Annotated in this window: 53 protein-coding genes and 2 pseudogenes (2 of these 55 running past the window's edge); 38 read left to right on the top strand and 17 right to left on the bottom strand. The window is 52.6% G+C overall.

What is annotated here, in order from left to right; all coding sequences use genetic code 11:
- From eno to G7064_RS08760, 3 genes are all read left to right on the top strand, one after another.
- Positions 1-252 carry the 3' portion of a phosphopyruvate hydratase gene (gene eno, locus G7064_RS08770; RefSeq protein WP_166073291.1) on the top strand. 1020 nt of this gene lie to the left of the window's left edge, so only the last 252 of its 1272 coding nucleotides appear in the window; its start codon lies beyond the left edge, outside the window; the stop codon is at positions 250-252.
- A 99-nt stretch (positions 253-351) separates the two neighbouring features.
- A complete protein-coding gene (locus tag G7064_RS08765; protein WP_166073290.1) occupies positions 352-666 on the top strand; it encodes an FtsB family cell division protein in 315 nt (104 codons plus the stop codon).
- Entirely contained in the window at positions 666-1136 is a 471-nt protein-coding gene (locus tag G7064_RS08760) for a hypothetical protein (protein ID WP_166073289.1), read from the top strand. Before G7064_RS08765 ends, G7064_RS08760 begins: the two co-directional genes overlap by 1 nt.
- A gap of 3 nt (positions 1137-1139) precedes the next feature.
- On the opposite strand, the pseudogene hscA reads toward G7064_RS08760, so the two are convergent.
- Positions 1140-3004 (bottom strand): annotated as a pseudogene (hscA, locus tag G7064_RS08755) (Fe-S protein assembly chaperone HscA).
- A gap of 519 nt (positions 3005-3523) precedes the next feature.
- Here hscA and G7064_RS08750 point away from each other — a divergent pair.
- Positions 3524-4354 carry a murein L,D-transpeptidase catalytic domain family protein gene (locus G7064_RS08750; protein WP_166073288.1) on the top strand — a complete coding sequence of 277 codons (831 nt, stop codon included), beginning with the start codon at positions 3524-3526 and terminating at the stop codon, positions 4352-4354.
- A 75-nt stretch (positions 4355-4429) separates the two neighbouring features.
- On the opposite strand, the pseudogene G7064_RS08745 reads toward G7064_RS08750, so the two are convergent.
- The 3 genes and pseudogenes from G7064_RS08745 to G7064_RS08735 all read right to left on the bottom strand — a co-directional run bounded on the left by G7064_RS08745 (position 4430) and on the right by G7064_RS08735 (position 7489).
- Positions 4430-5490: pseudogene (locus G7064_RS08745) on the bottom strand (Ldh family oxidoreductase).
- A gap of 114 nt (positions 5491-5604) precedes the next feature.
- Complete coding sequence (locus G7064_RS08740; protein ID WP_166073287.1) at positions 5605-6558, bottom strand: phosphatase; 954 nt, start codon at positions 6556-6558, stop codon at positions 5605-5607.
- Positions 6559-6607: 49 nt separating this feature from the next.
- Entirely contained in the window at positions 6608-7489 is an 882-nt protein-coding gene (locus G7064_RS08735) for a class I SAM-dependent methyltransferase (RefSeq protein WP_133271679.1), read from the bottom strand.
- Positions 7490-7622: 133 nt separating this feature from the next.
- Here G7064_RS08735 and G7064_RS08730 point away from each other — a divergent pair, with 133 nt between their 5' ends.
- The 24 genes from G7064_RS08730 to G7064_RS08615 all read left to right on the top strand — a co-directional run bounded on the left by G7064_RS08730 (position 7623) and on the right by G7064_RS08615 (position 39135).
- Positions 7623-8129, top strand: a complete 507-nt coding sequence (locus G7064_RS08730; RefSeq protein ID WP_166073286.1) for a DinB family protein — start codon at positions 7623-7625, stop codon at positions 8127-8129.
- A 45-nt stretch (positions 8130-8174) separates the two neighbouring features.
- Positions 8175-8969 carry a diaminopimelate epimerase gene (gene dapF / locus G7064_RS08725; RefSeq protein WP_166073285.1) on the top strand — a complete coding sequence of 265 codons (795 nt, stop codon included), beginning with the start codon at positions 8175-8177 and terminating at the stop codon, positions 8967-8969.
- A 61-nt stretch (positions 8970-9030) separates the two neighbouring features.
- Positions 9031-9543, top strand: coding sequence for a GNAT family N-acetyltransferase (locus G7064_RS08720; RefSeq protein WP_166073284.1), 513 nt, complete (start codon positions 9031-9033; stop codon positions 9541-9543).
- A gap of 225 nt (positions 9544-9768) precedes the next feature.
- Complete coding sequence (locus G7064_RS08715) at positions 9769-10992, top strand: glycosyltransferase family 1 protein (protein WP_166073283.1); 1224 nt, start codon at positions 9769-9771, stop codon at positions 10990-10992.
- A 95-nt stretch (positions 10993-11087) separates the two neighbouring features.
- Positions 11088-12269 (top strand): UDP-galactopyranose mutase, encoded by a 1182-nt coding sequence (gene glf / locus G7064_RS08710; protein WP_166073282.1) that lies wholly within the window; start codon positions 11088-11090, stop codon positions 12267-12269.
- A gap of 227 nt (positions 12270-12496) precedes the next feature.
- Positions 12497-15910 carry a preprotein translocase subunit SecA gene (gene secA / locus G7064_RS08705; RefSeq protein ID WP_166073281.1) on the top strand — a complete coding sequence of 1138 codons (3414 nt, stop codon included), beginning with the start codon at positions 12497-12499 and terminating at the stop codon, positions 15908-15910.
- 198 nt (positions 15911-16108) lie between these two features.
- Entirely contained in the window at positions 16109-16786 is a 678-nt protein-coding gene (gene deoC, locus G7064_RS08700) for a deoxyribose-phosphate aldolase (protein ID WP_166073280.1), read from the top strand.
- Positions 16767-17297, top strand: a complete 531-nt coding sequence (locus tag G7064_RS08695; protein WP_133271685.1) for a sporulation protein — start codon at positions 16767-16769, stop codon at positions 17295-17297. The genes deoC and G7064_RS08695 overlap by 20 nt, the downstream gene beginning before the upstream one ends.
- A 98-nt stretch (positions 17298-17395) precedes the next feature.
- Positions 17396-18634: a M20 family metallopeptidase gene (locus G7064_RS08690; protein ID WP_133271686.1), complete on the top strand. Its 1239-nt coding sequence runs from the start codon at positions 17396-17398 to the stop codon at positions 18632-18634.
- A gap of 150 nt (positions 18635-18784) precedes the next feature.
- Entirely contained in the window at positions 18785-19480 is a 696-nt protein-coding gene (locus tag G7064_RS08685; RefSeq protein ID WP_166073278.1) for a hypothetical protein, read from the top strand.
- A gap of 300 nt (positions 19481-19780) precedes the next feature.
- On the top strand, positions 19781-20245 hold the full coding sequence (locus tag G7064_RS08680) for an Hsp20/alpha crystallin family protein (protein ID WP_166073277.1): 465 nt from the start codon (positions 19781-19783) through the stop codon (positions 20243-20245).
- A gap of 181 nt (positions 20246-20426) precedes the next feature.
- A complete protein-coding gene (locus G7064_RS08675) occupies positions 20427-21935 on the top strand; it encodes a Do family serine endopeptidase (RefSeq protein WP_240731615.1) in 1509 nt (502 codons plus the stop codon).
- Between the two features lie 111 nt (positions 21936-22046).
- Complete coding sequence (locus G7064_RS08670; protein WP_166073276.1) at positions 22047-23645, top strand: aldehyde dehydrogenase family protein; 1599 nt, start codon at positions 22047-22049, stop codon at positions 23643-23645.
- 252 nt (positions 23646-23897) lie between these two features.
- Entirely contained in the window at positions 23898-24662 is a 765-nt protein-coding gene (gene map, locus G7064_RS08665) for a type I methionyl aminopeptidase (RefSeq protein ID WP_166073275.1), read from the top strand.
- A gap of 207 nt (positions 24663-24869) precedes the next feature.
- Complete coding sequence (locus G7064_RS08660; protein WP_133271690.1) at positions 24870-25430, top strand: RNA polymerase sigma factor; 561 nt, start codon at positions 24870-24872, stop codon at positions 25428-25430.
- A gap of 99 nt (positions 25431-25529) precedes the next feature.
- Positions 25530-26285 carry a hypothetical protein gene (locus G7064_RS08655; RefSeq protein WP_166073274.1) on the top strand — a complete coding sequence of 252 codons (756 nt, stop codon included), beginning with the start codon at positions 25530-25532 and terminating at the stop codon, positions 26283-26285.
- Positions 26282-27532: a hypothetical protein gene (locus G7064_RS08650; protein ID WP_166073273.1), complete on the top strand. Its 1251-nt coding sequence runs from the start codon at positions 26282-26284 to the stop codon at positions 27530-27532. The genes G7064_RS08655 and G7064_RS08650 overlap by 4 nt, the downstream gene beginning before the upstream one ends.
- Positions 27533-27714: 182 nt before the next feature.
- A complete protein-coding gene (locus G7064_RS08645; RefSeq protein ID WP_166073272.1) occupies positions 27715-28275 on the top strand; it encodes a PPC domain-containing DNA-binding protein in 561 nt (186 codons plus the stop codon).
- Positions 28276-28917: 642 nt separating this feature from the next.
- The gene (locus G7064_RS08640) at positions 28918-31737 is read left to right on the top strand and encodes a toxin-antitoxin system YwqK family antitoxin (protein WP_166073271.1); all 2820 of its coding nucleotides are present in this window, start codon (positions 28918-28920) and stop codon (positions 31735-31737) included.
- On the top strand, positions 31724-33700 hold the full coding sequence (locus G7064_RS08635) for a DUF3857 domain-containing protein (protein WP_166073269.1): 1977 nt from the start codon (positions 31724-31726) through the stop codon (positions 33698-33700). Before G7064_RS08640 ends, G7064_RS08635 begins: the two co-directional genes overlap by 14 nt.
- Positions 33701-33778: 78 nt before the next feature.
- On the top strand, positions 33779-35773 hold the full coding sequence (locus tag G7064_RS08630; protein WP_166073268.1) for a DUF3857 domain-containing protein: 1995 nt from the start codon (positions 33779-33781) through the stop codon (positions 35771-35773).
- A gap of 76 nt (positions 35774-35849) precedes the next feature.
- Positions 35850-36371: a PaaI family thioesterase gene (locus tag G7064_RS08625; RefSeq protein WP_240935827.1), complete on the top strand. Its 522-nt coding sequence runs from the start codon at positions 35850-35852 to the stop codon at positions 36369-36371.
- Positions 36372-36653: 282 nt separating this feature from the next.
- Positions 36654-37106: a BLUF domain-containing protein gene (locus G7064_RS08620; RefSeq protein WP_166073267.1), complete on the top strand. Its 453-nt coding sequence runs from the start codon at positions 36654-36656 to the stop codon at positions 37104-37106.
- Between the two features lie 172 nt (positions 37107-37278).
- Positions 37279-39135, top strand: coding sequence for a PAS domain-containing sensor histidine kinase (locus G7064_RS08615; protein ID WP_166073266.1), 1857 nt, complete (start codon positions 37279-37281; stop codon positions 39133-39135).
- Positions 39136-39203: 68 nt separating this feature from the next.
- On the opposite strand, the gene G7064_RS08610 is transcribed toward G7064_RS08615, so the two are convergent.
- The 3 genes from G7064_RS08610 to G7064_RS08600 form a co-directional block, all read right to left on the bottom strand.
- Complete coding sequence (locus G7064_RS08610) at positions 39204-40787, bottom strand: DNA integrity scanning protein DisA nucleotide-binding domain protein (protein ID WP_166073265.1); 1584 nt, start codon at positions 40785-40787, stop codon at positions 39204-39206.
- 110 nt (positions 40788-40897) lie between these two features.
- A complete protein-coding gene (locus tag G7064_RS08605; RefSeq protein ID WP_166073264.1) occupies positions 40898-41203 on the bottom strand; it encodes an energy transducer TonB in 306 nt (101 codons plus the stop codon).
- On the bottom strand, positions 41197-41694 hold the full coding sequence (locus G7064_RS08600; protein WP_166073263.1) for an energy transducer TonB: 498 nt from the start codon (positions 41692-41694) through the stop codon (positions 41197-41199). The genes G7064_RS08605 and G7064_RS08600 overlap by 7 nt, the downstream gene beginning before the upstream one ends.
- A gap of 237 nt (positions 41695-41931) precedes the next feature.
- On the opposite strand from G7064_RS08600, the gene G7064_RS22300 reads away from it, so the two are divergent.
- The 5 genes from G7064_RS22300 (at position 41932) to G7064_RS08580 (ending at position 46983) form a co-directional block, all read left to right on the top strand.
- A complete protein-coding gene (locus G7064_RS22300; RefSeq protein WP_240935826.1) occupies positions 41932-42132 on the top strand; it encodes a hypothetical protein in 201 nt (66 codons plus the stop codon).
- A gap of 8 nt (positions 42133-42140) precedes the next feature.
- Entirely contained in the window at positions 42141-43772 is a 1632-nt protein-coding gene (locus G7064_RS08595) for a MutS-related protein (RefSeq protein ID WP_240935825.1), read from the top strand.
- Between the two features lie 125 nt (positions 43773-43897).
- The gene (locus G7064_RS08590; RefSeq protein WP_166073262.1) at positions 43898-44869 is read left to right on the top strand and encodes a bestrophin family protein; all 972 of its coding nucleotides are present in this window, start codon (positions 43898-43900) and stop codon (positions 44867-44869) included.
- A gap of 92 nt (positions 44870-44961) precedes the next feature.
- Positions 44962-45867, top strand: a complete 906-nt coding sequence (locus G7064_RS08585) for a LysR substrate-binding domain-containing protein (protein ID WP_166073261.1) — start codon at positions 44962-44964, stop codon at positions 45865-45867.
- An 87-nt stretch (positions 45868-45954) separates the two neighbouring features.
- On the top strand, positions 45955-46983 hold the full coding sequence (locus tag G7064_RS08580) for a YeiH family protein (protein WP_166073260.1): 1029 nt from the start codon (positions 45955-45957) through the stop codon (positions 46981-46983).
- A 75-nt stretch (positions 46984-47058) separates the two neighbouring features.
- On the opposite strand, the gene G7064_RS08575 is transcribed toward G7064_RS08580, so the two are convergent.
- Positions 47059-47247, bottom strand: a complete 189-nt coding sequence (locus tag G7064_RS08575; RefSeq protein ID WP_166073259.1) for a type II toxin-antitoxin system RelE/ParE family toxin — start codon at positions 47245-47247, stop codon at positions 47059-47061.
- A 142-nt stretch (positions 47248-47389) separates the two neighbouring features.
- Between G7064_RS08575 and G7064_RS08570 the strand changes: the two genes are divergently transcribed.
- The 5 genes from G7064_RS08570 to G7064_RS08550 all read left to right on the top strand — a co-directional run bounded on the left by G7064_RS08570 (position 47390) and on the right by G7064_RS08550 (position 51009).
- Positions 47390-47638 (top strand): hypothetical protein, encoded by a 249-nt coding sequence (locus tag G7064_RS08570; protein WP_133271704.1) that lies wholly within the window; start codon positions 47390-47392, stop codon positions 47636-47638.
- A gap of 11 nt (positions 47639-47649) precedes the next feature.
- On the top strand, positions 47650-48378 hold the full coding sequence (locus G7064_RS08565; RefSeq protein WP_166073258.1) for a hypothetical protein: 729 nt from the start codon (positions 47650-47652) through the stop codon (positions 48376-48378).
- A gap of 56 nt (positions 48379-48434) precedes the next feature.
- Positions 48435-48932: an SHOCT domain-containing protein gene (locus G7064_RS08560; protein WP_166073257.1), complete on the top strand. Its 498-nt coding sequence runs from the start codon at positions 48435-48437 to the stop codon at positions 48930-48932.
- The gene (locus G7064_RS08555) at positions 48926-49876 is read left to right on the top strand and encodes a hypothetical protein (RefSeq protein WP_166073256.1); all 951 of its coding nucleotides are present in this window, start codon (positions 48926-48928) and stop codon (positions 49874-49876) included. Before G7064_RS08560 ends, G7064_RS08555 begins: the two co-directional genes overlap by 7 nt.
- A 68-nt stretch (positions 49877-49944) precedes the next feature.
- Positions 49945-51009, top strand: a complete 1065-nt coding sequence (locus G7064_RS08550) for a DUF3089 domain-containing protein (protein WP_166073255.1) — start codon at positions 49945-49947, stop codon at positions 51007-51009.
- Here the strand turns inward: G7064_RS08550 and G7064_RS08545 are convergent.
- The 9 genes from G7064_RS08545 to G7064_RS08505 form a co-directional block, all read right to left on the bottom strand.
- Positions 51000-51311, bottom strand: a complete 312-nt coding sequence (locus G7064_RS08545) for a hypothetical protein (RefSeq protein WP_166073254.1) — start codon at positions 51309-51311, stop codon at positions 51000-51002. The genes G7064_RS08550 and G7064_RS08545 overlap by 10 nt on opposite strands.
- A 73-nt stretch (positions 51312-51384) precedes the next feature.
- Positions 51385-52221, bottom strand: coding sequence for a translation elongation factor Ts (gene tsf / locus G7064_RS08540; protein WP_133271709.1), 837 nt, complete (start codon positions 52219-52221; stop codon positions 51385-51387).
- Positions 52222-52384: 163 nt separating this feature from the next.
- Positions 52385-53152 carry a 30S ribosomal protein S2 gene (gene rpsB / locus G7064_RS08535; protein WP_133271710.1) on the bottom strand — a complete coding sequence of 256 codons (768 nt, stop codon included), beginning with the start codon at positions 53150-53152 and terminating at the stop codon, positions 52385-52387.
- An 18-nt stretch (positions 53153-53170) separates the two neighbouring features.
- The gene (gene rpsI / locus G7064_RS08530; RefSeq protein ID WP_084446168.1) at positions 53171-53557 is read right to left on the bottom strand and encodes a 30S ribosomal protein S9; all 387 of its coding nucleotides are present in this window, start codon (positions 53555-53557) and stop codon (positions 53171-53173) included.
- 39 nt (positions 53558-53596) lie between these two features.
- A complete protein-coding gene (rplM, locus tag G7064_RS08525; protein ID WP_166073253.1) occupies positions 53597-54049 on the bottom strand; it encodes a 50S ribosomal protein L13 in 453 nt (150 codons plus the stop codon).
- Positions 54050-54273: 224 nt separating this feature from the next.
- The gene (locus G7064_RS08520) at positions 54274-54987 is read right to left on the bottom strand and encodes an RluA family pseudouridine synthase (protein ID WP_166073252.1); all 714 of its coding nucleotides are present in this window, start codon (positions 54985-54987) and stop codon (positions 54274-54276) included.
- 64 nt (positions 54988-55051) lie between these two features.
- Complete coding sequence (locus G7064_RS08515; RefSeq protein WP_166073251.1) at positions 55052-56125, bottom strand: sensor histidine kinase; 1074 nt, start codon at positions 56123-56125, stop codon at positions 55052-55054.
- 121 nt (positions 56126-56246) lie between these two features.
- Positions 56247-56948 carry a response regulator transcription factor gene (locus G7064_RS08510; protein WP_166073250.1) on the bottom strand — a complete coding sequence of 234 codons (702 nt, stop codon included), beginning with the start codon at positions 56946-56948 and terminating at the stop codon, positions 56247-56249.
- 104 nt (positions 56949-57052) lie between these two features.
- Positions 57053-57671, bottom strand: partial view of a DUF3108 domain-containing protein gene (locus G7064_RS08505; RefSeq protein ID WP_166073249.1) — the 3' portion only. The gene runs 218 nt beyond the window's last position; the window shows 619 of its 837 coding nt (coding positions 219-837); its start codon lies off the right edge, out of view; it ends in the stop codon at positions 57053-57055.

Below are 57671 nucleotides of genomic sequence, written 5' to 3'. Positions count from 1 at the left end.
CAGATTGGTACGCTAACCGAGACAATTGCTGCTATCAACCTTGGCCGTCGTAATGGCTACAAGAGCGTTATGTCGCACCGTTCCGGCGAAACTGAAGACAATACTATTGCTGACTTGGCAGTAGCTCTGAACACAGGCCAGATCAAAACGGGATCAGCTTCGCGCTCTGACCGGATGGCGAAATACAACCAATTGCTCCGTATTGAGGAGGAGTTGGGCGAGATAGCCTACTATCCTGGGCGCAAAATGTAGCTTGCTCAGCTGGGCTAATTCTTTCCTAATTATCTCAGTTTAACAAAACGGCACCATAGCCCAATAGGCTGTGGTGCCGTTTTTAGTATATTTGAGCCTATGAGCTTTTCCGTTATCCTTGCTTCTGCAGCGCGCATTGTACGCAGCTTTTACTTTCTGACTGGGGTAAGCTTCGTGGTGTGGATGTTCGTGTTCGACGCCAACGACTTGCTAAAGCAGTACGATATGTACAAAAAGTGGCGTGAGTTGCAAACGGAGAAGGAATACTACCTGACCAACATTGAGACGGTGAAGAAGGAGCGAGCCGAGCTGCTCAGCAGTCCGGAGCTATTGGAGAAGTTTGCCCGTGAACGCTACATTATGAAGCGCCCTGGTGAGGATGTGTTCATCCTCGTGCCGCAGGAAGAAGAGTAATGCTGCCCCTACTAACTGACACCCGCCAGCAAATGCGTCCTTGCCGCGCGGGGGGCAAATTGGTTGTCTTCCTACTACTTCTCCTGCTGAGCCTGCCAGCCGTAGCCCAGTCCTCGCAAATTCAGGTAGCCCGACAGTTTTTAATCGCGGTGCTTAACGGCGATAATTCCGCGGCGTATAAGCTGTTGGCGCCAGAAGTGAGTAGTGCTGTCTCAAAGAAGCAATTTCGCGCAGCAGTGAGGCCTATGTATGAGCAGGGAAGAGAGCTAGGCCGCCCCATTGCATTATATAAGCTGGGCTTGCGACTGGGTGATGAAGCACAGCCTCGCTACTTCTATGCTTTCTCGTTCAAAAGTGACACGCTGCAGGCTAAGCCGCGCGTTATGCTCGACGTTACGTTTCGAGACACTACGGCAACGCGTATCCTGAGCTTTGGTATGATTCCGGCCCCTCAAAGCAAGCGCAAGTAGGAGCTACTCTATCTTCTTGCCTGTCATCGCCTGCTTGATGGAGATGTTCATGACCCGCTCCGCGAAAGGGCTGGTCAAGCTTTCTAACTCGTCTACGGCTTTCAGAATGGTATCCTTATCTTGGGTAGTGAGGGCGTCTTTTAAGTTCTGAACCGAGGCGGCGGTCTGCGTGATTTCGTCTTCGGTTAGATACTGGGAGTTCTTGTCAACAAAGCGTTCCACCTGATAAATCATCTGCTCGGCTACGGTGCGGGCTTCGATGACCATACGCGCTGTCACGTCCTCACGAGCGTGGGTGATGGAATCCATAAGCATCTTCTCTACTTGCTCATCGGTGAGGCCGTACTGAGGCTTGATTTCGACAGCCTGATGGGTATTCGAGCGAAGCTCAAGGGCTTCTACTTTCAAAATACCGTCGGCATTTAGAATAAAGTTGACGTCAACCTTAGGCAAACCTGCGGGCATGGCGGGAATACCGCGAAGATCAAACTCGGCTAGCTTACGGTTTTCCTTTACTAAGTCCCGCTCACCTTGGTACACGGAAATCTTGAGGTTTACCTGCCCATCAACGCTAGTCGTGTACTGACGTCCGGCTTTGGTCGGAATCTTCGAATTGCGCGGAATAATCGGGTCCATGAGCCCGCCCAAGGTCTCAATGCCGAGGGTGAGCGGCGTCACATCCAGTAGAAGTACATCACGACGGTTGCCACCTAAGATGTCAGCTTGGATAGCAGCTCCTAGGGCCACAACTTCGTCGGGGTTAAGAGAGCTGTTGGCGGGTTGCTGGAAAAACTCAGACACCGTATCGTACACCAAGGGCACGCGCGTAGAGCCGCCCACTAATAGTACCGCGTCGAGGGCACTGGGGGACAATTTGGCATCCGCTAAGGCTTGCTGACAAGCAGTAATGGTGCGAGTAACCAGAGGGCGGATTAGATCATTAAACTCCGCTTTGGTAAGCTGTACCTGGCCAGCGCCGGGCAGGTCGGCGGTAAATTCGTCGTGCTGGCTTAGGTGCTTTTTAGCTTGCTCAGCGGTTAGGCGGAGCTGTTGCTTGAGCTGCCCATCGGTACCTGCGGCCAGTTGACCGGTTAGGCTATACCGCTGAATCCAATGCTCACTCACTAAGCGGTCGAAATCGTCGCCGCCCAAGTAGGTATCGCCATTGGTGCTGAGCACCTCGAATATTCCCTGGTGAATATGTAGAATGCTGATGTCGAAGGTGCCACCACCGAGGTCATATACGGCTACGATTTTCTCTTCGTCAGGCGATAGGCCAATGCCATAAGCCAGCGCGGCAGCGGTAGGCTCATTCACGATGCGCAATACTTCCAACCCAGCCAAGCGGCCTGCATCCCGAGTAGCTTGGCGCTGGGAGTCGTTGAAATAAGCGGGCACCGTGATGACTGCCTTGTTCACGGGCGTTTTGAGGGCGTGCTCAGCGCGGGCCCGTAGCTCCTTCAGAATCTCGGCGGAAAGCTCGATAGGAGAGTAGAAATGCCCCCAACGCGGATTTTAACTAAGCCTTCTGAATTATCATCGATGATTTTATAGCCTAATTGCCCGGCGTGCTCACCCAGGTCACGGTACGATTTGCCTAGTAGGCGCTTCACAGAATAAATCGTGTTCTGCGGATCGGTGAGAAGGTATTGCTTGGCTTCGGTGCCAACGATAGGGGCGTCATCACCAGGGAAGTGCACGACACTAGGCACGATAGTGCCGCGGCCCTGATCGTTGATGGCCACCGGTTGCCGGCCTTCGGGATGGATGTAGGCTACCAAACTATTTGTGGTGCCCAGATCAATGCCAACGATGATTTCTTCCTGCTGAATACTCCCGGTGGAGAGGTTTATTGCGACTTTAGCCATGAATGCGAAGGACGACGCGCCGAAGCGGTAGATGAGCAAAGCGAATTTGCTGATAGCAAATAATCAGAACCGCTTTGGAGCAACAAAAGTAGATAAGAAATGTGGGCAGCCTTTGTTTACGCCTTCAGCAAAGAAGAGGTGCAGGATCGAAAAGGAAATAATAATCATCCAAGGATAACAGCCACGTAGGACTACGTACTTGGAATATGCACTTTACATCATCTGAACATTGTTTTTCAACGCAGGCCAGTTAACTTGTATAGGGGTATAGAATTACGACTGACACACGAAAGTAGCTTACCTGTTGGTAGCATCTAAGCCTGAGAAACGGCCGATAAGCGGTTAAGCGGATATTGGCGGAAAACCTCAAAGGAATCAAAAAGGCCTTCAGGATGTTAAAACAACTCTAGTACTGAAATAGATAGCTATATCGTTTTGTAAGGCTTTGCGTATAAGAGCCTTTGTGTGAAGAAGGTAAGCTTTGCTTAGCTAAGCTACTCATCCTAAAGAATCAAGCAGATGGAAAAGACCAGTGTAGTACATCGTCAGCGTGTAAAGCGTCGTGCCCGTCGGGTAGTTCGGCGTATGCTGCCCTTTATGGCTTCGCTGTTTATGGCCACGCCTCTGGCCACGCCCATCAAAAGCTCCATGGCTAATGCAAAAGGAGTAGAGACGAAAATGCCAACGGAAAAGGAAATGGAAGCAGCCTTTTTCGATCAGCGCATGCACGATCTTTACCGCGACCTGAATGTGGAGCAGCAGGGCTTGCGCTTTGAAGTATTTGAGAAAGCCATGACGGGCTACCTCAATCTGCGGAACGAAAACAAGCTCGGCGACAAGCAGCTTTTGACGGTTGTTGACTTTGAAAAGCCTTCCACCGAGAAGCGTTTGTGGGTATTAGACCTCGAAAAGAAGGAAGTCAAATTCCACACGCTTGTAGCTCATGGTCGTAACTCGGGCGAAAACCTGACTAGTACCTTCTCCAACGAAAATGAGTCGAATATGAGCAGCCTGGGCTTTTATGTAACCCAGGATGAATATATCGGCAAACACGGCCGCTCGCTTAAGCTGGACGGTGTGGATGAGGGATACAACACGAATGCCTTAGCTCGCTCAGTGGTCATGCACGGTGCCGACTATGTGAGTGAGGAGTTTGTGCGTCAGTATGGCCGTTTAGGCCGTAGTCTCGGTTGCCCAGCCCTACCTATGGACCAGTACGCCCAGATTATTGATGAAGTAGGTGGCAAAACATGCTTGTTTCTGAATGGCCCGGATGAAAATTATTCCTCTAAGTACCTAAATCATGATGTCGCCTTATCTACTTTGGTGAGTGCGAATCAAATGATTTAAGTGTAAGTTGATAGATAGAAAAGCCCCCAGAAATATAACTGGGGGGCTTTTTTGTATTATGTATTACGCCTGACACTAAAGCTGCACGCCAAACTTGCGGCCGACTGTCTCCAGATCTTGCACTACGGTTTCGAGCAGCGGAATGCCCCCCAATAGGCGCTCAGCAGCTATTTCACGCTCCGGGTCACCAGGGATGAGGACTTGCTGGCCATCTACGGCGCGGGCTTGGCGAAACGTGGAAATCCAGTTATCCATGTGCGCCTTGAACTCAGCAGCGGGGCGGAAGGCATCGACGCGCATAGCGCCAAAGAAGTGGCCAATACCCTGGCCAACTGGGTCGGCGGGGGGCTGAAGGAAAGCCACGAAAGGCGGTACCCAAGGTCCATAGTTGGCCCCTGATAATACCGCCGAAAAAATATCGACGATACTACCCAGGCAATACCCTTTATGGGATCCTGTTTCGCCCCCAACGGCAATAAAGCGCCGCCGTCTTTCAATTCATTGGGATTGGTGGAAGACTGTCCCTGCGCATCCTGAATCCAGCCAGCGGGCGCAGGCTGCTGCTTGCGCTGCAAAATCTCGAGCTTACCGTTGGCGGCCGTCGTAGTGGCAAAGTCGGCCACAAAATCGGGCTGCTCACCTGCCGGAATAGCCACGGCAATAGGGTTCGTACCCAGCAAACGATCAAGCGAGTGGGTTGGCGCTACTAGAGGGCTAGCGTTGGTCATGGCAATCCCGATCATATCGTGGGCCAGCGCCTTCATCGCATGGTAGCCCGCAATGCCGAAGTGGTTGGAATTTTTTACCGAAACCCAGCCGGTACCGGCGATACGCGCTTTTTCCAAAGCTACCTGCATCGCCTTGGGCGCCACCACCAAGCCTAGGCCACCATCGCCATCCACTACAGCGGTGCTGGGCGTTTCGTACACTACTCCCACCCGCGGCGTCGGATTAATGCGGCCAGCTTCCCAAAGGCGCACATAGCCGATGAGCCGCGCCACGCCATGCGAGTCGATGCCGCGCAGGTCGGCGGCCAGCAGTGCTTCCGTAGCCGTAGTGGCGTCGGCCTCAGGGCAGCCGATACTACGAAACACAGCCTCGGTAAACGTGAACAGGTGATTGTAGGAAAAGGTCATAGCAGGAAATATGCAGCAAGCGCAGCCGCGTAGTCGTGGATTAAAGAAAAGTGCGAAGAATGGAAGTGAAAGCGCTGGGGGGCAAATACTACCTTATCAGCCAACTGTTTGGATTCAGGCTTTCAGAATCTCCGCCAGTAGCCCCTCCTTCAACGCATATGACGAAGCCCTTATATTGGAATTGGTAAGGTGGTAAGTCGTCAGGATGAAATCAATCAGGATACAGGCTACCACAATCATATCGGCGCGCATGGGCGTCATGCCAGGCATGGCCAGGCGTTGCGAGTGAGTAGTGGTGAGCAGTAGTTCGTAGCTCTGATAAAAGCTCTGGAGCGTAATTTCGGTAACTGGCGGCGGCATTTCGGGGCGAAACTCGTTGCGCTGAGCTGCCTGCAAATCTCCGAGTGTATCAAATGTGCCGGAAGCCCCAACGAGGCCAACAGGCTTGAACTGCTGCACGGCCGCTGTCAGGGGCGCAAGTTGTGCAGCCAGATACGCCTGCTCCTCGCGTACATCGTCAGCAGTAAGCGGATCATTTTTAAAAAACAAGTCCAGCAGACGCTGAGCCCCGATCTCAAAGCTTTGTTTCCAGAAAATGGTGTCCTCATTGGCAATAATGAACTCCACGCTGCCCCCGCCAATATCCACCAGCAAGTGTGGCGATTGACCTAGTGCCACGGCCTGCCGCATGCCTTTACAGATTAGCTCAGCTTCCCGATCGCCCGGAATAATATCGACTTTGATACCTGTCTGCTCGAATATTTCTTCTGCCAGCTCCGCGCCATTGCGGGCGCTGCGTACGGCGCTGGTAGCTGTAGCGCGTACATCTGTCACTTGGTGCAGCTCTATTTCTTCCTGAAAGGCCGCTAGGGTGTGTAAAGCCCGCGCATAGGCCTCAGGCGCAATTTCGCCGTTGCTAATGCCACCCTCGCCCAGCTTTACGCCCACTTTGGTACGCAGTAATACGGTGGGCTCGGCGTCGGAGCCCGTGGGGGGCATTTCCACGATGAGCAGGTGAAACGTGTTGGTGCCCATGTCAATCAGGGCCAGACGTGGCGATTTGGTCATTGTCATGGGTATGAATGCAGGGAAAGGCTCCCTTCGGCAAGGTGTGACTTTAGGAGCTGAAGCGGCAAAAAGTACCGAGCGGCAGCTTGCGCTGGCCTTGGTCGTGCAAATAAATCTCGCCGATTTCCCGAGTGCCTCGGATGGCCGGAAAAATATTAGCGACCAGATTATCCAGGATAAGCGCCGAGAAGCCCAGCGAATACAAGTTGATCAGAAAAAAATGATCCTGCGGGTCCAGCAATTCTTTGCACAGCTTCAGCAGCTCGTTCAGCTCATCTTCCAGTTGCCATTTCTCCCCATTCGGACCACGGCCGTAGGCAGGCGGATCGAGGATGAGGCCTTGGTATTTGCTGCCACGCTTCACCTCGCGCCGCACGTATTTCATGGCGTCTTCTACCAGCCAGCGCACCCCATCGAGCTGGCTGGCTTCCATGTTGTCGCGGGCCCAGAAGTTAACCTGCTTCACGGAGTCGAGGTGCGTAACATCGGCGCCGGCGGCCCGCGCAGCCAGGGTAGCGGCGCCGGTGTATGCAAAGAGATTGAGCACTCGCGGCTGGGGGGCTTTTCTCTTTTTGGTTTGCTCAAAAATGAAGCGCCAGTTGGGATCTTGCTCCGGAAACAGCCCGACATGCTTAAATGCCGACAAGCCCAAGCGGAAGCGCAAATGCAAGTCGCCTTGGTCGTAGTTAATTACCCATTGCTCGGGCATGCCTGCCTTCAGTTGCCACTGTCCGCGCTCCTGGCTGCCTTTTTCGCGGCGAAAGGTGGCGTGGGCGCGTTCCCATTCGCTGGGGGGCAAATGTTGGTCCCAGATGGCTTGGGGCTCGGGCCGGGCCAGCACGTAGCGCCCAAAGCGTTCGAGCTTTTCAAAGTTGCCCGCGTCGAGCAATTCATAATCGGGCCAGGTGCCGGTAGTGAGGAAGGAATACATAAGGCGTCGTAAAGGTGCCGCTGAGCAGGTAGCCAAAGGTAAGGTAGTCGCGTAAGCTTTGTGTTTGATGGTGTTATTTTAGGAGCTGCAACTATCGTAAAGCGTTTCTCTCAAGCCTCTATTATTATTCACGATGACTACTTCGCAAGCTAGCATGAATGAAACCTCGCGCATTGTTGACCAGCTTCAGCGTGCCTTCGATGGCGATGCGTGGTCGGGCCCGTCGTTGCTGACTACGCTGCAGGGCCTCAACGCTACGCAAGCAGCAACCCGGGTACTACCAACGGCGCACAGTATTTGGGAGATTGTGCTGCACCTGACAGCCTGGATAGAAACGGTGCAGCAGCGTACGCAGCAAAATAAGCTGATTGAAATATCAGCCGCTGCCGACTGGCCGCCCATCCCGTCGGGTGCCGATGAGGCCGCGTGGCAACAAGCCCTAGCCGATTTGCGCCAAGCCCATACTCATCTGATTGATGCGGTAAACCAATTAACTGATCCTGATCTTGACCGGCAACTAGGCGGGCCCCGCGACCATGAGCAGGGTGGTGGAGTAAGCTACTATATCATGCTCCACGGACTGGTGCAGCATAATCTCTATCATGCCGGCCAAATTGCTTTACTGCATAAATCCGTTTAGAACATCAACGTGCAGTTTACCGCCCATAAATGCGACCTTTGCTCTATGACACTTCGTTTCTATAAATATCAAGGCACCGGCAACGACTTTGTGATGGTGGACGATCGTGCGCATGCGTTTGATGCTACCAACCATCAACTTGTGCGCCGCCTCTGCGACCGCCGACTGGGAATAGGCGCCGATGGCCTGATTCTGCTGCGTTTGCACGCCGACTACGACTTTGAGATGGTGTATTTCAATGCCGACGGGTATCTGGGCTCCATGTGTGGCAATGGTGGGCGCTGTACCGTGGCCTTCGCGCATCACTTGGGAGTTGTTGAGAACGAAGCCCGTTTTATTGCCGCCGACGGTGAACACGAAGCGCATATCGAGGCCGATGGAACCGTAAACTTGCGTATGCAGGATGTGTTGGGCCAGCAGGAGGTAAGCGAAGACGGCGTATTCCTGAATACAGGTTCGCCCCACATCGTACGGTTTCTGGACGCCAGCCGACTGGCAGAGCTGAATGTGGTTAGTGAAGGACGAGCCATTCGCTACAACGAGCGGTTTCGGGAGCGCGGTACGAACGTAAACTTTGCCGAAATGCCCCCCACGCCCGATTTGCCTTGGCAAGTGCGCACCTACGAGCGGGGCGTAGAGGATGAAACTCTTTCCTGTGGAACTGGCGTGACGGCCGTGGCACTGGCCGCTTCCCGGCGCGGAGCTGTTAGCCCGGTGCAATTGCGCACCCCGGGCGGCGACTTACGGGTCGCTTTTGAAGCGCTGCCTGATGGCTCTTTTACTAATATTTATCTCAGCGGCCCGGCTTTGCGCGTATTTGAGGGCAGCATAGACGTATAGCCAACTGCCATTTTGCCCCCCAGCTGGCTCGTGTTGGGTGCCCACTCGTATTTCAGGTCAAATGGTAGCTTCTCCGGTTTTTCTGCGCGCTCTGGAAGACTCCGATCTGGATTTCCTTTACGCACTGGAAAATGACCCCGAAATATGGGGCGTATCAGATACCATAGCACCGGTGTCGCGCTACGCCTTGCGTGAGTACTTAGCTCACGCAAACGCCGATTTTTATGAAGTGCGCCAGCTACGACTCGTTATCTGCGCTCAAACGGATCAGCGACCCGTGGGCATTCTCGATATATTCGATTTTCAGCCTCTACATCTGCGGGCCGGGCTGGGCATCACCATCCTGAGCGCTGAGCGGCGGCGTGGCTATGCGGTGGCTGCCTTGGCGGTAGGGGTAGAGTATGCTCGCCTCACGCTACGCCTCCATCAACTGTATTGTACTGTTGCGGCCACCAACCAAGCTAGTTTGCGCCTGTTCCGGAAAGCAAGTTTCCGGCGGATTGGGGTACGGCAAGACTGGCTGCGGACGGCCGTTGGGTGGGACGCTGCGGTTGAGCTGCAAAAAATTTTATAAGCAGTACTGTGTAAGGCAATTAGCGTCAGGCTAAATACTTACAACTTTTAGCGACAAGCCAAGCGACACCTAGTGTTGAGGTTGGCCTGTGCTAATTAAAGTAGCATTAAAAAGGTAGCATCCTTTTTAGCAAATGCCCGTATAGATTAAGCGTTGTAGCACCGGAGAATTATACTGTTGAGTTAGCGCATCCGGTTTACCACGATACTTCCTAGCCATTTGTCTATGCCGATTTCTACCTCGGCTGAAACGCCTACGCGCGCTTCAGTCTCCGTATCAACCCAAAATACTGCTTCTTCCCAAACGATTAACCATACACTCTCCTCTTACTCACTCCCGGATTTAGTTTGCTTTGCGCACCTACACTGGGATTTTGTATGGCAGCGTCCTCAGCACTTATTGTCGCGTTTTGCGCAGTATGGGCGGGTTTTTTACGTAGAAGAGCCTTTTGTGCATGGCGATAATCCGTCGCTTGAAGCACACTTTGAAATAAAAGAGCGTCAGAATGGATTGAAAGTGCTGGTAGCTCATCTGCCGGCCGGCCTTAGCGAGGAAGCTACTAATCAGGCACAGGCGAAGCTACTGACGCAGTACTTTGCTGAAAATAGGATCAACCAGTTCGTAGCGTGGTACTATACCCCGATGGCGCTCAGCAAATCGCGCCATTTGCAGGCGGCGCTTACCGTGTACGACTGTATGGACGAGCTGGCAAATTTCAAATTTGCCCCCCCGCAGTTACGTGAGTTAGAACAAGAACTTTTTAAGCGCGCCGATCTGGTATTCACGGGAGGACAGAGCTTGTACGAGGCCAAAAGCCTGCAGCATGCAGATGCACACGCCTTCCCCAGCAGCATCGACAAAGCCCATTTCGGGCAGGCCCGTGAAGCAGGAGTTGATCCGGCTGATCAGGCCAAAATCGCACATCCTCGCGTTGGGTTCTTTGGCGTGGTAGATGAGCGCCTGGATATTGAACTACTCGGTCAGTTGGCGAAAGCGCATCCAGAATGGCAGTTTGTCATCATCGGGCCAGTGGTAAAGATTGAAGAAACCGCTTTGCCGCACACTTCTAATATTCATTACCTGGGGGGCAAAGATTACAAGGAACTCCCTGCCTATCTGCGGGGTTGGGATGTAGCTACGTTGCTTTTCGCTGATAACGAGAGTACTAAGTTTATTTCGCCCACCAAAACGCCCGAGTATTTAGCTGCGGGCAAACCTGTAGTCAGCACACCAATCCGGGATGTAGTGCGGCCTTACGGTGAGTTGAACTTAGTACAGATTGCCGCCAAGGCCGAAGAATTTGGGCAAGCCATCGGGCGAGCGTTGCAGCAAAAAGACGATGCTGAGTGGTTAGAGCGCACGGATGCTTATCTGGCCACCATTTCATGGGACCTTACCTGGCAAGATATGGTCAGCTTGATGCAACAACGTTTAGCCGACAAGAAATAATTGGATAATACCGAATCGTAGGTGGTCCTCGTAATTACTGACACTTTAAGAAGCCTTTCCGCCCCTTTATATCTCACCAAAACACAAACTTAGCTATGTTCGATTATCTGATCGTTGGGGCCGGCTTCGCTGGCAGCGTACTAGCCGAACGGCTCGCTACCCGCTCAAACAAAAAAGTTTTGATTATTGATAAGCGCAGCCACATTGCTGGTAACGCCTACGATCATTACAACGAAGACGGGGTGCTGGTACACAAATATGGTCCCCACATTTTCCACACTAACTCGAAAGACGTATTCGAATACCTTTCCAATTTTACTGATTGGCGACCTTACGAGCACCGCGTATTAGCCTCCGTTGATGGACAGTTGGTACCTATGCCTATCAATCTGGACACTATAAATAAGCTCTATGGCTTAAGCTTGAACAGCTTTGAAGTAGAGCAGTTTCTGGAATCGCTGGCCGAAACCATTCCGGTTATTAAGACCTCGGAAGATGTGGTGGTAAGCAAGGTGGGCCGCGAGCTGTACGAGAAGTTCTTCAAGAACTACACGCGGAAGCAGTGGGGCATGGATCCTTCGGAACTGGATAAGTCGGTGACCTCGCGTGTGCCTACTCGCACCAACCGCGATGACCGCTACTTCACCGATACCTACCAGGCGATGCCGTTGCACGGCTACACCCGCATGTTTGATAAGATGCTCGACCATCCAAACATCAAGGTGATGCTCAACACGGATTATCACGAAATAATCGACTTCGTTCCGTTCAAGGAAATCATCTTTACGGGCCCCGTCGATGAGTACTTCGACTTTAAGTTCGGTAAGCTGCCTTACCGCTCGCTAGAGTTCAAGCACGAGACGCTGAACGTAGAGAAGTTCTTGGCCGCGCCTGTAGTCAATTATCCCAACGAGCACTTGTACACGCGCATCACCGAGTTTAAGGCGCTTACTGGTCAGCAACATCCCAAAACCAGTGTAGTGTATGAGTATCCCAAAGCGGAGGGAGACCCATACTACCCCATTCCACGCCTCGAAAATGCCGAGCTGTACAACAAGTACAAGAAGCTGGCTGATGAGACACCGAACGTACACTTCGTAGGCCGCTTGGCTACCTACAAGTACTACAACATGGACCAAGTAGTAGCGCAAGCTCTCACCTTATACAAGAAGCTAACAGAGAAAACTGAGGAAGCTCAAAAAGCCAAAAAGCCAGCTATTTCCGGCTCTACCTCACTCGTAGAAAAACTTGTTTCCCGCGCTCCTGCTAAGGAATAGTAGATAATATAACACTTGTGAGGCCTCTAACCTTTTGCGACAGAAGAAAACGAAAGTCAAAAAAGCCCCCAGAACCTGACAACCTTTCCTTATTGGAAACCCCGCACACTCTTTGAGGTGGCGGGGTTTCGTCGTTTTAGAGGCTGGGGGGCATTTTGGCCGGTACTTTCCCAAAAACGCCGTAAATTTGGAGTGCGCCCCGGCGTTTTAAGCTAAATACTATCAGCATGTTTGATTTTCTAGGGAAAACTGTCGCCAAGATTTTCGGCTCTAAATCGGAGCGGGACTTGAAAGAGATTATCCCATACGTGGCGCTCATTAACGCCGAATATGCCAAATTGGCATCGCTCTCCGACGACCAACTGCGTCAGCAGACCCAGGAAGTCCGCGCTCGTATTGATGCTCACCTTAAGGCCACCGACGACCAGATAGCCAACTTACACCAGCGCATCACCGACCAGCCTAACCTCGATATTACGCAAAAAGAGCAGCTTTTCGACCAGATCGATGCGCTCGAAAAACAGCGTAACAAAGAGCTGGAAGTAGTGTTGCTACAAGTGCTGCCCGCCTCTTTTGCTATCGTGAAAGAAACGGCGCGCCGCTACAAAGAAAACGGCCAGCTCACCGTTACGGCCACCGACTACGACCGCGAATACGCTGCCCGCAAGCAGAACGTCACCATCCAGGGCGACCAGGCGGTGTGGGCCAACAAGTGGATTGCCGGTGGTGCCGAAATCACTTGGGATATGGTGCATTACGATGTGCAGCTCATTGGTGGCGTAGTACTGCACCAGGGTAAGATTGCCGAAATGGCCACTGGTGAAGGTAAAACCCTGGTTTCGACCCTCCCTGCTTTCCTCAATGCGCTGGCGAAGCGTGGTGTACACCTCGTAACGGTGAACGACTATCTGGCCAAGCGTGACTCGGAGTGGAATGCGCCCTTATTCGAGTTCCACGGCATTACTGTGGACTGCATCGATAAGCATCAGCCCAATACCGATGCTCGCCGCCGCGCCTACGCTGCCGACATCACCTATGGTACCAACAACGAATTCGGCTTCGACTACCTGCGCGACAACATGGCGCGGGAAACCGAGGAGCTAGTGCAGCGCAAGCATCACTACGCCATGGTCGACGAAGTTGACTCCGTACTGATTGACGATGCCCGGACGCCGCTGATTATCTCCGGCCCGGTGCCTCGTGGCGATGTACATGAATTTTATCAGCTGAAGCCCCGCATTCAAATGCTGGTGGATGCGCAGAAAAAGATCGTGCAGGATTACTTGGTGCAGGCTCGTAAGCTCATCAAGGAAGGTAAAGACGGTGCGGAAGCTGGCGGGAAAGATGGCGAAGGTGGGTTGATGCTGTTCCGTGCTTACCGTGGCCTGCCCAAGAGCAAGCCGCTCATCAAATTCTTGTCGGAGACGGGTATGCGTGCCATTCTCCAAAAGACGGAGAACTTCTACCTAGCCGACAACTCGCGGCAGATGCCGAAGGCCGATGAGCCGTTGTACTTCACGATCGACGAGAAAAATAACCAGATTGAGCTGACTGAAAAGGGCATCGACCTGATTACGGCTCAAGGCGAAGATCCGCAGCTATTCATCATGCCCGACATCGGGATGGAGATAGCCAAAATCGAGAACAGCAAAGCCATTGGCGACGAGGATAAGCTGCACCAGAAAGAAAAGCTGATGCAGGATTATCAGGAGAAATCGGAGCGGGTACACACCGTGAACCAGTTGCTGAAAGCCTACACGCTGTTTGAGCGCGACGACCAGTACATCCTGACCGACGACGGTAAAGTGAAAATCGTGGATGAGCAGACTGGCCGTGTAATGGAAGGTCGTCGCTACTCCGATGGCTTGCACCAAGCTATTGAAGCCAAGGAAAACGTGCGCGTAGAAGACGCTACTCAGACTTACGCCACGGTTACGCTTCAGAACTACTTCCGCATGTACCATAAGCTGGCCGGTATGACTGGTACGGCCGAAACGGAAGCGGGCGAATTCTGGCAGATCTACAAGCTGGACGTAGTCGTGATTCCGACCAACCGTCAGATCTCACGCAAAGACGAGCACGACAAGGTTTACAAGACTGTGCGCGAGAAGTATAACGCCGTAGCCGAAGAGATTCAAACCTTGGTACAAGCCGGTCGGCCCGTGCTGGTAGGTACTACTTCCGTGGAAATCTCGGAGCTGGTAAGCCGTATGTTGAAGCTGCGTGGCATTCAGCACCAGGTGCTGAACGCTAAGCAAAACCAACGCGAAGCTGAGATTGTAGCCGGTGCTGGTTTCCCCGGCACCGTGACCATTGCCACCAACATGGCCGGTCGTGGTACCGACATTAAGCTAAAAGAAACTTCCCGTGAATCAGGTGGTCTGGCCATTATCGGTACGGAACGCCACGAAAGCCGCCGCGTAGACCGGCAGTTGCGCGGTCGTGCTGGTCGTCAGGGCGACCCGGGTTCCTCGCAGTTCTTTGTATCGCTGGAAGACAACTTGATGCGTTTATTCGGCTCGGACCGCATTGCCAAACTCATGGACCGTATGGGCCTAGAGGAAGGCGAGGTAATTCAGCACTCCATGATTACGAGCAGCATTGAGCGAGCTCAGAAGAAAGTGGAGGAGAATAACTTTGGGACGCGTAAGCGCCTGCTGGAGTACGACGACGTGATGAACGCTCAGCGCGAAGTGGTGTACAAGCGCCGCCGCAACGCCTTATTTGGTGAGCGTCTGGAGTTGGATATCTGGAACATGATCTATGATGTCTGCGACGACATCGTGAACGTGCATAAAGTCAGCAACGACTTCGAAGACTTCAAGCTGGCCGTTATTCGGGTGTTTGGCTACGATACGCATCTTACTGCCCAAGACCTAAACAGCCAGCAAGCGCCTGCTTTGGCTCAGAAGCTGTATGATGAGGCGTTGGGCTATTATCAGAGCAAAAATGACCATATCGCGGCCAATACGCTGCCGCTGGTCAATGACCTGATCAATCAGAATGCACCCTTCGAGAACATCGCCATTCCGTTCACCGATGGCCGCAAGCAAATTACAGTTGTTACCAACCTGCGTCGCAACCAAGCCACCGGTGGCCACGAAACGATTCGGGGCATGGAGAAAATCGTGGTGCTTTCCACCATCGATACGGCTTGGACGCAGCATCTGCGTCAGATGGACGATTTGAAGCAAGTAGTGCAGAACGCGGTATACGAGCAGAAAGACCCGCTATTGGTGTACAAGTTTGAGTCGTTTGAGCTGTTCAAGCAGATGATTGGTAAGGTAAACGAGGAAACCGTATCCTTCCTTTTCCGCGCCGACATCCCAATGCAACAGGAAGCTGGTCACACCCAAGAGCCGGAGTTCTTTGTGGAGGCCGATTTGCCCCCCGCCCCGAAAGCTCCCAAGCTGAAGGCACAGAAGGAAGTATCCTCAGTTTCGCTGGGTGCCGGCCCCGAAGATTTGGCCCCCGAGCCAGCGCAGGTGCTGGAGAAGCAGCAACCGGTGCGTGCGCATAAAGTGGCTAACCGCAACGAAAAAGTAAGCGTGCAGTACATGGACGGCCGCATCGTGCGCGATGTGAAATACAAAACCGTAGAGGACGATATACTGAATAACCGCTGCGTTTTGGTTGACTAACAACTGGCCCCGCATTTAGCAAGTGAAGTAAGTGGCAGGTGGCTTTCTAAGAAGCTGCCTGCCACTTGTTATTTGGCAATGTTTCTGTGTAGGCTAGGTATCGGAAGCACTGATCATTAGCTAGCTAGAGCCTGCAATGGTGGCTGTGTGGATCCGATTTAGCGCTACCTTACCTTTGCCTACTTGTTCGTTCGGTTTATGAGCCTTCCTATTACTCAGCTTGCCGCTTCCATCGATCATACCTTATTGCGCCCCGATGCCACGCCAGATGAAATAGCCCAATTATGTGCCGAAGCAGTACAGTTCAAATTCGCGACGGTGTGTGTGCCGCCGTGCTACGTGCGTTTTGCCGCCGAGCAGCTGCGGGGGGCAATTCCGGTGTGTACTGTGGTTGGTTTTCCGTTAGGGTATCAAATCACCAAAGTCAAGTTTTTTGAAGCTCATCAAGCGCTCAATGACGGAGCTACAGAAATTGATATGGTTATCAATATCGGCGCCTTTAAGTCGGGGAGGGTGGAGGAAGTAGAAGACGAAATTGGCCAGTTGGTAGAGCTTTGTCACTTCAAAAACGCAATTTTGAAGGTGATTATCGAAACGGCCCTGCTTACGGAAGAAGAAATAATAACTGCCTGCCGGATCTGCGCCGCCGTAGGAGCCGATTTTGTAAAGACATCCACTGGGTTTGCGGCCCGCGGGGCCTCCGTGGCCGACATTACTCTAATGCGTGATCATTTGCCCCCCAGAGTCCGCATAAAAGCTGCGGGGGGCATTCGAACCCGGGTGGCAGCGCTGGCTTTGCTAGCTGCTGGCGCTCATCGAATAGGGTCCTCCAATAGTTTGGTTCTGTTGAAAGAAGATGAAATTCCTGCTACGTAACGTGATTTTATTCTCCGCCTTACTTTCCCTAGCGTCGTGCGCGGCCTCAGGAACAGTAGGTAAGGCCATTACCCCTGATACTACCCGGCGGTCGGTACCGGCCGAAGATCTGAGCCGTTACCGGCCCGTATTCACGTCGCCGGCAGCTACTGCGCAGCCAGTTGGTCCGAAGCCCGCCGTAATGCCGACAAATCACGTGAACAGCCAGATTGACCAGCGCCTTCGCGATCAGGCCGTCACGAACCAGAACGTGAAGTATGCCCAAGGCTACCGCATTCTGGCGTACGTAGGATTGGAGCGCGACCAGGCAATGGCAATCCGCCGCGCCGTTATCAGTCGTTACCCCGAGGAAACGGACTACATAACCTTTAAACAGCCGACCTATCGTCTGCTTATTGGTGATTACTTAACTCGTTTGGAAGCCGAGCAAGCTATGCTGCGCATTAAGCCCTTAGCGCCGAAAGCTCAATTGCAGCCGACACAAGTAGTGCTGAACAAAACCCGGTTTTAGTCTGCCGGGGCTACACAGCGGGTGCACTGTTACTTTTAGGTGCCCAGTCACTTTATCAAGCCGAATTAGCTGCTATCAAAGCCTTTAACTTCTTGCCCATGAGCCAGAGCCTTCTTTCCCGTATTCAACAGCTAGCGGCCGCTACTGCTGCCGAGACTGTTGCTTTGCGCGAGCATCTGCATGCGCATCCTGAGCTTTCCTTTCAGGAGGTAAATACGGCGGCTTTTGTAACGGCGGAGCTGAAAAAGCTTGGTTTGGCTCCGCAGCCGCTGGCTACTACCGGTGTGGTAGCTCTTATCGAAGGCAAAAACCCTAATAGCCGTACCGTAGCCTTGCGTGCCGATATGGACGCGCTGCCCATTCAGGAGACTAACGATGTGCCATATCGTTCCACCAAGCCGGGCGTAATGCATGCCTGCGGCCATGATGTGCACACTTCGTCCCTGCTGGGAACCGCCCGTATTCTGACCCAATTGCGCACTGAGTTTGAAGGCACTGTAAAGCTGATTTTCCAGCCCGGTGAGGAAATACTACCCGGTGGCGCATCGCTCATGATAAAAGAAGGCGTTCTGGAAAACCCAGTTCCGGCCAGCGTATTTGGTCAGCACGTATTTCCGATGCTGCCAGCTGGTAAGGTGGGGCTGCGGCCCGGTCGCTACATGGCTAGCACCGACGAGCTGTATATGACTGTTCGGGGTAAGGGCGGCCACGGCGCCATGCCCGAGCAAAACATTGATCCGGTGCTGATTACGGCCCATATTATCGTTGCTGCCCAACAAATAGTGAGTCGCCGCGCCAATCCTAAGCTGCCCTCGGTGCTATCATTCGGTAAGGTGATTGCGAATGGTGCCACCAACGTGATTCCCAATGAAGTGTACGTGGAAGGCACTTTCCGTACCCTTAATGAAGAATGGCGCAACGAGGCCCACATACATCTGCGTAAGCTGGTGGAAGGTATAGCCGAATCGATGGGAGCTACCTGTGAGTTGGAGATTCGACGGGGCTATCCTTACCTCGAAAATGAGCCGCAGCTAACGGCGCGCACGCGCGCCGCGGCTGAGGAATATTTGGGCGCAGAAAACGTGGTTGAGCTGGATCAGTGGATGGCCGCTGAGGATTTTGCCTACTTTTCTCAGCAAGCTGATGCCTGCTTCTACCGCCTCGGCACTTGTGCCCCCGACGGCCGCCACAAGTCCTCCGTACATACGCCCACCTTCGACATCGACCCTAAGGCCCTCGAAACGGGCCCTGGACTTATGGCCTGGCTTACCTTGCGTGAGCTAGGTGCCACCACTCCATCTCTTGCTGCCGATGCATCGGCTCCTATCAATGTATAAAGTATTTCTCAAAAAAATGCCCTCCAGACGCTGGGGGCATTTTTGGTTATCCTACTCTTTGCACTACTAAACGGAGCGGTAGTAAAAGGCCAGAGTCGCAGGGTTGTGAATGGGCTGGAATTATCTCCAGTACTGCAAGCTGAATATGCATTGTCTGGCGATGACTATCTGTTTTTAGGAACCAATACGCCTTTCTCCACCGGCGGCTTCGACGGCCTCAGTCTTGATCGGGCGGGGTTGAATATGGGCTACGAGCGATTTTGGAATACTCGCTGGAGCGGTGGCGCAACTCTTGGGTTAAGTAGCTATTCTACTACTGGTGGTGGAGATGTATCCTCGCTTTACGTTGATGTAGTTCCTGAGCTGTTTTTGCGGCATTGGAATACGCTGGGAAGCTTTAATTTTCGTCAGCGGATGGGTGTCGAATACCTTATTCCGGGCGGTGTGGGTAATGAAAGCCGCGCCCGCACAAGGCTTCGCTTTGACCTTGATCGACTAATTCCGGTAGGGGGGCAGGTAGTGCTGCGGCCACGCCTGTCGTATGAAGCATTTGCTTACCTGCGCTTTCAGCGAGATGAAGATGATCCGAAAGAACGCACGATTGACTTCACTGCTCTGCGAGGAGAAGTCGGCTTTCGGTTATCCGACCACTTCGACTTCACACCCTGGTTTGCTTATCAAAGCGCCTATAGTAACGTGCTTCAACAGACTGACATAGACGGTAAAGTCGTTATTCCAGGGGGGCGTCGCAACTTTGTGACTCCCGTGCTCGGCTTAGATCTGCGCTATACCATTTTCAAGGGTAAGCAGGCATTTGAGCGTCGTCAGTTACCGACGCAGCACTAGTGTTGCTCGTGCATAAAAAGTAACACGGGGGCTTTTTAACCGTGTGAGTCAAAGCTGTTGTATACAATGCATCAGATACTGACTTAATGGCATTAAAGGTTGTGAGGGAAATATAGTTCTCATAATCTTGAAAGGGACAATTTTTCAATAATTACTAATTCTTATTGTTGCCTTCCAAGCAGTAGTAAGACTTTTTGGCAGTTGAAAGTACTCGTCTGTGGGTTGGTACAGATTTTATTGAATAAGAGTGTCGACGCTTCAAAACGGCCTTCACTCTGACTCCTTAAAACATCTTTACCCATGGCTACTATTCTGTATAATAACCGTCCTGCTACTCGCTCAACCCGCGCTTTCAATTCTGTATTGAATGAGCTTTTGCGTGATACCCTGCCTACCACCACTGAGCCTGCTAAATCCTTCATTCCACAAGCCGATATCCTCGAATCGGAGGCTGGCTTCGAACTGCACCTAGCGCTGCCTGGCGTAGCGAAGGAAGCTGTTAAAATTGATTTTCAGGAAGGCAAGCTCGTTATCAGCGGTGAGCGTAAAGCGCTCGAAGTTGCTGAGGCTAAAGAAGGTGAGACGCAAAATGCCCCCCACTTCCGCCGCGTTGAAACTAACTATGGTAGCTTCACCCGCACCTTCCGCCTACCTGATACAGTAGATGTGACAGCAATTGAAGCTGAAATGACGGACGGAATTCTGCGTGTTCGCTTGCCTTTCGACGGTAAAAAAGTGACCAAGCACCACATTGAAGTGCGTTAAGTATATGATTTAAAAAAAGGCTCCGGATTTGGAGCCTTTTTTTAAATCTCTTCTGTTGTACATATAAGCAACCTCGCTGCGTTAGGTTGCATCTTATAGTAGGAGCGAGGTTCATATTTGAACCTTGCCTTTTTTGCTTTAAATTCATCTTCTTCTCATATCCAATCCTCGTTTCTTACCCATGCAAGCAAAACAAATGATGCTCGGCCTGCTCGGTTCTGCCATTCTGGGCGGGGGCGTGGCCGTGGGCGGGTATAAGCTATTAGAGCCTACCAACTCCAATGCACCGCAGGTAGTAGCCGCCGATCCGAATGTGCGCTATACCAGTGAGTTGCGCAACAGTGATTATGTAGTGCCTGAAGGCTTAAACTTTGTGGCGGCTGCCTCATCGGTGACGCCAGCCGTGGTTCACGTAATGACTGAGTACGCTCCCAAAATGCGCAGTAATGCTGGTTCCCAGCGCATGGACCCGCTTTTGCGTCAATTCTTCGGTGAGGACTTTGATCAATATCATCAGTCGCCCCAAGCTGGCCCCCAGATGGGCTCGGGCTCAGGTGTTATCATCGCGGCTAATGGCTATATCGTCACCAATAATCACGTGATTGATAAGGCTGACAAAATTGAAGTCGTTCTGGACGACAAGCGTAAATACAAGGCTGAGCTGGTGGGCACTGACCCGACCACGGACCTCGCCCTGCTGAAGGTGCAAGCCGACAACCTGCCCTTCGTGCGCTACGGCAACTCCGATAATGTGAAAGTAGGGGAGTGGGTGCTGGCTATCGGTAACCCGTTCAACCTTAACTCGACCGTAACGGCTGGTATTATTTCCGCGAAAGGCCGCAATATTGGTATTCTGCAGCGCGAAGACCGCATGGGCCTTGAGTCGTTTTTGCAGACTGACGCAGTTGTAAACCGCGGTAACTCGGGTGGAGCGCTGGTAAACTTAAATGGCGACTTAGTAGGTATCAACTCGGCTATTGCCTCCCAAAGCGGCAATTTCGAAGGCTATTCTTTTGCGGTGCCTAGCAGCATTGTGAGTAAAGTAGTTGATGACCTGCTGAAATATAAAGTAGTGCAGCGCGCTTTGCTTGGTGTTCAGATCCGGGAAGTAGATGCTCGTTTGGCTTCCGAGAAAAAGTTGAAAAACCTGAATGGCGTATACGTGGAGGAGCTAAGCGAGAATAGCGCCGCCGCGGCTGCCGGTCTCGAAAAAGGCGACGTGATTACTGAAATCAACGGCGCGAAGGTGAATACCTCATCGCAGTTGCAGGAGCAGGTAGCCCGCTACCGCCCCGGCGACAAGATTAAAGTAGCCTTCCTACGTGGCAACAACGAGCGCACCACTACTACTACGCTTCGCAACGCTACCGGCACTACCGATGTGGTACGGGCGGAAGTGGCAAAGGCTGTGAAGTACGAAGGTGCTACGCTGGAGCCTGTTACGAGCCAAGAGCTAAGCAAACTCGGCATCGAAGGTGGCGCCAAAATCAAGGGCATCCGCGACAGCAACTTCCGCCAGACGGGTATTGCTGATGGTTTTATCATCACGCGCATCGACAAGAACAAGGTGTCGAAGCCCCAGGACGTGCAGCGCTATTTAGAAATTGCCAAAAACGGTGATGGGGCCTTAGTTGAAGGTATCTATCCTGATGGCCGCAAAGCCTATTATCCTATCGGTCAGGCCGAATAAACGACTTAGGTAGAGCACAAAAAAAGCCCCCAGAAAACTGGGGGGCTTTTTTTGTTAGTTTTGTTACTCGTACCACCCACCCCCTTCCCAGCTTTTATTTCCCTTGATTTTATGAAACAAGCACTCGAAGAAGCTACTGCTACGGGCACCGATGTACAAGAGCATGATCCGCACGGTATCAAGGCGGTATTGCGTGAATTAGGCATCGAAGCCCGCAATCCAGCCTTCAGCACCGGTTTGAAATGGGGCGGCGCCAGCAATACCAAGACCCGCGCTATTCATTCGCCCGCCGATGGCCAGCTGATTGGTGAAGTAAGCTTTGCTACCGCCGCCGACTATGAGCAGGTGGTGCAAACGGCTCAGGAGGCGTTTCAGACGTGGCGGCTGGTACCAGCTCCCAAGCGTGGTGAGATCGTGCGCCAAATCGGTAATAAGCTGCGCGACCACAAGGAGCCACTCGGCAAATTGGTAAGCTACGAGATGGGGAAAATCCTGCAGGAAGGTTTGGGCGAAGTGCAGGAAATGATTGATATCTGCGACTTCGCGGTGGGCCTGTCGCGCCAGCTGCACGGCTTCACCATGCACTCGGAGCGGCCCGCCCATCGCATGTATGATCAATATCACCCGCTGGGCGTAGTCGGCATTATCTCGGCCTTCAACTTCCCGGTGGCGGTATGGAGCTGGAATGCCATGCTGGCCGCCGTTTGTGGCGATGTGAGCATCTGGAAGCCCTCCGAAAAAACGCCCCTTACTGCCGTGGCCGTGCAACATATTCTGCGCGACGTGCTGACCGAAAATGAGCTGCCCGAAGGTATTTTTAACCTTATCATTGGCGACGCCGAAATAGGCCAGCTGATGGCCGCCGACGGCCGCGTGCCGCTGGTGTCGGCTACTGGCTCTACCCGCATGGGCAAGAAGGTAGGCGAAGTAGTAGGTGCGCGTCTGGGGAGGGCGCTACTGGAGCTGGGGGGCAATAATGCCATTATACTCACCGAGCACGCCGATCTGGATATCGCTATGCGTGCCGTTGTATTCGGGGCCGTGGGTACGGCCGGCCAGCGCTGCACCACTACGCGCCGTCTCATCATTCACGAATCCATTTTTGAGGATGTAAAGAAGCGTTTGCTCACCATATATCCGAAGCTGCCCATCGGTAATCCGCTGATGGAAGGTACCCTAGTAGGTCCGCTAATTGATGAAGCCGCCGTGCGTGGTTTCAGCGAAGCGCTGGAAGCAGTGCAGCAGGAAGGAGGCAAAGTGCTGACTGGGGGGCAAATTCTGACCGGTGACCAATATCCGGGGGGCAATTATGTGCAGCCTGCTTTGGTTGAAGCCGAAAATCAGTACCACACGGTGCAAGAGGAAACCTTCGCGCCTATCCTGTATCTGATCAAATACAGCGGTGACGTAGACGCAGCTATTGCCCTGCAAAATGGCGTGCGCCAAGGATTGTCCTCGTCCATCTTCACCCTAAATATGCGCGAGGCCGAAGCATTCCTGTCACAGGCAGGCTCCGACTGTGGGATTGCTAATGTAAACATTGGTACCTCTGGCGCCGAAATAGGCGGTGCATTCGGCGGCGAAAAAGAAACCGGCGGCGGCCGCGAATCTGGCTCCGATGCCTGGAAAATCTACATGCGTCGGCAGACGAACACCATCAACTATTCGCGCGAGCTGCCTCTGGCTCAGGGAATCAAGTTTGACATATAAAAAGGAGACCAAGTGAACTGCCCTATTAATAAAAAAGGCTCGTGTGTAAATCACACGGGCCTTTTTTATACATTTTTGGGAAAGGATTATTTATCGCAATTTGAGTTATCTATATTCCTGTTGGGTAGAGGATGATAGAGATAACTCCTATGTTAGAAGGCTTATAGCTGCTTGCTAACGAAAATAGGCGTCGCTTTATCAGCGTTTGCCAGCCAACACTGTCTTAGATCAGATGACTAACCCCTGCGCTCCATGTCCATCACATCTCACATAGACTTAATCGGCCTTCAGCGCATTAGCGAAGCCGTCGGTACCACTCTGAAGCAAATGCGCGAATACGCTCAGCCGGGCATGACAACCAAAGAGCTAGACGACTATGGCGGATGTATTTTGGCCGCCTTCGGGGCTAAATCGGCGCCGCGGCTTACCTATGGCTTTCCGGGCTGGACGTGCATCAGCGTGAATAACGAAGTGGCGCACGGTATTCCCTCGGCCCGCAAAGTGCTGCAGCCCGGCGACCTGGTGAATATTGATGTCTCAGCAGAGATGGGCGGCTACTGGGCCGATAACGGCGGCTCCTTCGTGCTCGGGCCCGATATTCACCAGCATCAACCCTTGGTCGATGCCTCCCGCCAGATCCTGCGCACCGCACTCAGCCGCATTCGAGGCGGCGTACGTATTGCCGATATCGGTGGGCTAATTGAAGGTGAAGCGCGCAAAGCGGGTTTTCGGGTGATCAAGAACCTAGTGGGGCACGGAATTGGTCGCAGCCTGCACGAAGAACCCACGGAAATTCCCTGCTTCTACGACCGCTACAACCGCAAGCGCTTCCAGAAGAATTCGGTGGTAGCGATAGAGACGTTTATCTCCACCCGCGCTACGCTGGCTCATTCGCTGAGTGACGGCTGGACGATGGCTACCAAAGATGGCAGCTTTGTGGCTCAGCACGAGCACACCATTGTAATTACGGATGGCCAGCCCCTTATTCTCACGGAGGCAAACTGCATTTGGGAGTAGGCAAGGCAGCACAGATTGGGGAGACGGCCCTAGCCACTAATTTTAAACTACGTCGCGACATGGGTTATTTACTCTTAAACCCCATGCAACCCCGCCTTATAGTTCATTGTCTTTCTCTCGCTTACCCATCAGAACGAGGAGTTTAGCGAAGAAATCCGGATATTCACGGGCTACTATTTCTGAGCATGCACAACCCAAATACCGCACATGGAGGCTTTTGCGTATACTGATATCAACGCCCCATTGGTGGAGCGTTGCCGTTTGGGCGACCGCCGTGCCCAGGCTGAAATCTATAAGCGCTACGCGAAGGCTATGTTCAATGCCTCCCTGCGCATCACCGGCGACTTTGCCGAGGCGGAGGACGTGTTGCAGGAGTCGTTTCTGAGCGCGTTTCGTGAACTACATAGCTACAAAGGCGACTCTTCGTTCGGGAGCTGGCTCAAGCGCATCGTCATTAATAAAAGTATTAACTGCCTGCGCAATCGGCGCTTGCAGTTAGTTCCGCTGGCCGAACAGCACGATTCGGTTGGCTCCGAGCAGGACGACGACACCGACTTTACGGAAGTAAGTTGGCGAGCCGACCGCTTGCGGCGCTGCATCCAGGAACTACCCGATGGCTACCGCGTAGTACTCTCACTGTATCTGCTTGAAGGCTACGACCACGCCGAAATAGCAGGCATTTTGAATATAACTGAATCAACCTCCAAATCACAGTATAGCAGAGCCCGAAAAAAATTGTTGGAACTAGGGCGCCAGCACGGATTGTAAAGCACCTAATAAACGTAGATGAACCGGCCGGGCTGACGCTCCACCCACATGATAGCGGGCCACGGTCGGAAGGGGAGAAACGTGCGAATAACCACCTGTATGAACGAGAATAAGAAATCACTGGAAACTTTCGTAGAGCAGCACCGCGCCGATTTCGACGCGTTCGAGCCGCGCCCCGATTTGTGGGACAGCATCGAAGAAGAGCTGACGACGTCCACCGTGGCGTTCGACGAAACGGAAGAGGAAGTGCCCTTGCGCGTGATAAAGCTGGCCCCCGAGCCAGTGGTTCCATCCAAAAAAGCCCCCTGGAGTGGCCGTTTTGGTATTGCTGCCGCTGTTGCCCTTACGGTAGTAGCCGGTGGGGGGCTTTTCTGGAAAAATTCCGCCTCGCCACAACCTGCTTCTGCCTGGACGAGCATTAGTCCTTCGCCTTACCTTACCTCGGCACCTACTGAGGAAGAAACCAACGATTCCTTCTACTTTGGAACTAACCCTGTAGCGACGGCCGCCGCCAATGCCCCCACGCAGCGTTTGAATACGGCTGTGAAGCAGATGGAAGCCTACTTCGCCTCGCAGATTAAAGAACGGGCCGGCGAGTTGCGCCAACTGGAAGAAGAGAGCTCCAACGCGCCAGCTGCCGATTGGCAACGCGAACTGGCTGTGCTCGACTCGACCTACGCACAACTCAAAACCGAGCTTTACCGCAACCCGGAGCCGGATATGGTGCTCGATGCAATGAATCGTAACCTGCAAATCAGGGTTGATATCTTAAACCAACAGCTACGTACTCGCGAACGAATTCTGGAGTACCACGCTGAGGAGCCAGAAGTGGCCAAAAATAGTCGCAAGCGATGAAAACGGTCTTGATGGGTTTTAACTATCGTCTGTTGTCATTGGCCGCAAGTCTAATGATGATTCAGCCCCTAAAAGCTGAGCAGATTTCTCCTATGGAGCCGGTGACAGTTGTTATTGATCACTACCACCAAGGGGCGAGCAACACACAGCCGAGCGTGGAGCAGCAAGGTAGCACTCAGCCTTCTACTTCGCCTGTGCAGCAAGGCAGCCAAGGCCAGCAGGAAATGAGCGCAGTGCCAGCCGTAGAAAAAAGCCGCAAGCTGAGCCGCACTTTTGCAGCTCGCGCCGATAAGCCATATTCCCTGCAAACCCGCTACGGTCGTGTCCAGATTAATACCTGGAACCGGGCTGAGATCCGCACTGATGTTGACATCATTACCCGCGCCGACTCGGATGAAAAAGCGCAGGAGTTGATGAACATGATACAAGTGCGAATGCAAGAAAATGACCCCACTACGGGCGGCATTGCCGTGCAATCGAAGTTTGGGGCGATGCCTAATGGCTGCGCCAGCCGACAGCGCCTATACGAAGTGAACTACACCGTATGGCTACCCAAAAACACTTCTTTGCGAGTATACAATACTTTCGGCGATGTCAGCATCAACAATGATCTGACGGGCACCACGGAGTTAGCGGTAGAATATGGTAGCCTGCGCACAAGCCGCCTTGATGGCCCGCAGAACCTGTTACGCATAGGTAATGGTCAAAGCACAATTGCTTTTGCCGGTAAAGCCAGCATCGATGCTTCTTACTCCAAGCTTCGGCTAGATGCCGGAGAGGTAGTGGACCTGCGCAACAATTACTCCGATATCGACATCGGTACCGTGCGCGATCTGACGGTGCACAGCAAATATGGCGATGTGGCCCTTGGCACTGTTCGCAACCTGCGCGGCTCGTCGGGCTTCTCTAAATTCAGCATTGATCAGCTGAATGATCAGCTGGATATGAAAGTGCAGTACTGCCCCGTTTTTGAGGTTCGGAATACAGGCAAAAACTTCCGCCAGATTAATCTAGATGGTGGCTACAGTACTTTTCTGCTGAATTTTTCGGAAGGTGCCGGCTTTGACTTTGATGTGAATACCCTGCACGGTAAACTTCTGGTTGATAAAGACTTAGTGCGCGTAAGATCAGAGGAAAGCAGCTCCACCGCCAGCGATACACAAGGCAAGTTTGGAGGAGCCAGCGCCAAGAATTCGGGTAACGTAAACATCAAAGTTCGCTACGGCAACGTAAGCTTTAATAAATAGGGCGCTGCAACGCCCTCATCACTATCGTTCTGGTGGTGAGTGCAGAAGGGTAGTGAAAAGAGGAGAAAAGTCAGCCGGAGCTGGTTTTTCTCCTCTTTACTTTTAGCTATATTCCACACTGGGGGGCAAAATACAGGCCGCCATTGAGCAGCGGTTACCTTTGTGGCTAGCAATCTGCCCCTATGCGTTTTCTATTTACTTTGCTTTTGCTGGGACTAGCTGTCTCTGAGGCTTTTGCCCAAACCAAAACCGCTATGCCTTCGTCCGCTGCGCCCGTCGTTTCTGCCCTGTCATCGCCCATGCGTACGTATGCGCTCCGCCTGGCGCCCGGTCAAGATTTACGGCAGCAGCTACAGGCTTTCGCACAAGCCCAGCAGATAAAAGCCGCCACTATAGTTACCGGCGTGGGCAGCCTGACGTCTGTTCGTCTACGTTTTGCCAATCAGCCTGGGCCTACCGAATACAAAGAACATTTTGAAGTAGTGTCGCTGGTGGGTACGCTCTCCATAAATGGCAGCCATCTGCATCTGTCTGTTGCCGATTCCACGGGCCGGACTATTGGGGGGCATTTATTGGATGGCAACCTGGTTTATACCACCATGGAATTGGTAGTAGGCGTGCTGGAAGAGCTGGACTTTCGGCGCGAAACAGATCCTGTTTCTACCTATCAGGAGTTAGTAGTTTATCCAGTTAAAGCTCGCAAGCCAAAGGCAACTGGTAAACAGAAACACCAAATACCATAGTGTGTATAGCTGATAGAAATTTTGGATAGTTAATGCCTGTGTCTTTCAGCAGACTGCTGAAAGATGTACTATTGTAGGAATGTTCCGAGAACTGCCGTGGGTGCGGACAGAGTGGTTCATTACTATACTATCAGGTTTAATTTAATGCGAATTTTTACATATGGCGCTCTGCTATTTTTGTGTGCGAGCGCTGCTACGTCAGCTTGGGGCCAGCAAACCTCATCGAAAACGCTAGCCAATTCTCAACAAGTTTTACAAGAAGGTTCTGCTTTACATGGCAAGGGAGAATACGCAGCAGCAATTGCGCGCTACCTAACAGTTAGTTCGGCCGATACTAATTACTTGAAGGTTCAAAGTGAACTGGCTTCGTCTTATTTACAAAGCAAACAATATGCGGAAGCGGCTGCTATTAGTAGTCGTCTAGTTGCTTTGCAGGTGCATGAAGCCCAGTCATATGATGTTTTAGCGACAGCGCAGGAGTCTCTTGGCAATGCTAAAGCCGCACTTGCTACCTATAAGGAGGCACTCCGCCGGTTTCCCTACAACCAGACTCTATGGTATAATCAGGGCATAAGCCAAGGATTGGTTAATGATTACCCTGCCGCGCTAGCCAGTTGGCAGCACAGCCTTGAACTGAGTCCCTTGCACGCAAGCACTCATTACCAGTTAGCCCAGTTAGCTATACGACAAGGACAACCGGCTCGCGCCTTAATAAGCCTACTAACATTCTTATCTATCTATCCAGATAATGCAGGCAGCCGCGATGTACTCATACTAGCTGAACAAATATCCTCTAATGCCCTGGAATTAGATGCAAAGGAAAAGCTGACGCCTTTTATTCCGAACGAGGCATTCCGGGAACTTGATTTGCTGATAACCTCCAAGGCTGCTCTGCGCAAAGACTACACCTCGAAGGTGAAGTTCAACGCTAACCTAGTGAAGCAAACTCAGCTGTTAGTTGAGAAATTTCCAGTAGCTGAACCCAATGAAACAGATCTGTGGCTGCGTGTCTACACACCTCTGATACAGGTTTTGCGTCAGGAAGAAAACCTGGTTGCCTTCACGTACCTCATTTTGTCTTCCGCAGAGGATAATAAAGCATCGGGGTGGGTGAAAAGTAACAAAGGCAAAATCGACAAAATGGTAGAGGCTGCTGGTCCTGCTATCAATCAGTTTCGGGCCTATCAAATACCTTCCGTAGTACAGGGTAAACCTACGCGCCTCAAAGCTTGGTACACCAGTGAGGGTAAATTAGAAGGGATAGGAGATGGAGAAGGAGCGGGCGAGAAAGCTATTTTGCGGGGTCCCTGGCAAATGATTGATGAGGAAGGCGCTATTACTGAGGAAGGAAACTTTTCAAGCGCTGGCAATCGAGTTGGCACATGGCGCAGCTATCACACTAACGGCACTTTAGAAAAAGAATTAGCCTATGATGCGGAAGGTAAATTACATGGCCGCTACGTAGAGTATCATGATAATGGAGCGCTTTCAGTAGAAGGCAACTACGACCATGGGCAACCTGCGGGCATTGCTAAGCTTTACCATTACTGTGGTACCATTCGTGAGGTACGCCCCTACGCACAAGGCGACATCAACGGCGAGGTACTTTTCTATTACACGGATGGAAAGCTGCAAAGACGAACTAACTATAAGTCTGACAAGAAAGATGGAATAGAAACTGGCTTTTATGCCGATGGTACTCCTGAGTACACTACTACCTACGTAGCCGACAAGCGCCAGGGGGCATTTACAGTATACTATGCGGATAAGACACTTGAGCGCAAAGGGTCCTATGATCAGGACGAAATGCATGGTCCCTATATCGAGTATCACCCGAACGGACAGGTGGAGTCGACTGGTACGCTCAATCACGGTAAGCTTACTGGCCCACTGAAGCTATATTATCCCACTGGTAAGCTTAGCGTAGAAAAAAACTATGATGCAGCGACAAGTGAATTGCACGGTTTATACCGCGACTATGATTTGGAAGGCAAGCTGTTAGAAGAACAGCTATACGAGCAAGGACGAGTGACTCGAGTAATAGCATATGATGCAGCGGGCAAAGTGGTAAGCCAGACTTCCGTAGCTAAAAAAGGTAAGACAACCGTCAAAGGTCTACGCATCGATGGTACGCCACTCTACACAGGTAGCTATTTGAATGGCCAACCTGATGGCGAATGGGTATTTCTGCACCGTAACGGCGCTACGCGGGAAATACGCCGATATGCGGCTGGTGTGCGGCAGGGCCCTACAGAAGAGTACTATGCAACGGGTAAGCTGAAGCAGCGATACAGCTACGCCAATGATGAATTGGACGGGTTTAGTGAGGTTTTCTATCCTGATGGAGTAGTACAGCGGGCGGGCTTCTACCAGCATGGCCAAGAGCAGGGAGAGTGGCACCAGTATTATGCCGATGGTACTGTAAGTGAAGAATACAATCTTTTGAATGGCACTGCGCATGGAATAGCCCGCAGCTTTACCCCAACTCGCCAGCTTGCTCAAGAGCGTTGGCTTGAATACGGTCGTCTACTTGCGCTGACTGCCTTCGACTCGACGGGGCGGGTAATAGATCGGTTTGATATAACGCATGCCAGCAAAAAGTTTTCCCTTCACTACCCGAGCGGCAAACCGCGACTTGAGAGTGCGTTAGCGTGCTACGAACTCGATGGCTCTGCAGCTTGGCTTTCGCCTTCTGGCAAAACTGAAATAAGCTACAGTCAGCAGCAAGGCAATCGTCATGGTGCCTTCCGCTCATATCACCCTACTACAGGGAAAATTGCGATGGAAGGAACGTACCGGAACGGTCAGCGCGAGGGTGAATGGAAGCAATATTATGAGTCTGGTAAACTCAGAAGCAAAGGCGTCTATCGCAATGGTGAAGAGGACGGGGAGTGGCAGTATCTATTCGAAAATGGGCAGCCGGATATGACACGCACGTTTGTAGCTGGCGAATTGCACGGGCCTGCTCGTCACTATAATATGCAGGGAGAATTATTGGTTGAAAAGATGTTCGAGCGGGGTGAAGCAGTTAGCTTTCGGGGCCCAGGATCGGATGGAAAACCAACAGGAGCATACCAAGCGTTAGCTGGCAGCGTGAGTACCCAATTTGCTAATGGGAAGCCAGCCGCTGTAGAAACCTATAAAGGAGGTCGCTACGACGGCATTCGTACCTACTACTACAGCAATGGGCAGGTATTTCGGCGGGTGCAAAATCAGAATGGTGGTGTATTGAGCGGTGTGCTCACCACGTATTACCCTGATGGTAAGATGCGGGAAGAAGAAAACTATGCCCACGACGAGCTTCAGGGGCGCAGCCGCTATTATCGTCCTGATGGTACCTTGGAACGTGAAGAAACCTACCGCAGTGGCGAAAAATCTGGCCCTACTAGCTATTATAATGCCCAGGGTAAGCCAATTAAAACAGAAGTATACTGGAATACTTACGTGTATGATGTGCGCTAACTGGCCCGGCTTGCTTGGCCCTCTCAAATCGGTAGTGGCATTGATTGTTACGATAACAGTGACTTTCTCTATGGCTCATGCCCAACAACCAGTGCAGCTAATGCAGCAGATGCAACAGCAGTATCCGGGGGAGAAAGCCGTTTACCTTGATTACCGCCAAGACCTGACCGTAGAGGTGAAAGGCGACTCCGTGCAGGTACTGGCGCGCCACCATTATGATATGCTACATCTGGCACCGCAGTCAGTAGCCTACGCACCGGATCAGGTATATAGCTCTTACTTCAATCGGCTTCAAAAATTGGAGGCACGCACCTTACTTCCAGCCAATAATGACTACAAAACGGTTAAAGTAACCGACTTCAAGAACAAGTTTGAGATGCGTCCGGGGGTGTTTTTTGACGACGTACGCTCTACTACATTTAGTTATCCCGCAGTGGTACCCGGTGCGCGTACGGTAGCCGATTACACTACACGCCACCCCGATGGGCGATTTCTTATGCCTTTCAATTTTGCTTCTTATGTGCCCGTGCGGCACGCAGAGCTTACCATCACTGCCCCCCGCACCGTTAAAATAAGCGCCAAGCTTTTTCAGGTGCCGTTAGGTAAAGTCAACTTTAGCAAACAGGAGAAAGGAAGCACTGTAATCTACCGGTGGGTAGCGGACAACCTTTCCGCCGTTCCGCGCGATGACAATGCACCGGAATCGGACTACTACGTGCCTCATGTTGTTTATTATCTGGAAGAAGCGGTGATTGGTGGGCAGCCACGCAAGCTGCTGGGGGGCATTTCTGAGCTTTATACCCTGTACTCAGGCTTCATTGGCAACCTCGATAAAAAAGAAGATCCCGCCTTACGCCGCGTGGTAGATTCGTTGATGGTAGGAACTAGAACCGAGCAGGAGCGGGTGCAGCGCGTATATTATTGGGTACAGGATCATGTGCGCTATATCGCCTTTGAAAATGGACTACGTGGATTTATCCCGAATGATGCTGGTCAGGTGTATGCCAAACGCTATGGTGACTGCAAAGACATGGCGAACCTTACGCACCAAATGCTGCGTCTAGCGGGCGTGAAGTCGTATCTGACGTGGATTGGTACCCGCGACCTTCCTTACCACTATGCTGAGTTGGCAACTCCGGGCGTGGATAACCACATGATAACGGCCTACGAATCGAAGTCGGGCGAGTACGTATTTTTAGATGCGACCAGCAAATACACGCCGTTCGGGATGCCGTCGTGGATGATTCAGGGTAAAGACGCTCTGCTTTCGCTCGATGCTAAAAACTGCAAAGTTGTGAGCGTGCCAGTAATGCCTAAGGAGCGTAATGCGGTAGTAGACGTATCGAAAGTAACCTTAGATGGCACTACCGGCCTACGAGGAAGTGGACAACTTGCTCTGGAGGGCTACCCCAAAGTGCGCCAATCCTACGCCCTTGATGGGCTCGACAAAATGCAGGAGGCCAAAACAATAAAAAGTCTACTAGAGCGGGGAAATAATAAGTTTTTCGTAGACACCTATACAGTTCAGAACCTCGATGCGCGCGATAAGTCTCTTACTATCGATTACGAATATCGATTGCAAGATTATGTGCAACGCCTGGACGACGAAATATATGTGAACCTGAATCTGGATCAATCTTTTGGTACCGACCGTATCGACGTCGCCAAGCGTCGCTTATCCCGCTTCAGCGACTATAATCATACTACCCGCACCCGCACGGAGTTCGAAATTCCGGCTGGCTATGATATCGAACATCTGCCTGACAATGTGAAAACGCAGGATGCGGTGCTTGGCTTTTCTATTCGTTATGAACGGCAAGGCAACAAAATAGTGCAGGAAAAAGAGCTGTACATGGATTGCCTACTCTTGGAGCCCGCACAATTTGGACAGTGGAATGCCGTAGTCGACAAGTTAGGGGCAGCTTACCGCGATGTGCTTATCCTGAAAAAGAAGAAAGCTTAATCTCAGTCGGGGGGCTTTTTTGTCCGAACTGGGCGGTATTGATACTTCCTTTTATTTTCTACTTATCAATTGCTACTAGTGAAAAAACGTATCAGCTCCGCTTGGCTGCTGGCCCTTGTATTCGTGCTGACTACTTCAGCCCTGCATGCGCAAAAATTGCCCCCCAACTTAACCTACGCCAATTATAGTTGGGATGCCAAGCGTAAGCGTCTGCCAGTGACGGAGGCCGAGGCTAAGTTGCCCGCCGTAGTGATGCGCGATTTTAGCGCCAATGAGTTTACCTATGACGCAAGCGCTAAAAGCCTGCGTTTATTCTCCTTGGATCATCGCATAGTGCGCGTCAATACCTCCGACGGGATTGAACGCTTCAATAAAATTTATGTGCCCGTTCAGGATGGTGGTCAGATTCTGTTACTAAAGGCCCGCACTATAAGCCCGCGCGGCGAAGTAGTAGAAGTGAGTGAGGCCAACATGAAAGAGCTAAAGGACGAAGATGGCGGCCGTGGTTATAAAATCTTTGCCGTAGAGGGCGTCGAAAAAGGCAGTGAGATTGAATATGTATACAGCTACGAGCACGCCGCCAATTTCTTTGGACGTGCCTATCTGCAAAGCGAAGTGGCCGCCCATAATGTGACGTTCGAGTTGATTACGCCCGAGCAGTTCACGTTTGATATGCGCATGTACCACGGCGCTACCTCCGATGTAATAGCCGATACAGTACAGAAGGGGAAGCGAGTAATGCGCATAGCACTCGATAATGTGCCTGCCGCTCGTGAAGAAGGCTTTGCCAATATGCAGGCCGAGCGAATGCGTGTGGAATACAAACTGGCCTATAATTCTGCCCGCGGACGTGCACGCCTCTTTACTTGGGCAGATGCTAGTCAGCACTTGTACTCGCTGATTTATGGCTTCACCAAGGATGAGCAAAAAGCACTGGATAAGTTGCTCAAACAAATGAATTTGCCGGCCCAAGCATCATCCGCGGAGAAGGCTGCTTCGGCTGAACAGTATATAAAAACTAATTTTCAACTCAACGAAGCCACTGACAAGGATCTAGTGCGGGTGGTAGCTACGCGTGCGGCCTCGCAAATGGGATTTGCCCGTTTGTTTGCGGCTATACTGAGCAAGCTGGGCGTTGAGCACGAATTGGTGGTTACTTCTAATCGGAGCGAGGTCCCGTTCGATGAATCCTTCGATACTTGGAATTACTTGGAGCACTACGCATTCTACTTGCCTGCTACCAAGCAATGGTTAGCTCCAGCCCGAGCCGACTATCGGATGCCACTAATTCCGGCCGAATGGACCGCTACTCGGGGCTTGTTTGTGCGCACTGTAAAACTAGGAAGTACAGAGTCGGCCGTGGGCACCGTACGAGAAATTGCCACCCTTACTGCTGATCAAAGCCCTGATGACTTAGCAATTGACGTTCGGTTTGCGGCGGCCATGGATAAGGCTACTGTCGATATCAAGCAAACGATGGGAGGATACCAAGCACAGCAAATTCAGCCGTTTTACTCGCAGATCCCCGACGATAAGCGCACGGAGGCAATGCAGACGTTGGTAAAAGGAAATGTGCCTGATGCTACTTTCCAACGCCTAGTCGTTACGAATGGAGAGGCCGGGCTGAATCCTTTGATTAAGCCATTTATAGTAGATGCCACTGTAGAGACGGCATCGCTACTTGACCGGGCCGGATCGAAGTATTTATTCAAAGTCGGTACCTTGCTAGGACCTCAATCTGAGCTCTATCAGAATGAAACGCGTCAATATGACGTAGAAAATGCCTACAATCGCCGCTATCAGCGCACCATCACCTTCGAGTTGCCCGCTGGCTACCAGGTGCGCAACTTGCAAGACTTGAATATCGTTGCTAAGGCTGGTACCGGCTCTACGCCTACTTACTTATTTGAGTCGAGCTACGAGCAAAAGGGACAGGCAATTACAGTAACAATTAACGAGCACTACCGTGAAGTACGCTGGCCTAAAAAGGACTTTGAAGCATTTCGCAACGTCGTAAATGCTGCTGCTAACTTTAATAAAGTAGTATTAGTTCTGGAAAAGAAGGCTTCATAAGGAAGAGTATTTAGCCTCCTGAAGCGTCTGCCTAATAAATGAGTCGTCTTACTTTCTGCTTTAGTAATCGTTACGTATGACGCCCATTTCTCCTGATACTGCCTTTACTTCGCTCGATACGCCCCAAGCCGCTGCTTTCCGGCGCACCATTCAGAATTCGTTGAAGCTGCACCTGTTTATGTTACGCAGCTTACCCATGGCTTACTTGGCAGGGCTGCGCGTGCGCGACGTGACGCCGGAGCAGGCTACCGTGACAGTTCCCTATAAATATTTGACCAAGAATCCCTTTCGCAGCATCTACTTTGCCTGCTTGAGCATGGCCGCCGAAATGGCTAGTGGCGTACTGGCGCTCATGCATATCAGCAGCGGCTCACCCGTGTCGATGCTCGTAACGGGGCTGGAGGCGGAGTTCACCAAAAAAGCCGTGGGCCTCATTCGCTTTACCAGCACCGATGGGGGGCAAATTGGTAAGGCCATTGCCGAAAGTCGTGTTACGGGCGAGGGCCGCACCGTGGTATGCACCAGCATCGGAACCGATGAGGCTGGCGATGTGGTAGCTGTTTTCCGGATTACGTGGTCGTTTAGAGCGAAGCGTTAAAGTAAATTGAGTTGTAAGCTATCAGCTTGAATGCCGTCTGCAGAATTGTCAAGGAGCTTTTTGCTGAAAAAACTGCGTATTTTTGACTTGGAATCCTCGGATTCAGCTTGCAAGAACGCTTGTTACGAATGTCAGTATAGTACAGAGGCCCAGCGCAAATCCTAATTTGCAGCAACTAGGATATGAAGGCTTCGTATCTTGTAAGCTCGTCCGTAGGGCTGCTTGCCACTTAGCAGATTCTAAGGCTTTTCGACTGGTGCGTGGTGGCCCATGTTTTTTTGTATGAACCATATTGCTTACATGAGCCGGGCTGTTCGGCCTCTATCTGATCAGGACTTGCAGGAATTGCTGGCGCAATGCCGCCGCGACAATGAGCGCAATAATGTCACTGGCATCCTGTTTTATAGCCACGGCAACATCGCCCAACTGATTGAGGGCGATTCAGAGGTTACTAGGCCCCTTTTCGAAAAGATTGCTCTCGATGGGCGCCATTCCAACGTTGTAAAGCTAACGGATAAGCCCATCACTGCGCGTAGCTTTCCCGATTGGTCAATGGCATTTCATCCGATTAATCCTGAAGGCTTTGGTGCACTCACTGGCTTTTTTCTGCCCCATAAGATGCCCGCTACCCCCGATACGCTCAGTATTGCTGATGCACTTCTGGTTGACCTAGTGCGCCAAGCTGTATTTGGTGCCAATACTACCGCCGCTGAATCGGCTGGCGTAGGCAGTTAGCACTGGTGCTTTGTGCTTACGTTAGGGCTGGCGGGTATTCATCGCGAGGCTCAAGATAGGAAGGCGCGTAGTAAAAAATGAGGTTCTTTAGCTGCAGATAGGTTGCGGTTTCTTTGGTTCGCGGCCGTGTTAGCGCCGCATTTTAGTTTGTTGCTGCTTTTGAATTATCTACATGCGTGACCAGGAGCTTCAGCGTATTCTGCGGCATATGCCGGCTGGTATTGCTACCCTTTTGGGCTCGGAACTGCGGTATGGCTTTGTAAATGAAGCGATGCAAGCCTTATTAGGCGGAAATACTCCTGAAGGTCAGCCTCTGGCCGATGGAATATTACCCGCCGACTTGCGTGAAGTGATGCAACAGGTATATGACTCGGGGAGCCCTTTTGTTGCCAAAGCCTACGGATTGCCTCTTCCCACAGATAACGGCGAGCCACCCATTCCGCGCTACTTTGATATTGCTCTCGAACCACTGCAGGATGATGAAGATCAGGTACACGGGCTGTTACTATTTGCGGTTGATGTAACAGGGCAGGAGGAGGCGCGCCAACGTGCCCACGAACTGGCTTTGGAAACGCGCCGACTCGATACGCGCTTACGGGTACTAACCGAAACAGCCCCCCAGATTACGTTTACCGTTGATGTAGCTGGCAAGTATGAGTATGTAAGCCCCCAATGGTATTACTTTACTGGGCAGCCTCCTACCGCCGACCTAGATGCTATATGGCCATTGCTCGTTCATCCTGAGGATCGATTGCGGGTAATATATCAGTCGGAAGCTGCTCGAAAGGCGGGTATAGGATGGAGTTATGAGTACCGGTTGCGGCGCCATGATGGACAATACCGCTGGATGCTCAGCCGGGCAGTGCCCGAACTGCACGCACCGGATCAGGCTGCTCACTGGCATGGTGCGGTTACGGAGGTGCATGATCAGCGCGAGCTAGCCGATGCCCTACGCCGGGGTGAGGCCGAGTTACGGTTTTTGGCCGATAGTATTCCCCAGTTGATCTGGACGGCCACCGCAGAGGGATTTATCGATTATTACAATCAGCATACGGCCGAATATACTGGCTCTTCGGCTGAGGAACTGGGCCCCACGGGCTGGGTTTCTCTGATTCATCCTTCTGAGCAGGCCAGTGCTGCCCGCCGTTGGGTACACTGCGTGGCGACGGGTGAAAGCTACGATGGCCTTTTTCAGATGCGGCGCCACGATGGCCAATATCGCTGGCACATCATCCGGGCCCGGCAACTGAGCGACGTGCGGGGGCCGCGCTGGTTTGGAGCGTGTACAGATGTGGACGATCAGCATCGTCTGCGGGAAGTATTGCAGCATCAATATGACGAGCTGGCGCGCACCAACCGCGACCTGGATACTTTCGTTTATACCGCCTCCCACGACCTGAAACAGCCTCTGTTTAACCTTAGGGGGCTTTTTGATGAGCTGCGCCGGACAGCTACTTTCGATGATGACGAGCATGAGGTGCTGTTGCGCATGGTCGATGGGGCTTTAGGGCAGCTTGATACTACCCTACACGATCTGGCCGCCACGGTACAGGAACAGCGGCAACTAACGGCTCCCACGGAGGCAATCGACCTGCGGAGTGTGGCTGAGGAAGTGCTGTTGGGACTGCGCGTACTCGTGCAGGATACGGAAGCAACCGTAACTCTCAATTTTGAGGCGGCTCCTACCTTGGTATACGGTCGCGCTAACTTGCGCAGCGTACTACACAATCTGCTCAGCAATGCCCTCAAATATGCCTGCCCCGAGCGCCCGCCGTGCATAAGCATAACGAGTGGTATGACCGACACTAGTCAACCCTGGCTGAAAGTGCAGGACAATGGCCTGGGTATGGAAGTAAACAAAGAGGCCGACCCAATATTTCAGCTCTTCGACCGCCAGCATCCACATATTAGTGGCACGGGCGTAGGCCTATACCTGGTGCAGCGCATTGTTACGAGCCGTGGGGGGCATTTAGACGTAGCCAGTGCTGTGGGGGAAGGCACAACCTTTACGATATATTGGTTTAGCTAAGCTCAACGCCAGTACATTTTCCATGACTGTATAAAGCTGGAAACCAAGTGCGATTTGCCCCCCAGCGTCTAATCTTCTTCCGCTAGGCTCTCCTTCGTAATCACATCCACCATTCCGTCTTCGCTTACGACGATAGCCATGCACGGATAGGGGCTGCTCTCAACGTAGCGAATGGCAGAGTTGTAGCGGGCGCCGCGCGTGCTGGTGCCCCGGCCCGAAGCCTTACCATCGAGAATGACCCCAATCGAATAGCAGTACGACTCGGGGTCAACGAGCACGGCGCCATCAATAGACGTAACCAAGCGGGTAATAAGCGGCGTGAGCGGTACGGGCTCGATAAGCGTGCATTGGAGCTTAAGCCGGTCGGCTTCGGCCAGCGCCTCCGTCGTAACAACTACCAGGGTACCGTGCTTCTGCTTGCTGGCTTCTAGTACTACGTCCCAAAGCCGTTCTACTTTTTCCGGGGCGGTTAGCTCGAAAGTCCGGCGCAGGTCTTTGCGGAAGCGGCTGCGGTTGAGGCGTGCGCGCGGCAAACTTGGGTTGCCATAGGTAGTACGCATCAGCACTTTGCCGTCGTGCTGAAACTCCCAGGCATAATGCGTCACAAAGTTGATAACGAACAAATCTTCTCGGCTAGGGTCATAATGACCGATGGGCCGGCCCAGAGCATACACGTTTTCGCCGTCGGCCAGCAGGCTCACATCGCCAGTTGTCATTTCTAGCAACTTGCGCACGGCTCGGTAGTCGGTGAGCGGGGTAGGGCAGGTGAGAGCGAAAACTTCCTCCAGATTAGGATGCCGCCGCTTAGCCAGGTACATCTTGCCTACGCCTTCAGCACCTTCGTAGCGCAGCGATGAGATGGTGTTATAGGTAGCAAATAGCTTGGCAGTAGCGGGACTGATGCCTAGAGCTTGCGCGGGAGTATCCATTAGCAGCTTGCCGGCAGCGCGTAGTAGCTCGTCGGTTTCGCGGTGGCGCAGCAGCATACCGGAGCCGGGTTCGGGCTCCGTCAACGATTTTACGCATTCTTCATGAAAGCGCAGCACAGCCGCCAGCCCCAGCGACGAGGCCAGCAGGCGACCGTCGGTATAATAGCGGTTGGGGGTGAGAGCGGGGTGAGTACGCAGCACTTTTCGGTTCAGGCGTAGCACCGTCAGCACGTAGAACCCACCAATCTGAATGGGGATTCCCGCGAACGATTGCCGCTTTTTGTCTTCCGAATCTATCCTGTCGAGCACTTCCTGCACAGCCAGCCGCAAGCCAATAGCGTGCTGCTTACGCTTAATCATTTCTTCGGTCATCACCTGCTCGCGGTCAAAATGAGCCCCCCAGGGCTCCCGAAGCTGAAACTCCTCACCTCGTGCCAATACCTGCCCAAAATGGGCGAAGTCAAGCCCGCAGTCAGCGGGCTCCAGACACACGGCGGACAGCACATCTTCGTCTTGTTGGTTAGGCCCCGCGACCGGAATGCCGAGGATGAGCACGTCCGGGGCCAAATCATCATCAAGCGTATCAAAAATGCCGTTGGCAATGGCTTGAGCAGCCTGCTGAAAACGTGATTGATACGCCCATATTACTTGCGCGCTCGGCGTGGCTATGTGCATAGTGGGCGCTACGGGAGGAGCCGAAACGAGGGGGAGCGGAGAAAGCATAGTGTAGACAGTAAGAAAGCGGAGCGGAATAAATAAATATAAGTAGCTGATTTATAGTTACCTGTATAATATATGGCTGGCCAAGTTTAATTGGCGGTGCATCGTAGCTTCTACAGTTGAAACACAACCGGCAACACCATCTTTTGCTTCATCGGCTGCCCTTTGTAGCGGGCAGGCGTCCACTTAGGAGCTGCTTTGATTAAGCGCAAGGCTTCTTCATCGAGGCCAGAGCCGAGGCGTTTGATGACTTTCGGCTCAACGAGCGAACCGTCTTTTTCCACAATAAACTCCATCATCACCCGGCCTTCTACCTTGCGCTGACGAGCCAGGGCTGGGTATTTCTGGTTTTCCTGAATCCACGCGAAAAAGGCCTCGGTGCCGCCTACAGGGCGGGCCGGCTCATCCGGTTTTACCATCGTTGGGCCCGATGAAGCACTGGCTCCAGCTGGAGCCGTGGCCGCCGTAGCGCCAGACTCATCCGCCGGAATAGCAAACGATACGGGTACCGTGACGCGCTGCCGAACTTTTGCCCCCGATGCTGTGCTGGGGTCCATTTTGGGCCACCTTTAATGAGCCGAATAGCTTCCTGATCCAGCTCTGGGTCGAGGGGCTGCGTGACGGCCACGCTAGAAATAACGCCTGATTTCTCTACCACAAACGTAACCGGCGCAGTGCCCTGCACGCCACGCTGCAAGGCGCCCGTTGGGTAGCGCTGATTATCGGCCAGATACTGCGCATATGCTTCTACGCCGCCTACTGGCACGGCTGGCTGGCCTACACTATCGTAAATCTCATCGGCGTCGGGCTTGGGAGCTTTCAGCTTTTGTTGAGCTTGAGCACTGGAAAAACCAGCGGCACTTACCAACAGGAACAGGCTCAGGCGGCGAACGGAACGCAGTAGCGGCATAATAACAGGGAGATAGAGTGTACAACATGGCCGTGCCACAACAACCACACCAGCGGCCTACTGGGTTCAGATGACACCTGATGTGGCGTAAGCCGCCGGCTTCTATGGCTTGCCACCTGACAAATAGTAATAGCTGTATCTGGTAGGAGACATTGCTTGGGGTATCGATAGAGTAGACGGATAAACCCGGAAAATGCTTTAGGCTTTGGTACTTTTAGGCTCAACTGTCGCTTGCCCGTGCCCCAACCTGTCGCCTTCCGCCCGCTTTCCGTCGCGCCCGCCGACGTATTCACTGACAATTTAGCTGCCCATGCCAAGCAGGAGCAGTACTATGGTCGGCGTCATCAAGCCGTGGCTTGGATTCGGGTAGTAGTGTTTGCGGCAGGTGCGCTGGGGGCTATTATTTATTCAGTAATGGCAGCAACCTCGCTGGACTGACTTATGTAGTGGCTCTGTACGTGGTGTTTGTGCTGGTCATGCGCTGGCACAGCCGCCTTGGGTATCACTACAATCACTATCGGCTGCTGGGCCTTATTAATCAAGAGGAGTTGGCTCGCTTGGGGGGCAAATTGACGCAGTTTGACGCTGGTGCACGCTACTTGGATGCCAGCCACGCCTACGCCGCCGACCTCGATGTATTCGGTCCGCATTCCTTGTTCCAACTGCTAAGCCGGACTACCTCTCGCCTAGGCCAAGACCGACTAGCTGATTGGCTACGGCAAGCGGCTTCGCCAGCCGTTGTGCGCGCCCGTCAGGCTGCCGTGGCCGAGCTAACCCCAGATAGTAGCTGGCAGCAGGAGTGGCAGGCTCGGGCCCGACACTTCCCGCGCCAATCCGACGATCCGCGCCGCTTTGCTGCCTGGCTACAGCAGCCCGATTTCTTTGCCGACAAAGCATGGCTGAAAGCTGCCCTGTTCATCTTGCCGCCGCTGGCCCTTACTAGCGCAGGGCTGTGGCTGTCGGGCTATTCATTTGGCGTCGTTGTGCCGTTTTTGCTGTTGCTGGGGGGTATTAATCACTACTTCCGCGTGGCCCGCGACGACTACTTCGAACACAGCGACAGCATGTATGACGTGCTGCGTGCTTACCGCGACCAGCTGACGCTACTCGAAACCCAAACCTTTACTTCGCCTCCATTGGTGGCGTTGCAAGCCGAAGTAAACGCGCCGGGCGCTGTGCCAGCTTCACAGCTAATCGGTCAACTGGCCAGCATTGTAGCTTATTTCTCCATGCGGCAGAGCACGCTGGCCGCTTTCTTCGCCAATAATCTGCTGTTCTGGGATTTCTTCTGGATGTGGCGCCTCGAAGGCTGGAAGCGGCGACTGGGGGGCAAATTGACCAGTATGCTCGATGTCGTGGCCGAGGTAGAAGGGCTGGTAAGTCTGGCGGCGTATCAGTTTGCCAACCCCTCATACACGGTGCCCGAGCTAAGTAGCGAAGCGCTAGAGTTTACAGCTCAAGGGTTGGGGCATCCGCTTATTTTCAGCACCGAGCGCATCACCAACGATTTCAGCACGGTAGGCGCAGGATGTACGGGTGTAGTGACGGGCTCCAATATGTCGGGCAAAACCACTTTTTTGCGGACCGTGGGCGTGAATATGGTGCTGGCGCTGGCCGGCGGTGCCGTTTGTGCCCGCCACTTGCGTGTGAGCCCGGCCCAAGTGTACACCGCGATGCGCACTCAAGATAACTTGGCCGAAAGCACCTCCTCGTTTTACGCGGAATTGAAGCGCCTGCGCTTGCTCCTGGAATTGACTGCCTCCGGCACGCCTGTATTCTACCTGCTCGACGAAATTCTAAAAGGCACTAACTCCCGCGACCGACACCGTGGGGCGCGTGCTCTTATTCACCAGCTCCACCAGCGCCCCGCCAGCGGCCTGATTAGCACCCACGATCTGGAACTGGGCGCTCTGGCCGATGAACTGCCCGGCGCTGTTACCAATTACAGCTTCAACAGCACTATCGAAGGCGATGAAATCCAGTTTGATTACCGCCTTACACCGGGCCTATGTCGGAGCTTCAACGCCAGTAAGCTGATGCAGCTGATGGGTATCGCTATCGACATTTCGGCCGATTAATGCAGACAAATGCTGGCTTCAACAGTTACGGACAGCCTGATTGTTGAGCTTTTGCGTAAAGAGCATATCGGCTTCTGCATATCGGCCGGCTCTCCCTATTTGTAAGCTTTTCATCTCATTGAAGCGTGTACGTTCGTAATAATATTCGCTGGCGCGTCGTCTGGAAGTACTCCCGGCGTAGCGTATGCATCTTTTTGCTTTACGCCTTTTTGGTGTGTGTCGTGTATGGTCCGCTAAATTTCAAGTCAATTGCTATTCCGTGGCAGCCCGTGGCCACGCTGGGTATTGCGGTTTCCTTTTATATCGGCTTTAAGAATAACGGCTCTTACGACCGTTTCTGGGAAGGACGGCAACTGTGGGGTGGTATCGTTAACTATAGCCGCCTGTGGGCTGTGCAGGCGTTGGAGTTTATTACCTCCCGTGTCGATGCCCCCGACGTAAATGCTCCCGAAGCCACCGCCGAAGAACTCACTGGGCGGCACCAGCGGCTCGTGCACCGCCAAATAGCCTGGTGTAACTCCGTACGCCTACAATTGCGCCGCCAGGTAGCCGACTATTGGGATACCGATGTGGCTCCTTTCCTGAGCCAGAAGGAAAGTGACGACATCCGAAATTTGCAAAACCCAGCGGCTCATATTATCCGTCTTCAGGCCGCTGAGCTACGCATTTTACGGGAGGATCGGGGCTTGCTCAATGACTTTCAGCACATGCGCCTCATGCAGACGCTGGAGGAACTCTATAACCTGCAAGGGGGCTGCGAGCGAATCAAGAATACGCCCTTTCCGCGCCAATATGCCTACTACAGCTTCGTATTTGTGTGGCTGTTTTCCACCTTGTTACCCTTGGGTCTGATCAGCGAGTTTGCCCAAATGGGTCCTGATCATATCTGGCTTACCATTCCATTCTCAGTGCTTATATCGTGGGTGTTCAACACGATTGAAGTGGTAGGGCATACCAGCGAAAACCCGTTCGAAAACCAGATGAACGACGTGCCCATGACCAGCATCTGCCGCACCATTGAAATTGACCTACGCGAAATGCTAGGCGAAACGAATGTGCCGAAAAAGCTGGAGCCCATCGACGATATTCTCTATTAATGATCCTCGGTTCACCGCCTGTTGGAGTATTAGCTGGTGAGGCGATAGTTGCTTAGTTAAGTCAAATTCTGGCGCTAATCGTAGCTTGCAGCATGCCTGATTTTCGTCTGCGTGTTTTTCAAGTGGTGGCGCGCCATCTGAGCTTTACTAAGGCCGCGCAGGAGCTGTTCATTACTCAGCCCGCCGTCACTAAGCATATTCGGGAACTGGAAACGAGCTACGGTCAGCGCCTCTTTGAGCGGCGCGGCAACCGGGTAAGCCTGACCACTGCTGGGACGTTGTTGCTCACCCACGCCGATGAGGTGGAGCTATTGCATGAGCGCCTGCAAAACCAGCTCCACGCCTTACACGATGAGGCGGCCGGCCGCTTACGCTTGGGTGCCAGCACCACGCTGGCCCAGTATGTGTTGCCGCCTATTTTGCCCGGTTTTCAGGCCCAGTACCCGCTTGTGGAGCTGACCTTACTCAACGGCAACTCTGAGCAGATTGCCGAAGCGTTACTCAGGGGGCAAATTGATCTGGGCTTTGTGGAAGGCCAGGTCAAAAACCGCGACCTCCATTACGAGCTTCTCCTTGATGATGAGCTGGTAGCCGTTCGTTGCGCTCATCCTGAAAAAAAGCCCCCCGAGAGTATGACTTTGGCGGATGCACTGCGGCATCCGCTCGTTTTGCGTGAGCGTGGCTCCGGTACGCTCGAAGTGCTAGAATATGCCTTACGTGCACACAAAATCAAGCTGTCAGATCTCAACGTTGCGCTCTATCTGGATAATACGGAAGGCATTAAGTCTTACTTAGAGGCGGCGCCTCATTGCCTAGGATTTGTATCGCGTCGCGCCTTACTGAAGGAAGTAGCGGCTGGGTGGCTAGAAATCGTGCCTGTGCAGGAACTGCACCTTTCTCGACGCTTCGAGGTCGTGTGGATTCAGGGCCAACCTTTATCTGCTCAGGCCCAGCGTTTCTTGACGTACACACAGCGACTTAGGAAGCCTGCCCGATAACCACAGGTTATTGCTGATAATCAATTTTGATTATCCAATGCGGCTGAAAAGCGTTATTCTGGAATAGAGCTTGTAGCGCTTTCTTCCATGAAAATTGCCCGTCCTTTCGCTTCCAATTCAGCCCGCCTGGTTTCAGTACACCATCATGCAGCTTCGTTTCTAAACCATTCATTTACGGTATTCGGCTACCCACTAACACCCCAACAGGTCCTTTTCTGGATCGGACTTATCTTCTGCCTGACACCTTGGGCTTCGCCACCGGTAGCTTTGGGCTTGGGCTTGTTGGTGGCCTTAGTGATGGGCAATCCATTTGCTACTCAAACACATAAATACACGAGTAAGCTATTACAGTATTCGGTAATAGGTTTGGGTTTTGGCATCAATGCCAGCGCTGCTGCACAGGCTGGTCGTCAAGGGTTTATATTTACTATTGCTACTATTTTCGGTACCCTGGTACTAGGGTACGGCTTGGGTCGCTGGCTGGGTATCGAGCGCAAAACGGCTCACCTTATTTCCTGCGGAACCGCTATTTGCGGCGGCAGTGCCATCGCCGCCGTAGGGCCCGTATTACAGGCTGAAAAGTCGCAGTTTTCGGTGGCGCTGGGTACTGTGTTTGTGCTCAATTCGGTGGCGTTGCTGGCGTTCCCAGCGCTGGGCCACGCCTTGCAGATGACGCAAAACCAATTCGGATTGTGGTGCGCTATTGCTATTCATGATACCAGCTCGGTGGTAGGAGCTGCCAGTCATTACGGCGACCAAGCCCTGCAAGTGGCTACTACTGTGAAGCTTTCTCGCGCCCTTTGGATAATACCAGTGGCGCTTGGTACGGCCTTTTTATTCAAAACACCAGGCACCAAGGTCAAGCTGCCTTACTTCATTCTGGGCTTTATTGGAGCGATGCTGCTCACCACCTATGTGCCGGCCTTGCGCGGCGCGGGTGCAGTAGCGGCGCAGATAGCGAAAATAGGCCTGACGCTGACCTTGTTTCTGATTGGAGCTGGCCTCTCGATGGAGATGATACGCAAAGTGGGCGTGCGGCCTTTTGGCTTAGGCATCATACTGTGGGTCCTGATTTCGGCGACCTCGCTGTGGGTAATTCTGCACACCGTCGCTTAGATTCATTCTGCGATTACTACAAAAAAGCCCCCCGGCATTGCGCTGGGGGGCTTTTTTGTTGAGTTGTGTAAAGAGTTATTCTTTTGTGGGCTTCTTGCGGCCTGAACCGCTTTTCTTGCCGCCCCCATCTTGCTTATTGACGGTGGCCCACGCCCGACGCTCCGCCTCGGCTTCCGATAGGCCTTGCTTTTCGTAGGTTTCTTCGATGTGTTCGGCCTTACGCTTCTGCTTGTCGGTGTAAGCCGATTTATCTCCTTGTGGCATGATAAAAAAGGTTAGCGGGGAAAAGAAGGGGCGGCACAGTCGTATACGCGACTTGCTGACAACGTGGTTTCATGGCAACACAAGCCGTTGTTGAACGTGAGCTGCCTATCTTCGCCTATTCATCAGAAAAAGCCCCCCAGCCATGCGCCACGTAGCCGATATCCCGCACCCGGATGCCAAAATCACGCTTTTCTCTTGGAACGGTAAGTACCTGATCAAGCTGGAAAAAGGCCCTTTGGAGCAAACGTATAAGGTAAGCGAAATGGACCTGACCGGTGGCGATGCCGAAGTACGCACTCTGCTCGACGACGAGTTTCTGCAAGCCGCCGTGCAGCGCTTCGAGCACATGCGCCAAGACCTGCACGCCACCTTTGAGCGCCACGATATTTAAGCCCGCATGACATGAAAAAAATATACACCCTATTGCTCCTGGGGGGCTTTTTGGCGCTGCTAGCTCAGCCCACCGCGGCGCAGCTGTATGATGTGCGCGATGGCACTGTCAGTTTTGAGCGCAAAGAGCGCGAAGCCCTGAAAGTGCAGGTTGATGGCACTGCGCAGTGGCTGCGCGACTACTGGCAGGCTTGGCTGAAAGACACTTACAACATCCGTCTGAAAGGTGACGGCACCTTTGGTGTGGGCAAAAAGGACCTGTTAGTAGCTAAGCAGACGCCCGTATCCAGCGTGTCGGGCAAACTAATCGACCTGTACGCCAGCGTTGTTGCCCCAGCCGATACTGTAGCCGAACTGGCTGTATGGGCCACGCTGGGGGGCAATTCTTTTATGTCGGCTACCCAAACGCCTTCGGAGTATGCGGCGATGCGTACGATGGTTCAAAGTTTTGCCGCCGCCGCCCGCATCAAAGCTTACAGAGACCAAATTGCGGAGGCAGAGAAGCAAGTGAAGGATGTGGAAAAGGAGCGGGAGAAGCTGGAAAAAAACATTCAGAACCTGCAAGCCAACACCACCAGTAATCTGGCCCGCATCGAAACCCTGCAAAAGCAGAACGTAGAAAATACGCTCAAAGCCCGTCAGGATTCGGTCAAATTGATAACCAACGCCCAACAACTGGAACTGCGCAAACTCCGCTTAGAACGGCGACGTGATCGTCTGACCACTCTTGAACGTAAGTAGGTAGCAAATGCGTTTTGCCGTTGCTTTTGCTTCGGTTTATTTGCCGCCTTTGCCCTATGGAAAACGAGCCTTCTGCCCTTGCTACCTTACGCCAGCTGAAAGAATGGCTGGATGCGGGCGCCATCACGCCCGCCGAATTCGAGGTACTCAAACGCAAGCTGCTCTTCAGTGATAGTGAGTCTGCTGCCTCCGCGCCGCCGTCTGCATCGTCGGCTACGCCGCTGGCGCCGTCGGCCCCCGTTTCTGCACCTCCCACCGCGGTGCCTACATCCACGCCTTTGCCGCCACCTCCTCCTTCCTGGGACTTTAAGCATGATCCAAACGTTACCGTTCAGCCAGTAGATAATCCGGTACCACCGCCCGCGTCTACAACGCCCGTCCACCCAGATTTCACACCGCGCCCAGCAGCCTCCACTCCGCCGGTGCCGCTGCCACCCATAGCGCCGCCTGTGGTACCGGTGCCGCCCGTAGTGCCTCCGCGTGAGCAAAGCCAAGCTCCCCCAAAAAGCCAGCTCCGCCAATTGATACTTTTACGCGCCCCGTTGAGATGGTGAAAGTGGGTACCTCATCGTATCGCGATGCAGATTCACTTACGCCTACGGAGTCACAGCTTTCGGATAGCCGTCGTTCCCGTCCGGCTATCCCACCGCCTTCTGGTCGAAGCCCTCTGGCCACTGCCCTTATTGTGGGGGGAATTTTGGCTTTGCTCGCCCTGATTGCCTACTTAGTGATGGATGATCGGAAGTCCGAACGCCTCACCAGCCTCTCGCGCTCCGGTGCCGATACCACTAGTGTTGCGCCGGAAGTTGGCCCCCAAGTGGAGCAGCTTGAGCTTCCGCCCGTAACTGATACCGATTCGGATTCCGATACCGCACGCGTAACCCCAGCCTTACCTGCCACGCCTCCCGTAGCTGCCGCCGATTCTGCTCGAAGCGCACCAACGCCGACCACACCATCGCCAGTGATAACGGCTCCCTCTCCTTCGTCGTCCGAAACGCCCCCTGCTGCCACGTCGTCTCCATCAACTGCCCCAGAGGATAGCCAAGCTGCACCATCAGAGCAGACGCCAGTCAATCCTCCAGCGCCCAGCGCAAAAGTGGGGGAGGTAGAAGCCAAAGTTCGTAGCGCGCTGAGCTCGTACTATGATGACCTGAAAGCACCACCCTTCAATGCTGCCCAGCATTTCGCCCCTGTCGTTGAGCGGTTTTATACCTTACAGAATACCACACCGGCCGCCATAAGCGCTGAGCTAGATAGATCACACTTTCCGGAGTTTTTGGAAGGGGAAACCCAGGGCGTACCCGGCAGCCTTACCATCAGTGAGCCAGTGCGCGATGGCTCACGGGTGGTCACATATGTTGAGAAAAGCCGGGCCTTTCGCAAATCCCGCCAACAGCACCAGAATACGACGGCCCAGGTGCGCATCCGCTTCAACCGTGACTTCAAAATAACTTATCTGCGCCAAGAGCGGCTGCTGGAAAACACGTTTTCGGAGTAAATTTGTGCTTGTTAACTAAGCACTTGTGGCCTGCACCCTTGTGCAGGCCTTTTTTTGCCTTATAAGTAATGTCGCTTTCCTCTTTTCCTCACCGCTTCCCCTCACTGGGCTGGCTATTGTTGCTGCTCGTCCTTTCCTCTTGCCTGGGCGTTATCAAACCAGTTCGGAATTTCACGGCTTATAAGCCAGCCGCTGCACCCAACTATGCAGAGGAAACCAGTTGGGCCGCGCTTCCCACTCGCCGCGACTCCGCCGATGCCGTACCCAAAAACGCCGGCCTGCATGACCAACAGGCTACTGCATCCGCCGATGTGTTTTTTATTCATCTCACGACGCTCATCCGCCCGCAAGGCTGGAACGGCTCTACCACCGATTATGCGCTAAATGTTTTCACCGATCAGTTCAGTATTCGGCGCCAAGCATCGGTGTTCAATGCGGCGGGCCGGATATATGCCCCCCGCTACCGTCAGGCTGCTCTGTATAGCTTCTTCGATAGTGATAGCAGTGCCAATGCCAGCGCAGCGCTGAACTTGGCATACCAAGACGTAAAAACAGCTTTTCAGTATTATCTAGATCATTACAATCAAGACCGCCCAATTATTCTGGCTGGGCATAGCCAGGGGGCTTTTCATGCCCAGCGCCTCCTTCACGATTTCTTCGACCAAGATCCAAAGCGGCGTGGCCAATTAGTAGCTGCGTATCTGGTAGGCTTTAAAGTGCAGCCTGATGCCTATCAGAACCTGCGTCCCTGCGAAGATTCTACTCAGACCAACTGCTTTATAAGCTGGAATACCGGCGAGTGGGGCTACAGCTACGAGCCCTATCGTGATGCTCTGGCCATTAATCCTCTCACCTGGACTCGTGACACCGCCGCCGCGCCCGCATCCCTGAATAGAGGTAGCGTCCCACAGTCTTTTAACCGCATTGATAAAGCTGCTGCTGATGCCAAAGTGCACGACGGCGTACTTTGGGTGCATCCGCCTACTACCTCAGGCTACCCGCGTTTTTTTGTTCCCGGCCGCCCCGAGTTGCGCCATTCTTTCCACATCGCCGACTACGGACTATACTATATGAATGTGCGGGAGAATGCTGTAGCGAGGGTAAAAGCGTGGCTCCTTAAAGATCAACTTTGATTGAGTTCAAGTAGGCGGTCTTCAAATATCTGTTTGAAATGGCTGGCCGCAATCGCAGGGTTTTTCTGGTTAAAACAGTCAATACTATACCAAAATTGCTGCTCATCAAAATCCTCGAAATCGTTTGATGCTGTTAAAGCAAAGTTGTGCAACAGATAAGCTACTGCCCCTGCATAACTAATATACTTAATACGCATTTCCTCAGTCAATGAGTCTGCGGTACCATCAACTGGGATGGTACGAAGATCTAGGATAAAAGCGTAAAGCAAGTACCGATAAGCCTTCTTCTTATTGTCTTCCATGGATAGAATATAGGTAATAAAAAAGCCCCCAGCAATTCGCTGGGGGCTTTTTTATTGTCGAAATTAAGAACGCTTAACCACCAATAACTACGCGCTTGAAGTCAGTTACTGTCATGCCCTTCTGCTTCTTGTCGAGCAGCTGAGCGATGGTCAGCGAGTTATCTTTCACAAACTCTTGATTCAGCAGGGTGTTATCCTTGTAGAACTTGTTCAGCTTTCCTTGCGCAATCTTCTCCAGCATAGCTTCGGGCTTTCCTTCAGCGCGCGCCTGCTCTTTGCCAATTTCGATTTCGCGCTCAACGGTAGCAGAGTCAACGCCCTCTTTGTCTACTGCTACAGGCTTCATCGCTACGATTTGCATCGCTACGTCGCGGCCTACCTCAGTAACATCGGCACCGGCTACATTCTTCAGGCCTACAAGTACGCCTTTCTTGTTGTCGGAGTGAATGTAAGAAGCTACTTTCTCAGCAGTTAGCGTAGCGTATGTTACGTCCAGCTTCTCACCGATTTTACCCATCAAATCAGTGATGTGGTCTTGCAGAGTCAGGCCGTCAGCTTCTTTGGTTGCCAACAGGTCTTCCTTCGTGCCAGCGTTAGTACGCACGGCAGCGTCTAGAATCTGCTGAGTCAACTCACGGAAGTTAGCCACTTTCGCTACTGATTCAGTTTCGCAGGCCAAAGCAACCAGTTTACCGCTAGTGCCATCCTCGCTAACCTGTACTAATACCAGGCCTTCGGAAGTAGCATTATCGGCACGCTTATCAGCGATTTTCTGGCCTTGCTTGCGCAGAATGTCACGAGCGGCTTCGAAATCGCCATTAGCCTCGGTCAAAGCCTTCTTGCAATCCATCATGCCCGCGCCAGTCATAGCGCGCAGCTTGTTCACGTCTTGGGCGGTAATTGCTGCCATTTCTTAAAAAGTTAGTAGCTAGCTAAACGCTAGAAATTAGAATGTTATGTAGGGGTGTTCATACAAGAAGCTAGGAGTTAAGAGGAAGAAACAGAATCCGAAAGCTGGTTCAACCCACCGGATTCTATCTTCTATCTCTTAACTCCTAGCTTCTTCTAAACGCTTATTCGTCGGCGGCTTGCTTTTCCTTGATGCCTTCTTCTTCGGACTGCTTCTTGTCAGCTTCTTCCTTATCGACTTTGCGCTCCGACAGACCTTCTTCGATGGCCTTGCTCATAGCACTTACGATCAGAGAGATAGACTTTGAGGCGTCGTCGTTAGCAGGAATTGGGAAGTCAACTAGCTCGGGATTAGAGTTAGTATCGCACATCGCGAATACCGGTATGCCTAGCTTTTTGGCTTCTTTTACAGCAATGTGCTCACGCTTTACGTCGATTACAAACAGAGCAGCGGGCAGACGGCTTAGGTCGGCTACGCCGCCTAGTACGCGCTCCAGCTTTTCACGCTCACGCGACATCATCAGACGCTCGCGCTTTGCCATTGCAGCATAAGCAGTGTTCTCTTTTACCATCTTGTCGATGGTGCTCATCTTCTTCAGCGACTTACGAACCGTAGCGAAGTTGGTGAGCATGCCACCCAACCACCGGTCGGTTACGAAGGGCATTTTAAGGCGCTTAGCCTCTTCCGTTACAATCTCCTGAGCCTGCTTTTTGGTAGCAACAAACATTACCTTCCGACCGCTCTTGGCGATGTTACGGATAGCGTTAGTAGCCTGATCCAGCGAAGCAAGAGTTTTGTTCAGGTCAATAATATGGATGCCGTTCTTCTCCATGAAGATGTACGGCGCCATTTTTGGATCCCACTTGCGCGTAAGGTGACCAAAGTGGGCACCCGCGTCGAGCAGGTCTTTATATGTGGTGGACTGAGCCATGATGAATTTCCTCTGGTTTTAGCGTTTCGAGAACTGGAACGAACGACGAGCTTTGCGCTTACCGAACTTCTTGCGCTCCACCATGCGGGGGTCGCGCGTCATGAAGCCTTCTTTCTTCAAAGCTGGCCGTGATTCAGCGTCCTCGCCTACCAGCGCTTTCGAGATGGCTAAGCGAATGGCTTCAGCTTGGGCCGAAATGCCGCCACCGCGCACATTCACTTTCACGTCGTACTGCCCGAGTTTCTCGAGCGTAGCGAAGGGCTGGTTCACGATGTTTTCCAGGAGTTCGTTGCCAAAATAGGCCTTCATTTCCCGGTCATTGATAGTGATATTCCCTTGCCCGGCCTGCATGTAAATGCGGGCCACCGAGGTTTTTCTTCTACCAGAGGTGTTGGAGATTTCCATTAAAGAAAAGTTAGAAAAAAATACGAAAGCCGTCGTGGCTTACAGTTTGTTCAAAGTGGCCTCCACAGGCTGCTGGGCAGCGTGGGGGTGCTCAGCGCCCTCATATACGAACAGGCTGCGGAATTGCTCGCGGCCCAAACGGTTGTGAGGCAACATGCCGCGTACGGCGTGCTCAATCACACGAGTCGATGACTTTTCCATCACCTCACGCATAGTTTTGCGCTTTTGCCCACCGGGATAACCCGAGTGCGAGATGTAGAGTTTTTCAGTCATTTTCTTGCCCGTCACGCGCAGTTTGTCAGCGTTGATGACGATAACCGAGTCGCCGCAATCGGAGTTGGGCGTGAACGAGGGCTTGTGCTTGCCGCGCAGGATGTTGGCAATCTGGCTGGCAACGCGACCCAGCGGGGCCACGCTGGCGTCAACGACAACCCAGCCCTTGTTGGCGTTGGCTTTGTTGACGGATTGCGTCTTGAAGCTCAGATGATCCATTGGGAAGAAGGTAAGCGGTTGGAAATGAGAATAGAACGGACTAGGGTCCGGGAAAAACGGACACAAAGTTACCGCCTTTCGATTGATATGCAAGGGTGCCTGTGATATTTGTGCCTGAGTAGCACGTACTTTCAAGAACTGTAATGACTTGTGGGGGGCATTTTTTGGTTTGCCCGAATCGCTAATTATACCAGCACATCGGGCACTCGGACCAAGTATTAGGTCTATTGAAGCTGACGCATATTCTCTACTAGCACCCGAAAATCCTTTGGGTATGGTGCTTCCACAGTCACTTCTTCACCATTAAGGCGAGCGAACGTGAGTTTGGCTGCATGCAAGGCGAATCGCTTGATGAAAGGCTGTTCCTCTTCGCCGGTCTTCATGTTAAACTTCTTCTTCAGCGAAGACAAAAAGAATTCTTCTCCTCCGTACAGCGTGTCGTTTACAATAGGCGCCTGCAGATACATCAGGTGCAAACGTATTTGGTGCATACGGCCAGTGATAGGCACGCACTGGACTAGCGTATGCTTAGCAAACGTTTCGAGCGTAGTGAAGTAGGTTTCGGCGGCCTTGCCTTTATAGGCTAGCCGAGCCTTGCCCTTCGTGGTCGTTTCGATGCTGCGGTCTACCAGTTTATTGTCAAAATGATGAACGCCCCATGCCACGGCGTGGTAATTCTTTTTTACCTCCCGGTTCTCAAACTGCATAGAGAGGTGACGGTAGGCCTCCGGGTTCTTGGCTAGGGCCAAAGCACCAGACGTTTCCTTGTCTAGGCGGTGACAGGCCTGCATATCGGAATGGTACTGGCGGGCCATGCGCAAAATGTTGGGCGCACCGCCTACGCGCTCATCGAGCGTAGCCAGGAAAGGCGGCTTGTTGATGACGATGTAATCGTCGTCTTCAAACAGGATAAGATCTTGAAAATCGGGTTGCTTCATAACGGGCCGCAAAGGTACGAAGCAAAATACGCTTTACAGCCTATGCGATAGATGACCTTATGGGCTACGCTTGGGGCGTTGTTGTAACCTTTGCCGGCTTGCGCGGCTTCGCAAGCTTAAACTCCAACGAGGTTCCTTGGCCGATCTCACTGCGCACTCGAATCATTGATTTGTGCGCCTCCACGATATGCTTGCTGATGGCAAGTCCTAGTCCCGAGCCGCCGGAATCGCGGGAGCGACTTTTATCGATGCGGTAGAACCGCTCAAAAATACGGTTTTGGTGCTGCTTTGGGATGCCCTCACCATCGTCGCGGACGGAGATACGGACGGCTTTGCTGGTTTCGGCCAGCATGACGGTTACATGACCAGCCTCGCGACCATATTTTATGGCATTATCAATCAGGTTGACGAGCACTTGCCGAATGCGGTTGCGGTCGGCTAGCACTAAAATGCCCCCCACCGATTCATTCGACAATATTAATTCGAGTGTAACCCTGCGCTGAGTGGCTTTGGACTCTAATTGCTCGAATATCTCGCGTACTAGATCGCCCAAGTCGAATGCTTGGCGTCGCATCCGAACGACTCCTTTTTCCAGCTGAGAGATGGTGACTAAATCTTGTACTAACTCATCGAGCGTATCAAGGCTGGTAGCGGCTTTCTTGAGAAACTTCTGGCGCAGAAACTCATCGTCCATATCGCCATCCAAAACGGTGTGGAGAAAGCCCTGAGCAGCGAAAATGGGGGTTTTTAATTCGTGCGATACGTCGGCCAGAAACTCGCGGCGAAGTGTTTGCAGGCGTTTTAGCTCGTCTATTTCCCGCTGTTTGCGCTCTGCCATTTGCAAAATCTCATCCCGCATGCGCTTCAGGGGCTCGGGCCGAAACAAGAATTTGTTCGACAGCTTCCGAAACTCCTTGCGCTTGACATTTTCTAGACCAGCGTAGATGTTATTGATTTCACGAAAGATTAACGCCTCAAAAGCCAAATAAACGAGTAGGAAGCAAGCCGCTACGGTGATACCCGCAGCCAGAAAAGCCTGCTGAAACGGGAGCGTAGGCACCGTCCAGGCGAACGTAACGAGCACCGCTGCCACGAGCAAGGCAATCAGAATGGCAATTGAACGGGATGAGAAATCCATGAGCTGAAGCGAGGTGTTGTGCGGGGCTAAGACTAGCTGCCGCAAGCCCAAATATAAAGCCGGCCCTGTAGCAGGGCCGGCTTTTTACCGGTGCAGATTAATCAAATTCTGACTCCGCAAATCATTCATCGATGTTAAACTTATAGCCCACACCCTTAATGGTTTGGATATGATGGTCGCCGACTTTTTCGCGCACTTTGCGCACATGCACATCTACCGTACGAGCCAGTACAAATACATCATTACCCCAAATATTCTGCAGCAACTCCTCACGGCCAAATACCTTGTGAGGCGAAGCAGCCAGGAAAGCCAATAGTTCGAATTCCTTTTTGGGTAATGATATTTTGCGCCCGTCCTGATACACAGCAAAGCCCGTCCGGTCGATACGCAAACCGTTGATTTCGATGGTGTCCAGCACCACTTGCGGGTCTTTGTCGCGGCGTACGAAGGCGGCCAAGCGGCCCATGAGAGCCCGAGGCTTGATAGGTTTGGCGATGAAGTCGTCGGCGCCAGCCTCGAAGGCGGCTACTTCCGAAAACTCCTCGGCACGGGCCGTTAGGAAGATGATGTACGTGTCCTTGAACTTAGGTAAGGTCCGCAATTGCCGGCAGGTAGCAATGCCATCGAGATGAGGCATCATCACATCGAGCAGCACGATGTCAGGCTCGAACTGGGGGGCAATTTCCAGGGCTTTGCGGCCATCGGGAGCGGTAGCTACGTCGTAGCCTTCCTTGCGCAGGTTGTACTCCAGCAGTTCTACAATATCTGGGTCATCATCAACTACCAGAATCTTGTAGGCATTGGGGGAGGCGGTTGGTTGCACAGGGCAGAGGGTTGAGTCAGGAGATACTATCGACTGCAAAATTACCAGTTGTCGAGGCTAACCTAATGTTACCTTATTATGAACTACTGCTGTAAGTAGGCTGCTTAAGGATTGGCACCCGCGCGAGCTACTACATTCAAACGATGCTTTAGGCCTTGATATTTATACATATCCACCTTCACGGCGCCTACAAACATCTCAGCCTGAATGAGTACCGGAATCTTATTGCGGTCATCGGAAAGGTACACAGAAACGCCATCCTCTCCGCGGAAAAGCTTGTTTGGGGGCATTTTGGGTACTAACCGAATAGCGCGAATGATGCCTGCCTTGGTTTCTACGGTTTCGCGGCCTTTGTACACCACATCCATGTTGTACACCTCGTTGCTGAAAAAACCCTGCACCCGAATCACTTCGCCCACCCGCCGCTTGTCGTAGTCGAGGGTACGTAGGAAGTAGAAACCGCTCACTAGGTCCTGCACATTCTCCGGTATTTTATATGTGCCACGCTTTACAGGGTCCTTTTCCTTCTTGCGCGATTCTACGCTGGCCAGGTTTTTAAAATGGTCAAAGTCAACGGTCTCCCGCTTGCGGTAGTTGTTCTCCTCAATGTTGCGGTAAAATCGATGGGGCAAGATGCTGGTTGTATCAATAAAAGTGCGCCACGTGTCGCGAACGCGTAGAAAAAAGTCGAAGGAGCCAAGCGTCTTGCCCGTTACGGTAGCC

This window comes from Hymenobacter sp. HDW8 (assembly GCF_011305775.1).
Lineage (GTDB): Bacteria > Bacteroidota > Bacteroidia > Cytophagales > Hymenobacteraceae > Hymenobacter > Hymenobacter radiodurans.
This window is presented reverse-complemented; position numbering and strand designations above follow the sequence as displayed.

Coding starts and splice junctions, on each gene's coding strand:
- G7064_RS08765 (WP_166073290.1), top strand. CDS start 352: ATGAGCTTTTCCGTTATCCTTGCTTCTGCAGCGCGCATTGTACGCAGC.
- G7064_RS08760 (WP_166073289.1), top strand. CDS start 666: ATGCTGCCCCTACTAACTGACACCCGCCAGCAAATGCGTCCTTGCCGC.
- G7064_RS08750 (WP_166073288.1), top strand. CDS start 3,524: ATGGAAAAGACCAGTGTAGTACATCGTCAGCGTGTAAAGCGTCGTGCC.
- G7064_RS08740 (WP_166073287.1), bottom strand. CDS start 6,558: ATGACCAAATCGCCACGTCTGGCCCTGATTGACATGGGCACCAACACG.
- G7064_RS08735 (WP_133271679.1), bottom strand. CDS start 7,489: ATGTATTCCTTCCTCACTACCGGCACCTGGCCCGATTATGAATTGCTC.
- G7064_RS08730 (WP_166073286.1), top strand. CDS start 7,623: ATGACTACTTCGCAAGCTAGCATGAATGAAACCTCGCGCATTGTTGAC.
- dapF (WP_166073285.1), top strand. CDS start 8,175: ATGACACTTCGTTTCTATAAATATCAAGGCACCGGCAACGACTTTGTG.
- G7064_RS08720 (WP_166073284.1), top strand. CDS start 9,031: ATGGTAGCTTCTCCGGTTTTTCTGCGCGCTCTGGAAGACTCCGATCTG.
- G7064_RS08715 (WP_166073283.1), top strand. CDS start 9,769: ATGCCGATTTCTACCTCGGCTGAAACGCCTACGCGCGCTTCAGTCTCC.
- glf (WP_166073282.1), top strand. CDS start 11,088: ATGTTCGATTATCTGATCGTTGGGGCCGGCTTCGCTGGCAGCGTACTA.
- secA (WP_166073281.1), top strand. CDS start 12,497: ATGTTTGATTTTCTAGGGAAAACTGTCGCCAAGATTTTCGGCTCTAAA.
- deoC (WP_166073280.1), top strand. CDS start 16,109: ATGAGCCTTCCTATTACTCAGCTTGCCGCTTCCATCGATCATACCTTA.
- G7064_RS08695 (WP_133271685.1), top strand. CDS start 16,767: ATGAAATTCCTGCTACGTAACGTGATTTTATTCTCCGCCTTACTTTCC.
- G7064_RS08690 (WP_133271686.1), top strand. CDS start 17,396: ATGAGCCAGAGCCTTCTTTCCCGTATTCAACAGCTAGCGGCCGCTACT.
- G7064_RS08680 (WP_166073277.1), top strand. CDS start 19,781: ATGGCTACTATTCTGTATAATAACCGTCCTGCTACTCGCTCAACCCGC.
- G7064_RS08675 (WP_240731615.1), top strand. CDS start 20,427: ATGCAAGCAAAACAAATGATGCTCGGCCTGCTCGGTTCTGCCATTCTG.
- G7064_RS08670 (WP_166073276.1), top strand. CDS start 22,047: ATGAAACAAGCACTCGAAGAAGCTACTGCTACGGGCACCGATGTACAA.
- map (WP_166073275.1), top strand. CDS start 23,898: ATGTCCATCACATCTCACATAGACTTAATCGGCCTTCAGCGCATTAGC.
- G7064_RS08660 (WP_133271690.1), top strand. CDS start 24,870: ATGGAGGCTTTTGCGTATACTGATATCAACGCCCCATTGGTGGAGCGT.
- G7064_RS08655 (WP_166073274.1), top strand. CDS start 25,530: ATGAACGAGAATAAGAAATCACTGGAAACTTTCGTAGAGCAGCACCGC.
- G7064_RS08650 (WP_166073273.1), top strand. CDS start 26,282: ATGAAAACGGTCTTGATGGGTTTTAACTATCGTCTGTTGTCATTGGCC.
- G7064_RS08645 (WP_166073272.1), top strand. CDS start 27,715: ATGCGTTTTCTATTTACTTTGCTTTTGCTGGGACTAGCTGTCTCTGAG.
- G7064_RS08635 (WP_166073269.1), top strand. CDS start 31,724: ATGATGTGCGCTAACTGGCCCGGCTTGCTTGGCCCTCTCAAATCGGTA.
- G7064_RS08625 (WP_240935827.1), top strand. CDS start 35,850: ATGACGCCCATTTCTCCTGATACTGCCTTTACTTCGCTCGATACGCCC.
- G7064_RS08620 (WP_166073267.1), top strand. CDS start 36,654: ATGAACCATATTGCTTACATGAGCCGGGCTGTTCGGCCTCTATCTGAT.
- G7064_RS08615 (WP_166073266.1), top strand. CDS start 37,279: ATGCGTGACCAGGAGCTTCAGCGTATTCTGCGGCATATGCCGGCTGGT.
- G7064_RS08610 (WP_166073265.1), bottom strand. CDS start 40,787: ATGCTTTCTCCGCTCCCCCTCGTTTCGGCTCCTCCCGTAGCGCCCACT.
- G7064_RS08605 (WP_166073264.1), bottom strand. CDS start 41,203: ATGGTAAAACCGGATGAGCCGGCCCGCCCTGTAGGCGGCACCGAGGCC.
- G7064_RS08600 (WP_166073263.1), bottom strand. CDS start 41,694: ATGCCGCTACTGCGTTCCGTTCGCCGCCTGAGCCTGTTCCTGTTGGTA.
- G7064_RS08585 (WP_166073261.1), top strand. CDS start 44,962: ATGCCTGATTTTCGTCTGCGTGTTTTTCAAGTGGTGGCGCGCCATCTG.
- G7064_RS08580 (WP_166073260.1), top strand. CDS start 45,955: ATGAAAATTGCCCGTCCTTTCGCTTCCAATTCAGCCCGCCTGGTTTCA.
- G7064_RS08575 (WP_166073259.1), bottom strand. CDS start 47,247: ATGCCACAAGGAGATAAATCGGCTTACACCGACAAGCAGAAGCGTAAG.
- G7064_RS08570 (WP_133271704.1), top strand. CDS start 47,390: ATGCGCCACGTAGCCGATATCCCGCACCCGGATGCCAAAATCACGCTT.
- G7064_RS08565 (WP_166073258.1), top strand. CDS start 47,650: ATGAAAAAAATATACACCCTATTGCTCCTGGGGGGCTTTTTGGCGCTG.
- G7064_RS08560 (WP_166073257.1), top strand. CDS start 48,435: ATGGAAAACGAGCCTTCTGCCCTTGCTACCTTACGCCAGCTGAAAGAA.
- G7064_RS08555 (WP_166073256.1), top strand. CDS start 48,926: ATGGTGAAAGTGGGTACCTCATCGTATCGCGATGCAGATTCACTTACG.
- G7064_RS08550 (WP_166073255.1), top strand. CDS start 49,945: ATGTCGCTTTCCTCTTTTCCTCACCGCTTCCCCTCACTGGGCTGGCTA.
- G7064_RS08545 (WP_166073254.1), bottom strand. CDS start 51,311: ATGGAAGACAATAAGAAGAAGGCTTATCGGTACTTGCTTTACGCTTTT.
- tsf (WP_133271709.1), bottom strand. CDS start 52,221: ATGGCAGCAATTACCGCCCAAGACGTGAACAAGCTGCGCGCTATGACT.
- rpsB (WP_133271710.1), bottom strand. CDS start 53,152: ATGGCTCAGTCCACCACATATAAAGACCTGCTCGACGCGGGTGCCCAC.
- rpsI (WP_084446168.1), bottom strand. CDS start 53,557: ATGGAAATCTCCAACACCTCTGGTAGAAGAAAAACCTCGGTGGCCCGC.
- rplM (WP_166073253.1), bottom strand. CDS start 54,049: ATGGATCATCTGAGCTTCAAGACGCAATCCGTCAACAAAGCCAACGCC.
- G7064_RS08520 (WP_166073252.1), bottom strand. CDS start 54,987: ATGAAGCAACCCGATTTTCAAGATCTTATCCTGTTTGAAGACGACGAT.
- G7064_RS08515 (WP_166073251.1), bottom strand. CDS start 56,125: ATGGATTTCTCATCCCGTTCAATTGCCATTCTGATTGCCTTGCTCGTG.